The sequence below is a fragment of the Streptomyces sp. NPDC041940 genome (assembly GCF_055589465.1).
Genome location: NZ_JBVJBP010000005.1, coordinates 115,343 through 170,431 on the forward strand (window position 1 = coordinate 115,343; position 55,089 = coordinate 170,431).

The following is a 55,089-nucleotide window of genomic DNA, read 5'->3' on the forward strand; positions in this document are numbered from 1 at the left end:
CGAGGGTCGTCCACGAAGTGGCACCGTCCGGAGTGGAACTCGATGAGGCGGATCTTCTCGGTGCTCGTCGTGCGCGGCATGACGGCGATGAAGGGAACGCCGATGAGCTTCGCGAAGTACGCCTCGGAGACGGCCGTCGAACCGCTGGAGGCCTCGATCACGGGTCTGCCCGGCCGGATCCAGCCATTGCACAGGCCGTAGAGGAAGAGGGAGCGGGCCAGCCGGTGCTTGAGGCTGCCGGTGGGGTGGGTCGACTCGTCCTTCAGGTACAGGTCGATGCCCCACCGCTCCGGCAGGGGGAACGAGAGCAGGTGTGTGTCGGCCGAGCGGTTGGCGTCGGCCTGGACCCTGCGGACGGCCTCTTTCAGCCACGCGCGGTAGTCGGCGTCACTGTGGTCGACGTCGAGGGTCACGCCGGTCCGGGTCTGCTGGGGAGTGCTCACGGGGGTGCTCCTATCGCTGCGCGCCGACGGCACGTCGCGCGGCCGACACCTCGATGATAAGCAGCTTCCGCACGCTTCTCACCTGCATAAACGCATCTTTGAGCCCCCCAAAGCGCCCCCAGGGGCAGAGGCCGGGGCAAGGGGGCGCGCGGTCCCGGGGGCGCATTCGCGTATGTGCTGCGGGCGCCCCCCGGCGAGGGGGTCGCACGTACTGGTGCTCGACGCCGGGTGCGGGCAGACTTCACCGCGGGACCGAGGCCCCGCACGGGGTACCGGCAGGGGTACGAGCACCGCCGGAGCAGGCTTCCGAGGCACACTGGATCAGTACACGGGCCCGTACCGGGCGCCGCGGGGAGCGCGGGCCGGTACACCGAGCGCACAAGGGGGCGGGTGGCATGGCGGAGCCGGAGTTCAGGGCCACGGGCGTGCGGATCGGGAAGCGGCTGCGTTCGCTCACCCGGGCCGGACAGGTCCGGATCAGCGACGGCCGGCTCGAGCTGCTGACCAGTTACGGCAGCGAGATCGACAGCGCGCCGGTACAGGCGGTGCGCGCGTCCAAGCCCTGGTTCGGCCCTGACGACCGGGCCACCGCGGATCTCAACGGCAATCGGTACCTGCTCACCCTGGGCGATCACGACCCCGCCCCGGGCGAGCCGGGGCCGCCCGCGGCGCGGCGCTTCATCGAGGCCGTGCGCCGAGCGGCGGGGCGTGGCGACTGAGATGTCCGCGAGTTGCGGTACCTCACCCCCTGCGTCACTCTGGTCTCACGTCACTCTGGGTTTACCGGCGATAACGCTGCGAACCAGCCCGCCGGCCACGACAGCGGGCGGCGGTGTCACGAAGGCGCCCTGCTGGATCCGAACTCCGTGTTCTTCCGGACCTCACGTCGGGGAGTCGCAGCCGTGATCAGCTACCCAAACAGACACTGCACGGTGGAGCTTCAAGCTCTGCCGTCGCGGATCGGCCAGGTCCGCAGAATCGTATCTGCGCAGTTGCGCTACTGGCATCTGGACGCCCTGATCGACCGTGCCTCGCTCGGCGTGACGGAGCTGCTGTCCAACGTCCACCGCCATGCCCAGCCCGACAAGACCTGCACCGTGGAGATAGAGCTGCTCCTCGACCGGCTCACGGTCTCGGTGCACGACCACGACCCGCGGATGCCCGTGGTGGAGGATCCTCAGGACATCGCGCCGCTGGCGACCTGCGGGCGCGGGCTCGCGATGGTGGCCGCCATGAGCGAGAGCTGGGGCGTCCGGCCGGACGGCGAGTCCGGCAAGGTCGTGTGGTTCACCCTGCCGACCTCCGTGGTGACCGCACCGTCGCGCCGCGCACGCCGCGCGGTCCTGGACAAGCCCGCGCGCAGGTTCGCGGAGGTCGGGCCCTCCACCGACGGGCTGCGGCCCGACCATGCTCCCGCCCGGTCCGCCGTTGCCGGTTGACCGGGCGGTGACCACCCTTCGCACGGCGGTCACTCCGAGTTGACGCATTCGGTCAGCGTGCTCAGGCACCCCCGCCCCTGGCCGAGCGTCCGAACTCCTCGTTCAGCACGGACAGTCGGCGCCAGTACTCGTCCTCGTCGATCTCGCCGGAGGCGAAGCGGTGGCCGAGTACGGCGATGGGTGAGTCGTGCTCGACGGTGGCCTGCCGCCAGGGTCCGCCCCGGCGGCCTCGCCACACGGTACGGCGCAGCAGCACGATGCCGCCGCCGATCACCAGCGCCCAGATCAAGGGGAGGAACAGGATCCACGGGCCGGGCCCGCCGCCGTCGCCGAAGTTCGCCAGGGTCTGCATGTCGTCCAACTCCTCGGATGCGTTGCCGCGATGTCTCGGTGTGCGCTTCCGAGAATCGCCCCGTGAGGGGTCCCGGGTCGTCGTACGGACAGCGGCAGTACGCGTACCTCACGGGGAGTACTGGATTCTGTAACTACCAGTATGTACAGTCGTGGCATGAGCACCTCGGAACGACTGATCGAGTCCACCCGCGAGCTGCTGTGGGAGCGCGGCTACACGGGCACGAGCCCCAAGGCGATCCTGGAGCGCGCGGACGCCGGGCAGGGCAGCATGTACCACCACTTCAAGGGCAAGCCCGATCTCGCACTGGCCGCGATCCGGCGGACCGCCGAGGAGATGCGGACTACCGCCGAGGGAGTACTCGACGGCCCGGGAACACCGTACGAGCGTGTCGAGGCGTATCTGCGGCGCGAGCGGGACGTGCTGCGGGGCTGTCCGATCGGCCGGCTGACCATGGACCCGGACGTGATCGCGAGCGACGAGCTGCGGGCCCCGGTCGAGGAGACCCTGGACTGGATCCGGGGGCGCATCGCCGCGATCGTCGAGGAGGGCAAGGAGCAGGGCCAGTTCGGGCCCTGGCTGGACGGCAAGGAAATCGCGGCGGCGGTCGTGGCCACGGTCCAGGGCGGTTATGTCCTCGCCCGCGCCTCCGGCTCCCCCGCCGTGTTCGACGCGGGGGTGCGGGGGTTGCTCTCGCTGCTGGCACCCCGTCCCGCCTGAGGAGGCTCCCGTGCACGCCATGCAGTACGAACTCACCTTGCCTGCCGACTACGACATGGGCGTCATCCGCGACCGGGTCGCCCGGGTGGGGCGGCTGCTCGACGACTGGGACGGCCTCGGGCTCAAGGCCTATCTGATGCGCGAGCGCGGTCTGCGCGGCTCGCCGGTCCATCAGTACGCGCCCTTCTATCTGTGGAACACCGTGGAAGGCATGAACTCCTTCCTGTGGGGTGGTGGGTTCCAGCGGCTCGGTGACGACTTCGGGCGGCCTTCCGTGCGGCAGTGGACGGGGCTCGCGTACGAGGAAGGGGGCGGATCTCGGGCCCGGTTCGCCGTGCGGCACCGCCAACGGGTACCTGAGGGAGGGCTGTTGGCCGATGTCGTGGCGGACGCGGTGGGCGAGGCCCGGAGGCTGGCGGCGGAGGACGGGGCCCTGCTCGCGGCGGCCGCCGTCGACACGAGCCGGTGGGAGCTGACGCACTTCTCGCTCTGGGAGCACGACACGCCCAAGGCCGACGGTGACGTGTTCGAGGTGCTGCACCTGTCCGCGCCCGGCCGGGACCGGCTGCCCCGGGGGCGGCAGTGGTGAGCGCCGTACGCACGGTGCTGGGAGACGTACGCCCTGAAGACCTGGGCGTGTGCGACGCCCACGACCATCTGTTCTTCGGCAGTCCCCGGCTGCCCGGCCAGGAACTGCGCAGCGTGGCGGCGGCGCGGGCGGAGCTGGCCGCGTTCCGGGAGCGGGGCGGCGGGACCGTGGTGCAGTGGACGCCGTACGGGCTCGGGCGGCGGGCCGCCGATCTGCCGCCACTGTCCCGGGAGACCGGTGTGCACGTGGTGGCGGCGACAGGTCTGCACCAGGCCGTGCACTACGACGACGCCACGCTCGCCGGACTACGGGGGCGGCTCGCCGATCTCTTCGTCTCCGAACTCACCGAGGGCATCGGGGTGTCGGGGGTACGGGCGGGGCTCGTCAAGGTCGCGGGCGGGTTCCACGCCCTGGACGCGCACGCCCGCTGGACCATGGAGGCGGCGGCCGAGGCGCATCACGCCACGGGGGCGGCCATCGCCGTGCACCTGGAGCAGGGCACCGGGGCGCTGGACGTACTGGACCTGCTGTGCGGGGAGTTGGGGGTGCCGCCGCACCGTGTGGTGCTGGGGCATCTCAACCGCTCCCCCGATCTCGTGACGCACCGGCAGGCGGCGGAGTCCGGCTGCTATCTGGCCTTCGACGGGCCGTCACACGCCCATCACGCCACGGACTGGCGGATGCCGGACGCCGTACGGGCCCTCGCAGACGCCGGGTTCGGCGACCGGGTGCTGCTGGGCGCCGACACCACCACGGCCGCCGCCCGCTCGGTGAGCGGCGGCCCCGGGATGCCGTATCTGCTGCGCCGGGTGCGGCCCCGGCTGGTCCACGCCGTGGGCGAGGACCTGGTGGGGCGCATCCTCACGGAGAACCCGGGCCGGGCGTTCGGGGCCGAGTGGCGGCGGTGACCTCAGCCTCCGGCCTGGTCGCTGTCCTTCAGCTCGCCCCAGCCGTGCCAGCGGTCGACCTCGATCCAGGCGCTGACCCGGGGGCGGACGCGGTCCGGGTAGGGCTTTCCGATGTAGTGCCGGGCGAGGGTGTCGATGTCGGCCAGGCCCTCGTCGTCGTACATCTCGGTGACCCGGCCGATGAGGGTGACGTGGGTGTACCAGTCGTCGCCGGCGAGGACGGTGAGGGTGACGCGCGGGTCGCGGCGCAGGTGCTTGAGGCGTACGCGGCCCTCGTCGAGGTTGATCAGGACACGGCCGTCCTTCCACAGGTACCAGGTGGCGGTGGAGACGGGAGTGCCGTCGGAGCGCAGCGTGGCCATTACGCACGGGTTGGGCCGGCTCAGCAGGGCGTCGGCCTCGGGCGGCAGCGGTGGCTTGGACATGAGGGGAACCTCCTAGGAGTCGGACTTCTCGTCGAAGCTGGCGAAGTAGGCGGCGACCATGTCCTCGTCGCCGTGACCCTGGGCGGCGGCGCGCTCCATGCGGGTGGCGGCCGCCTCGGCGACGTCCAGGCGGACGCCATTGTCCGTACCGGCCCGGACGATCAGGCGGGCGTCCTTGGCGGCGGTGGTCACCGCGAACTGGGGCGGTGTGAGCCGGTCCTCGAGGACCAGTTCGGACTTGGCGCGCAGATAGCCCATGTCGAGCGGGCCGCCGGCGACGAGGTCGAAGAAGCCGTGCGGGTCTACGTCGAGGGCCTTGGCCAGCGCCAGGGCCTCACCGGCGGCGGCCGTGACGGCGAGGACCCAGCTGTTGGCGACCAGCTTCAGCCGGGTGGCGCCGCCCGTCGCCCCGTCCTCGCCGGTCCACACGGTGCGGGCGCCGACGGCGTCGAAGACCGGCGTCACCCGGTCCCGTCCGTCTGCGGGCCCTGCGGCGAGCACGGTCAGCTGTCCGGCCTCGGCGGGCTGACGCGTGCCCAGGACGGGTGCGTCGTAGAAGACGAGGCCGTGCTCGCGGGCGAAGGCGGCCAGATCGGCGATGCCCTCGGTACCGGCGGTGGTGGACTGCACCCACGCGATGCCGGGACGCAGGGCCGGGGCCGCCTCACGCATCGTCTCCAGGGCGGCCGGACCGTCGTAGAGCATGGTCAGGACGACGTCGGTGTCCCGCACCGCCTGCGCGGGCGTGTCGACGATCTGTACGCCCTCGGCGGCCAGCGGCTCGGCCTTGGCACGTGTGCGGTTCCAGGCGCGGACGGTGTGTCCGGCCCGGGCGAGGTTGCGGGCCATGGCCGCGCCCATGATGCCGGTGCCCAGGACGCTCACGGTGAGCTTGTCGGTCATTGCGCTTCAACTTCCTCGGTGGTGCGGTGCGGCGGGCGTACTGCCTGTGAACCAGCCTGCCCGCTCGGGGCTCGCCTGCCCGGGAGCGGCGCGGGCACTCCTACCGGGTCAGCGCCCCGAGCGGGTCGTCCAGCACCGGCTGCCACGCCAGTTCGGCCGCGCCGACCAGGCTGTTGTGGTCGAGGGTGCACGGGAGGATGGGGACGCCGCCGCTCTGGCCCCAGAGGCTGCGGTCGGCTACGACGGCGCGGAGGCGGTCGGGGTCGGCGTCCAGGAGGGTGCGGTGGAGGCCGCCGAGGATGATGCGGTCCGGGTTGAGGATGTTGACCAGGCCGGCGAGGCCGAGGCCGAGGCGGTCGATGAGGGTCTCGGTGGCGATGCGTACGCCCGGGTCGTCGTAGTGGTGGCGGACCAGGTCGATGGACTGCTGGAGCAGGGACACCTCGGGGCCCGGGTCGCGGCCCGCCGCCGTGAGGAAGGCCAGCGGGTCGGTCTCGACGTCGAGGCAGCCGCGGCTGCCGCAGTGGCAGGGGCGGCCCTCGGGATGCACGGTGAGGTGTCCGACCTCCAGGGCCAGGCCTGAACTGCCCCTGTGGAGGCGGCCGTCGAGGACGAGCGCACCGCCGACGCCCCGGTGGCCGGTGGCCACGCACAGCAGGTCGCGGGCGCCGCGGCCGGCACCGTGCCGGTGCTCGGCGATCGCGGCGAGGTTGACGTCGTTCGCGGCGAAGGCGGGTCCGTCGATGCCGGCCGCGCGCACCTGCTCGGCGAAGATGTCGCGGACGGGCGCGCCCGCGGGCCAGGCCAGGTGGAGCGGGTTGAGCGCCAGGCCCTCGGGTTCGGCGACCGCGGAGGGGACGGCGAGTCCGGCGCCCACGCATCGGCGTCCCGTCTCCCGCAGCAGTTCGGCGCCCGCCGTGACGACGGACGCGAGCACCTTCGCCGGGTCCGCGTCGACGACCTCGCAGCCGGGCGCGGTGGCGACGATCCGGCCGCCCAGCCCGACCAGCGCCGCCCGGAATCCGTCGGCGTGCACCTGCGCGGCGAGGGCGACGGGGCCGTTCTCGGCGACGGCCAGCCGGTGTGAGGGCCGGCCCTGGGATCCGGCCGCCGCGCCGGGCCGGGCGTCGACCCGGATCAGCCCGAGCGCCGCCAGCTCGGCGGCGACCGCGCCGGCCGTCGCCCGGGTCACTCCGAGCTCGGCGGTGAGGACGGCCCGGGTCGGCGCGCGTCCGGTGTGGACGAGTTCCAGCGCGGGTCCGAGCGCTCCGCGCCCCCGGTCCAGCCGCGTCCTCGAGGTGCTCCCGTCCCCCGCCTGCCGGGGGTCCGCCTTCCCGCTCATGAGGGCGAGTCTCCCATGATCCGCCGCGCCGCCGGCCTACAGACCGCTGACCCGGAGCGTGATGTTGAGCCGTCCGGTCAGGCCCAACCCGGGCGGTGCCGTGCCCCCGTGTACCCGGGGAACGCCGTGGTAGGCGAGCCGGGACGGACCGCCGAAGACGAACAGGTCGCCGCTGCGCAGCTCGACGTCGGTGTAGGGCCGGGTGCGGGTCTCGGCGTTGCCGAAGCGGAAGACGCAGGTGTCGCCGAGGCTCAGCGACACCACCGGCGCGTCCGACTTCTCGTCGCTGTCGCGGTGCATGCCCATGCGGGCGTCACCGTCGTAGAAGTTGATCAGTGCGATGTCGTACTCCGCCGTCTCCGGATCGCCCAGCGCGTCCCGCGCCGCTCGGCGGCCCAGCTCACCGAGCCACTCCGGGAACGGCTTGACCGGGGCGCCGTCGCCGTCGGCCACCGTGCGGGCGTAGGCGTACGGGTACCAGTGCCAGCCCAGACAGACCTGCCGGGCGGTCATGGTGCCGCCGCCGGGTGTGCGGACCGTGCGGAGTCCGGCGGGTGGGCGGGCCCAGTCCCGGCAGGCCTCCAGCAGCTCCCGCTGGCGTTCGGCGTCCAGCCAGTCCGGTAGGTGCACCGCGCCGGGTGCCACCTGCGTACGGGCCCTGGGGAACAGCTCGCCGTCCATGCCTCCCATCCTGCCCGACACGGCCTGAGCTGCGGCTCGGCTAGCCTTGACGCACGATGAACGACCGTATGACGACGCCGTGGGGCGAGTTCGCGCTGACCCGTTTCCCCGAGGATCCGCGTGACAGGCTGCGTGCCTGGGACGCTTCCGACGAGTACCTGCTGAGGCATCTGGAGCGGGAGCGGGTCCCGCTGTCGGGCACGGTCGTGGCCGTCGGGGACCGGTGGGGCGCGCTGGTGACGGCGCTCGCGGAGCACGGCCCGACGCAGATCACGGATTCCCATCTGACCCAGGAGGCGACCCGGGCCAACCTGGCGCGGCACGGCGTCGAGCCGGGCGCGGTCGGGCTGCTCACCACGCAGGATCCGCCGCCCGACCGCGTCGACGTCCTCCTGGTGCGGGTGCCGAAGAGCCTGGCGCTCCTGGAGGACCAGTTGCTGCGGCTGGCGCCGGCCGTGCACGCGGGGACCGTTGTCGTGGGCACGGGGATGGTGAAGGAGATCCACACCTCGACGCTCCAGTTGTTCGAGCGGATTCTCGGCCCGACCCGCACCTCGCTCGCCGAGAAGAAGGCGCGGCTGATCTTCTGCACGCCGGATCCCGCGCTGGAGCGGCCCGCCGGCCCATGGCCGTACGTCTACACGCTGCCGGACGGCATCGGCCCGGCCTCGGGAGGCACCGTCGTCAACCACGCGGGGGTCTTCTGCGCCGACCGGCTCGACATCGGCACCCGGTTCTTCCTCGGGCAGCTGCCGAGCGGCCAGGGTCGACGCGTGGTTGACCTGGGGTGCGGCAACGGCGTGGTCGGTACGGCGGTGGCGCTGGCCGACCCGGAGGCCGAGGTGCTGTTCGTGGACGAGTCGTTCCAGGCCGTGGCCTCGGCAGAGGCGACGTACAAGGCGAACGGCGTGCCGGGGCATGCCGAGTTCCGGGTCGGCGACGGGCTGGCCGGAGTGCCGTCGGACAGTGTCGACCTGGTCCTCAACAACCCGCCGTTCCACTCCCACCAGGCGACGACGGACGCCACGGCCCGGCGGATGTTCACCGGGGCGCGGCGCGTACTGCGGCCGGGCGGTGAGCTGTGGGTGATCGGGAACCGGCATCTGGGCTACCACGTCACGCTGCGGCGGATCTTCGGCAACAGCCGACTGGTCGCCAGTGACTCGAAGTTCGTGGTGCTGAAGGCCGTCAAGCGGTAGCAGGACCGAGAGTCCTCAGGGCTCTGGCCACCGCCCGTGTCATGGCCTCACGCGCCACCGTGAGGTAGCCGCGCGGGTCGACGGCCTCGGGGCGCTCGGCGAGGAAGTCCCGGACGGCGCCGGTCAGCGCGATGTTCAGGGCGGTGCCGATGTTGACCTTGGCGATGCCGCCCGCGACGGCCGCGGTGAGTTCGTCGTCCGGGACGCCGGAGGAGCCGTGCAGGACGAGCGGGACGTCCAGGGCGGCCGACAGGCGTTTGAGGAGGGCGTGGTCGAGGGTCGCGGTGCGGGTGGTCATGGCGTGGGCGCTGCCGATGGCGACGGCCAGGGCGTCCACCCCGGAGTCGGCGACGAAGGCCCGGGCCTCGTCGGGGTCGGTGCGGGCGCCGGGGGCGTGCGCGTCCAGTGGGGGCCTGCCGTTCTTGCCGCCGATCTGCCCCAGCTCGGCCTCGATCCAGAGCCCTTGGGCGTGTGCCCAGTCGACGGCCGCCCGGGTCGTGGCGAGGTTCTGGGCGTAGGGCAGCCGGGCCGCGTCGTACATCACGGAGCTGAAGCCGGCCTCCGCCGCCTGGTACAGCAGGGCGTCGCTCTGCACGTGGTCGAGGTGCAAGGCGACGGGGACGGCGGCGCGTTCGGCCGCGGCGACGGCCGCGCGGGCCAGCGGGAGCAGCTGCCCGCCGCGGAACTTGACCGCGTTCTCGCTGACCTGGAGCACGACGGGGGCGTGCGCGGACTCGGCGCCCGCGACGACGGCCTCGACGTGTTCCAGCGTGATCACGTTGAACGAGGCGACGGCGGAGCGGGCCGCGGCGGCGCGGGTGACGAGTTCGCCGGTGGTGGTGAGGGGCACGGTGCCTCCAGGGTCGGTGGACGAGGATCACCGAGGTCAGTGAGTGAGGATCACCGAGCGGGTGAGGTGGCGGGGGCTGTCCGGGTCGAGGCCGCGTGAGGCGGCGACCGCGACGGCGAGCCGCTGGGCACGGACGAGTTCGGCGAGCGGGTCCAGGGCTCCGGCGATCCACAACGCGCCCGTGCCGCGTACCTGTTCGGCGAGGCCGTCCGGCGCGTCCCCGAACATCCAGGTCGCGGTGGAGCTGGTGGTGACGCTGATGGGCCCGTGCCGGTACTCCATCGCCGGATAGGCCTCCGCCCAGGACAGCGACGCCTCGCGCATCTTCAGCCCGGCCTCGTTGGCCAGGCCGACGGTCCAGCCGCGCCCCAGGAAGGTGAACTGGGCGCAGTCCACCAGGCCTTCGGGCAGGGGCTCGGCCAGGGCGGTGCGCGCGTCGGTGACCGCCGTGTCGGGGTGGAGTCCCAGATGGGCGCGGAGCAGGGTGAGGGCGGTGGTCGCGAACCGGGTCTGTACGACGGAGCGTTCGTCCGCGAAGTCGAGCACCGCGAGCTCGTCGGCCGCCGTCATCACGGGCGTGTCCGGGTCGGCGGTGATCGCGGTGGTGCGGGTGCGGCCCTTCAGCCTGCCGAGCAGGTCGAGGACTTCGGTCGTGGTGCCGGAGCGGGTGAGGGCGACGACCCGGTCGTAGCCCCTGCCGTAGGGGAATTCCGAGGCGGCGAACGCGTCGGTCTCGCCCTGGCCGGCGTCCTCGCGCAGGGCTGCGGCGGCCTGCGCCATGAAGTACGAGGTGCCGCAGCCGACGATCGCGACCCGCTCCCCCGCCGCAGGCAACACCTGCGCGTACCCCGCCGCCTCCGACGCGGCGCGTGTCCAGCACTCGGGCTGGCTGATCAGCTCGTCCTCGACATGCGTCATGCCACACTCTCCGATCTGATTGTTCCTGCAAGATATCGCCACCTTTCGAGCAACATCAAGCATTGCGGGAGATCAGGTGCGCTAGGGTCGCCCGGAGATCGAGACGTGGAGGTGCGGATGTCGCGCGACGCCCGCTGGAAGGCGCTGCTGGACCTGCTCGTGGAGCGCGGCCGGCTGGACGTCGAGGAGGCGGCCGGGGAGCTCGGGGTGTCGGCCGCGACGATCCGCCGCGACTTCGACGGGCTGGCCGAGCAGCAGATGCTGGTGCGCACGCGGGGCGGCGCGGTCGTGCACGGCGTCTCGTACGAGCTGCCACTGCGCTACAAGACGGCCCGGCACGCCTCCGAGAAGCAGCGCATCGCCAAGGCGGTGGCGGACCTGGTCGCGCCCGGCGAGGCGGTGGGGCTGACCGGCGGGACGACCACCACCGAGGTGGCGCGGGCCCTGGCCGTGCGCGGGGACCTGACGTCCGGGTCGCCCGCGCTCACCATCGTGACGAACGCGCTGAACATCGCCAACGAGCTGGCCGTACGACCGCAGTTCAAGATCGTGCTGACCGGCGGGGTGGCCCGGGCCCAGTCGTACGAACTGGTCGGGCCGCTCGCGGACGGGGTGCTCGGGCAGATCACCGTCGATGTGGCGGTGCTCGGCGTGGTCGCCTTCGACGTCACGCACGGGGCGGCGGCGCACGACGAGGCCGAGGCCGCGATCAACCGGCTGCTGTGCGAGCGCGCGGAGCGCGTGGTCGTGGCGGCCGACTCCAGCAAACTGGGGCAGCGGGCCTTCGCCCGGATCTGCGCGGCCGAGGCGGTGGACACCCTGGTCACGGACACGGCGGCCGACCCGGAGACGCTGCGGCGCTTCGAGGAGGCCGGGCTGCGGGTCGTCACGGTGTGAGATCCGGCCGCTTCCCGGCTGCGGGCCTAAGCTGATAGCCAGGCGCTCGCCAGGGCAGGGAGGCTGCCATGCGGGGAACAGCGGACGGGCGGCGGTATCTGCCGATCGCCGAGCACGGGCTGATCGGCGATCTGCGCAGTGTGGCCCTGGTGGGGACGGACGGCACGATCGACTGGTACTGCTGCCCGGCCTTCGACGCGCCGAGTGTGTTCGCCTCGGTCCTGGACGCGGAGCGCGGCGGCTGCTTCGAACTGGCGGCGACCGTGCCGGCCCGGACCAAGCAGTTCTACTTCCCCGACACCAATGTCCTGATGACCCGGTTCTTCACCGAGGACGGCGTCGGCGAGGTGCAGGACTTCATGCCGGTGGACGGCGAGCCGGCCGAGGCCGAGCGGCACCGGCTGATCCGGCGGGTGGTGTGCGTCCGCGGCTCGATCCCGTTCCGTACGCGGGTGGCTCCCCGCTTCGACTACGGCACCCGGCCGCACACCGTCCGGCTGAACGGTGAGTCGGCGCTCTTCGAAGCCGACGGGATGGCGCTCGCGCTGACCGCGACCGTGCCGCTGGAGGTGGACGGGCCGGACGTTCGCGGCGACTTCAAGCTGGGCGAGGGCGAGTCGGCGGTGTTCGCGCTGGACAAGGTCGGCGGCGAGGTGTCGCCCCGCCGGTGCGCGCGCACGGAGGCGGAGGAGCAGCTCGCGGCGACGGTGGCGTACTGGCGGACCTGGCTGGCGTCGTCGCGGTACCGGGGCCGCTGGCGGGAGATGGTGCACCGCTCGGCCCTGACGCTGAAGCTGCTGACGTACGCGCCGACCGGGGCGATCGTGGCCGCGCCGACGACGAGTCTGCCCGAGCGGCTCGGCGGCGAACGGAACTGGGACTACCGGTACGTGTGGGTGCGCGACGCGGCGTTCTGCGTCTACGCCCTGCTGCGGCTGGGCTTCACCGGCGAGGCCGAGGCGTTCATGGACTTCGTGACCCGGCACATCAGCCCGGGCGACGGCAAGCACTCCGGCCCGCTGCAGATCATGTACGGCATCGACGGGCGCACGGACCTGCCCGAACGCACCCTCGACCACCTGGAGGGCCATGAGGGCTCCGCACCGGTACGGGTCGGCAACGCGGCGGCCGACCAGCTCCAGCTCGACATCTACGGCGCGCTGATCGACTCCATCTACCTCTACGACAAGTGGGCCAAGCCCATCTCCAGCGGCCAGTGGGACGATGTGACCGCGCTGGTGGACTGGGTGTGCGAGCACTGGGACCAGCCCGACGAGGGGGTCTGGGAGACCCGGGGCGGCCGCAAGAACTTCCTGTACTCACGGCTGATGTGCTGGGTGGCGATCGAGCGGGCCATCCGGATCGCCAACCGGCGCGGGCTGCCCGCCGATCTGCCGCGCTGGCGGGAGTGCCGCGACACGATCTACCGGCGGATCATGAGCCGGGGCTGGTCCGAGGAGCGCCGGGCCTTCGTGCAGCACGAGGACGGCGACGTGCTGGACGCGGCCGTGCTGATGATGCCGCTGACGAAGTTCATCGCCCCGACGGATCCCAAGTGGCTGTCGACGCTGGACGTGCTCACCGAGGAACTGGTGTCGGACTCGCTGGTCTACCGCTACGACCCGGAGTCCAGCCCGGACGGGGTGCGCGGGGACGAGGGCACGTTCTCCATCTGCTCGTTCTGGTACGTCGAGGCCATGGTGCACGCCGGCCGGATCGACGAGGCGCGCCTGGCCTTCGAGAAGATGCTGACGTACGCCAACCATCTCGGCCTGTACGCCGAGGAGATCAGTCACACCGGGGAGCAGCAGGGCAACTTCCCGCAGGCGTTCACGCATCTGGCGCTGATCAGCGCGGCCTTCAACCTGGACCGGGCGCTCGGGTAGGGCCTGTCGTTTGGATCAGGTCGCAGGGAATCGGCGGCACCTTGTCAGCGCCGGTGAGCGGGGTCTGGTGCGTGCAGCTGCAAGGCGGAGGAGGGCGTCGAAGCGGAGCTTCGGCAACCGACGACAACGCGGCAGATGCGCGTGCCAGACCCCGCGTCTGCGGCGTGATCCAAACGACAGGCCCTGGGACTCAGTGCGCGTGGCCGTCGTCCGTATGCCCCTCGGGGGTACCCGGTCCGTCGGCCGCCGCCCCGCCGGCCGGGACGGTGAAGGCCGCCGTGTGGACCTTACCCTCGTGCTTGAAGTCGAGGAACAGGCGGTAGGAACCGGTGCTGGGTGCCGTGGCCGTGAACGAGACGTCCGGGCCGGGGCGGGTCGTTCCGTCGCCGGGTTCGCCGTTCGGGTGGACGTGGAGGTAGGCGAGGTCGCCTGAGCGCAGGGCGACCAGGTGGCCGTAGGCGCCGAGGTAGGGCTGGAGGTCGGTGACGGGCTCGCCGGCGCGGGAGACCTTCAGCTTCAGCTCGCTCTCCTTGCCCGGGCGCAGGGCGCCGGCCAGCTCGACGTCGTAGCCGTTGGTCTCGGCCGTGGTGCTCGCCGGCGGGAGTTGCTCCGGCCGGTACGGGCCGGAGGCGGCGAGGTCCGCGCCGAGGGTGAGGTTCCGGGCGTTCTTCGTCGCCGGGGTGAAGTCGGCGAAGACGCGGTAGCCGCCGGCGCGGGGCAGGTCGACGGGGATGCTCCAGGTGCCGTCGGCGGCGCGGGTGGGGTGCAGGTGGCGGTAGGTGACCAGGTCGCGTGAGGCCACGACGAGGTGGAGTTCCTTGTCGTGTTCGCGCTGGTAGGCGGTGACGGCACGGCCGCTGCCGTCCCGGACGGTGAAGCGCAGGTCGGCCCGCTGTCCGGCGGCGACGCGCGGGGTCGCGAGGTCGAGGGTGTAGCCGCCCTCGGAGATCTGGAGTCCGCCGGCCGGGGGTACCTCTTGCCCGGCGCGGCCGCCCTCCTTCGGCTCCGGTGAGGGCCGGGTGTGCTCGTCGCCCTCGTGTTTCGGCGGCCGGTCGGCGACGACGGGGTCGATGCCCTGCCCGACGCCGTAGGCCGTGCCGAACGTCGCGGCCAGGGCGGCGGCGAAGGTGGTGATCTTCAGTCCGGTGTTCATGGCCGTCTGCTCCTTCGGGCTGCCGGGCCTCGCGCTCGGATGCGGGGCCTCCACGCACTTCACCATACCCCTAGGGGGTACCTAGTCAAGTCGCCGCCACGCTTGCCGATGATACCCCTAGGGGGTATACAGAAAGCATGACCACCGAAGCGATCGGCACCAGCTCAGACGTAGAACTCGCCATCGGAGGCATGACGTGTGCCTCCTGCGCGGCGCGCATCGAGAAGAAGCTCAACCGCATGGACGGGGTCACCGCCACCGTCAACTACGCCACCGAGAAGGCGAAGGTCAGCTACTCCGGTGACGTCTCGGTCGGGGATCTGATCGCCACCGTCGAGGCGACCGGGTACACCGCTCAGGAACCGGCGCCGCCGGAGTCCGTGGAGGAGGCCGACGAACTCCGTCCGCTGCGCGAGCGGCTGGTCGCGGCCGTGGTGCTGGCGGTTCCCGTCGTGGCCATGGCCATGATCCCGGCGCTGCAGTTCGCGTACTGGCAGTGGCTGTCGCTCACGCTGGCCGCACCCGTCGTGACCTACGCGGCGTGGCCCTTCCACAAGGCGGCGTTCGCCAACGCCCGGCACGGCGCGGCCACGATGGACACGCTGATCTCGGTGGGCACCTCGGCCGCGTTCCTGTGGTCGTTGTGGGCGCTGTTCCTCGGCACCGCGGGCACGCCGGGCATGACGCACCCCTTCGAGCTGAGCATCGAGCGCACGGACGGCGCCGGGAACATCTATCTGGAGGCCGCCGCGGGCGTGACGGCCTTCCTCCTGGCCGGGCGGTACTTCGAGGCCCGCGCGAAGCGCAGGGCGGGGGCGGCGCTGCGGGCGCTGCTGGAACTGGGCGCGAAGGACGTCACCGTGCTGCGGGACGAGGGCGGCCGTGAACAGACCGTTCCCGTAGCGGAGTTGCGGGTCGGCGACCGCTTCCTGGTCCGGCCCGGTGAGAAGATCGCCACCGACGGGACGGTCGTCGAGGGTTCCTCCGCCGTGGACGCCTCGATGCTCACCGGCGAGTCCGTGCCCGTGGAGGTCGGCACCGGTGACCCGGCCACGGGCGCCACGATCAACGTCGGCGGGCGGCTCGTCGTGCGTGCCACACGGGTCGGCTCCGACACCCAACTGGCCCGCATGGCCCGGCTGGTGGAGGACGCGCAGAACGGCAAGGCCGCGGCGCAGCGGCTCGCGGACCGGATCTCCGCCGTGTTCGTGCCGGTCGTGATCGCCCTCGCGCTGGGCACGCTGGGCTTCTGGCTCGGCAACGGCGCCGGTCTGACGGCCGCCTTCACGGCCGCGGTCGCCGTCCTGGTCATCGCCTGCCCGTGCGCCCTCGGTCTGGCCACGCCGACCGCGCTGATGGTCGGCACCGGGCGGGGCGCCCAGCTCGGCATCCTCATCAAGGGCCCGGAGGTGCTGGAGTCGACGCGCCGGGTCGACACCGTCGTCCTCGACAAGACCGGCACCGTCACCACCGGCCGTATGACCCTGCTCGCGGTGCACACCGCCGAGGGCACCGACGAGGCCGAGGTGCTGCGGCTGGCCGGGGCGCTGGAGCACTCCTCCGAGCACCCGATCGCCCGTGCCGTCGCCGACGGGGCGCTGGAGAGGCTGGGCGGTGCGCTGCCCACGCCGGAGGACTTCGCCAATGTGCCGGGACTCGGCGTACAGGGCGTCGTCGAGAGCCACGCGGTGCTCGTCGGGCGGGAGCGGCTGCTGGCCGACTGGGCGATGGAGCTGCCTGAAAGCCTGGCACGTGCCAGGGCGGCGGCCGAGGGCGCCGGGCGCACCGCCGTCGCGGTCGCCTGGGACGGCGAGGCGCGTGCGGTGCTGGAGGTCGCCGACGCGGTGAAGGAGACGAGCGCGGAGGCGGTCGGACGGCTGCGTGCCCTGGGGCTGACCCCCATCCTGCTGACCGGCGACAACGAGGCGGTGGCCCGGTCCGTCGCCCGCGAGGTCGGTATCGCTCCGGAGGACGTCGTCGCCGAGGTGCTCCCGCAGGACAAGGTCGAGGTCGTCAAGCGGCTCCAGGCCGAGGGCCGTTCGGTGGCGATGGTCGGCGACGGTGTCAACGACGCGGCGGCCCTCGCGCAGGCCGATCTCGGGCTGGCCATGGGCACCGGCACGGATGCCGCGATCGAGGCCGGGGACCTGACCCTCGTGCGGGGCGACCTGCGGGCCGCGGCGGACGCCATCCGACTCTCCCGCCGCACCCTCGGCACCATTCGCTCGAACCTGTTCTGGGCCTTCGCCTACAACGTGGCGGCCCTGCCGCTGGCCGCGGCCGGACTGCTCACGCCGATGATCGCCGGGGCCGCGATGGCCTTCTCCTCGGTCTTCGTCGTCGCCAACTCGCTGCGGCTGCGCACCTTCCGGGCGGCCGGCTGAGAACGAGGGTCAGCGGTGATGCCACACCAGCGTGTACCGCCAGAACAGGCGGCGGCGCAGACGGGCACCGGGCAGGACGGCACGGGCCTCGCGGAGGATCTCGGGGAAGGCCATGCCCGCCGGTCTCGTGGGGGCGGTCATCGAGGCCGGGCGTGCTGCCCGGCGGCCCCGGTTCCTGACCAGGGCCATGACGATGTTGAGCGGGATCGACGCGATGCCGAGGACGTGGTCGACGGGGGTCTGTTCCCGGGAGACCCCGACGACGACCAGGATGCCGCCGGGGGCCACACGCTCGCGGAAGGCCTTCAGGGTCTCCGCGAACGGCAGGTGGTGGAGCACGGCCACGCAGGTGATGACGTCGTACGACCGGTCGGGAAGCCCGGTCGGCGCGCCGGCCACCGCGTAGGTCACCGGGATCGTCGCCGCGGTCAGCTCCCGCGCCCGGGCCGTGATCGCCGGGTCGGCGTCGATCCCGTGCACCTGTGCGGCCCGGGCGGCCAGCAGCCGGGCGAGGTCGCCACTGCCGCACCCCACGTCCAGGGCGCTTCCCGCACGCGCGGGGAGTTGCCGCAGGATCCAGCGGTGGAAGTGGGCGTTGTGGTCCCAGGGGCGGGCGGCGTGGAAGCGGTCGAGTGCGCGCAGGGCCCGGTGCAGCGGTGACATCATGCCGCCAGTCCACCAGGTCGCCCGGACGGCCGTGCCCGGTCCGGCACACGGATGGCCGTCCGCCGCGTGGGCACTCGGTGGGTACCGGCCCGCGGGGGCGCCGAGCGTGCGCCCGGTGTGAGCCGGTACCTTGCTGGGGAAAGGCCACTGCGGGGAGAAGCACATGACCGATCCGACGATCACAGACGCGGACGCCCCCCGTCCGCTGCCGGGCGAAGGGAAGCCCGCGAGCGGACCCGGCCGGCTCCTGGCCGCCGTACTCGGCGATCTCAGGGCCGTGGACGGCGCCCTGTACGCGGCGGTGGCCGCCACCCCCACGCCCACGCTCGACCGGACGCTGCGCCATCTGTCGCACGCGGCCGACCACTCCAAGATCTCGTTCGGCATCGCCGCCGCCCTGGCACTGGCCGGGAGGCGTCCGCGCCGTGCCGCGGTCGTCGGCGTCGGGGCGATCGCCGTGGCGTCGGCCTCCGCCAACCTGCTCGGCAAGCGCCTGGTGCGCCGGGCCCGGCCGGACCGGGAGGCGGCCCGGGTGACGGTGGACCGGCATGTCCGGATGCCCACGTCGGCCTCGTTCCCGTCCGGGCACACGGCGTCGGCGGTCGCGTTCGCCACCGCCGTCGGTGTGGTCCTGCCGCCCGCCGCGGTGCCGCTCGGGGCGCTGGCGAGCGCCGTCGGCTACTCCCGCATCCACACGGGCGTGCACTATCCGGGCGACGTGGCCGCGGGCGCGGTCCTCGGCATCGCGAGCGCCGCCGCGGCGCTGGCCGCGGCGGCGGCCACTCCGTCGGCACGGACCCAGGCGCTCCTGGCGACGGCCCGTTCGTGGCCGCGGATCAGCATCGGTTCCACGGGCCGTTGAGGCCGTCGGCCGGGCGGGAGGCTGTCGCCCCGCGCCCGGCCCTCAGGCGACCGACAGGCCCTCAGCCGAAGGCCTTCACCGCCTGGTAGTACGTCCACGCCGTGCTGTCGCAGGCGTTCTTCGTGCCGCCGGTGTAGGCGGCGCAGATCCGCTTGAGGTCCTCGTAGAAGGCGCTGTCGAGACGGGACTTGTCGGCGCTGAAGGTGCCTGCGGCCTTGTAGTTGCGGTAGCCGAAGTCGTGCCGGGCGCAGGACATCGAGAAGGGGAAGCCGAACGGGTTGTCCGGCGACGAGGAGCAGTAGTCGGTCGACCAGTCGAAGGCGTACGCGGCCCAGGCGGGCTGGTTCGCGCGGGCGGCGGCCCAGGCGTTGTAGCTCGACGCGCTGGTCTGCGTCCAGCTCGCGAGCACCTGGGGCTTGTCGGCGGGGGCGGCACTCGCGAGGGTCGCGGTGCCGACGACGGTGACGAGGGACAGGGTTGAGGCGGCAAGACCGGTGGCGAGTCTGCGGTGCATCCCACACCTCCATGAGGCTGCGGCCCGCCCATCGAGCCACAGGTTCATGACAAGAGCATCGCCACCTCCTGAGGGTGCTCACACCTGACGTTCCCCAATGCCCCCTTAATTCTTGGCTATTGAACGAGAACGGCGGCCGACCGGCGTACGTCGACGGCGGTGAGCGCGAGCGCCAGCGGCCCCGGGGCGAGGAAGGCCAGGGGCAGCAGCATCCAGGCGCACAGCGCGGCCGTCGCCACGGCGAGCAGGACCAGCCCGCTGCCGCCCACGTCCGCCACGGCGTCCCGGGCGGCCCCGCGCACCGCCGCACGCCAGTCGGTGAGCGACTCGGGGCGTCCGCAGGCCCGCAGGCCGACGACCATCGCGCAGGCGCCGATGACGGCGGCGGCCACCGCGAACAGCCGCGCCCCGGGCAGCCCCGCCCCGGCCAGCGCCAGATCGGCCGTGAGCAGCAGCAGGCCCGTCAGCGCGATGCCTCCCGCCAGCAGGTCACCGGCCCGGAGCCGCCGTCGCAGCAGGGCGAAGTACCGCCCCGCCGTGACGGGCCGGTCCTGCCCCGCGCCGCGCAGTACGGCGCAGGCCGTCGACAGCGCGGCCGGTGCGGTCACCAGCGGCAGACAGGCCGCCGCCGTGGCGAGGCCGACGCTCAGCACGTCGGCGAACAGGGACATGCGCGGCCCGAACACCTCACCGGCCTCACGGGTCCGCATCCCGCTCACCCCTTGACTCCGGAGCTGGCCATGCCCTCCACCAGGAACCGCTGGAAGGCGAGGAAGAACAGCACGATCGGCAGCAGTGCGATCACCGACAACGCGAACATCGGGCCGAACGCGGAGGTGCTGGAGGCGTCCACGAAGGAACGCAGCGCGAGGGTCAGCGTGAACTTCTCCGGGTCGAAGAGGTAGATGAGCTGGGTGAAGAAGTCGTTCCAGGTCCAGATGAAGGTGAAGATGGCCGTGGTGATCAGGGCCGGCCGGGTGAGCGGCAGCACGACCTGGAAGAAGCTGCGGAAGGGCCCGCAGCCGTCGATGCGGGCCGCCTCCTCCAGTTCACGCGGCAGGCCGCGCATGAACTGCACGATGAGGAAGACGAAGAACGCCTCGGTGGCGAGGAACTTCGGCAGGATCAGCGGCCAGTAGGTGTTCACCAGGCCGAGCTGGTTGAAGATGATGTACTGCGGGATCAGCACCGCGTGGTGCGGCAGCATGATCGTGGCGATCATGAAGGCGAACAGCGGCCCGCGGAAGCGGAACCTGAGGCGGGCGAAGGCGTAGGCGGCGAGCGAGCAGCTGATGACGTTGCCGAGGACCGCGCCGCCCGCGATCAGCAGGGAGTTGCCGAGCAGCCGCCAGATGGAGACGTCGTTGACGCCGTCGAGGGCGGTGGAGTAGTTCGACCACTCCAGGTGGCCGGGCAGGAGGTTCAGGCTCGCGATGACCTCGTCGGCGGGCTTGAGCGAGGTGGCCAGCAGCCAGGCCAGCGGGTACAGCATGACCAGCAGCGCGGCCAGGCAGCCGAGGTGCACGGCGACACGGCCCCAGCGAACCGGCTTGTGGGACACGGCGGTCGAGGTCATCGGTTCCCCTCCGAGGCGTAGAAGACCCAGGAGCGCGAGGTGCGGAACAGCACCGCGGTGACGACGCCGATCACGATGAGCAGCACCCAGGCCATGGCGGAGGCGTAGCCCATGTGGGAGGCGACGAAGCCCCGGTCGTAAAGGTACATGGTGTAGACGAGGGTCGAGTCGGCGGGCCCGCCCTTGCCCCCGCTGACCGCGAAGGCGGGCGTGAACACCTGGAAGGCCTGGATGGTCTGCAGGACCAGGTTGAAGAACAGCACCGGGGACAGCATCGGCACGGTGACCGACAGGAACTGCCGCCACTTCCCGGCCCCGTCCACCGCCGCCGCCTCGTACAGCTCGGCGGGGATCTGCTGGAGCCCGGCGAGGAAGATGACCATCGGCGCGCCGAACTGCCACACCGTCAGCAGCGCGACGGCCAGCAGCGAGAAGCCGGGCTTGTTGACCCAGCCGCCGGTGCCGAGCAGGTTGTCCACCGTGCCGCCGTCGTTGAAGACGGCCCGCCAGACGAGGGCGATGGACATCGACGCGCCGAGCAGCGAGGGCGCGTAGAAGGCGGAGCGGTAGAAGCCCTTGCCCCGCTTCATGCCCTTCAGGGCGAGCGCGACGACGAGGGCGAGCGCGAGTTGCAGGGGCACGGCGATGACGACGTACGTCAGGGTCGTCACGACCGAGCGCCAGTAGCGCGGGTCCTCGGTGAACATCTGCGTGTAGTTGCGCAGGCCGACCCACTTCGGCGGGTTGAACAGGTCGTAGTCGGTGAACGACAGGTACAGCGACACGGCCATCGGCAGCAGCGTCAGGACGGTCGCGCCGAGCACCCACGGGGAGAGGAACACCCAGGCGGCGCCCTCGCGTTCGCGCTTGGGGCGGCGCTTCGGGGTGGTGGCGGGGGCGCGCTTCGCCTCCGGGGGGATCGCGGTGGTGGTCATGACCTCAGCTCCGCCTTCGCCTCGGTGACGTAGTTCTCGGCCGCCTCGCGGGGCGACATGCGCGCGTAGGACACCTGGTCGTAGTCGCGCTGGAAGGTGGTCTGCAGGGCGTTGTCGCCCGAGGGCGGGGCCTGGGGCGGGTCCTTGAGCTTGCCGTCCAGGGATGCCTGGAAGTCGGCGATGGTCTTGTCGAAGTCCTTGAGTTCTGGGCCGATTGCGTCGCGGATGGTCTCGTTGACGGGGATGCCGCGGCCGGCGCCGAGGATCTTCGCGGCCTGCCGGTCGTTGATCATGAAGTCGACGAGCTGGGCCGCCTCCTTGGGGTGGCCGGTGTTGGCCGAGACGCCGAGGAACATGGACGGCTTGAAGTACTGGCCGGGTGTGCCGTCCTCGCCGGACGGCATGGGGGCGAGGGCGACGCCGCTGGGGACGAGTGCGAGGTAACCGCTGGACGGGGCGTCCCAGTTGGTGTCGGCGGTCGCCTTGCCGCGGCCGAGCGGGGTGTTCTCCACGGAGCCGTCGAGCTGGGTGGTCTGTTCGGCGGGCGAGACGGCGCCCTCGCGGCGCAGCTTGTCCGTGAAGGTCCACCAGCGGGTCAGGTCGCCGGCGGTGAAGCCGAGCCCGCCGCCCTCGGTGTAGAGGGACTTGCCCCGGCCGCGCAGCCAGACCTCGAAGGCGTCCTCGCTCTGCCCGGGGTCGGTTGCCCCGGGTTTGCCGGTCTTCTTCGCGAGGGCGCGCATGGCGCCGGCCCACTGGCTCCAGGTCCAGCTCTCGCCGGGGAGCGGGACTCCCGACTTCTTCCAGGTCGCGACGTCGTGGACGACGGTCTCGGTGCCGCGGCCCTGCGGGATCGCGTACTGGACGTCGTCCACGCGGCCGGTGGCGAGCAGTCCCTGGTCGATCTCGGAGGTGCGCAGTACGGACTTCTGCTTCGCCAGGTCGAGCAGCACACCGCCGGAGGCGTACTGGTCGATCTGGCGGTAGTCCAGCTGCATCACGTCCGGCGCGTCACCGCCGGCGGCCTGGGTGGCGAGCTTCTGCTTGTAGGCGTCGTAGCCGGAGAACGACGTCGTGACGTCGATGTCCGGGTGCTGTTTCTCGAACAGCGCGACGGCCTGCTCGGTGCGTGCCGCGCGGTCGGGGTTGCCCCACCACGTGTAGCGCAGCACGACCTTGCCGCCACCGGCGGATTCCCCGGATCCTCCGCAGCCTGCCAGCACGGCGCACAGTGCCAGTGCGGCGGCCGACGCGCAGAACCCCTTTGTCCTGTGTCCGGGCATGCCGAGGTCACCTCTCCTTTCCTCGGACTTCCTGTTGGCCCCCCTCGGCCTGTTGCCCCCCTCGCCCCCCTTGCCGGGTTACTCGCCCTGGTAGGGGAGCGTGGTACCCGGCAGGTTGTACTCGTCCCGGCGGCCGCACATGCCGAAGCCGCCGAGCCGGGTGGGCGCCGCCTCGTGGGCGGTGGCCTCGTCGAGGTGGACGGGCTCCCCCGCCTCCAGCGCGTCGAGCTGGGCGCCGGTGCGTTCGGCGGTGGCCAGCGCACCCGCCCGCCACAGCTCGCGCCAGGTGGGCACCTTGTCGCGCACGAGGCGTGCGGCGGCCCGCTGGAACTCCAGGTACGGGCCGTTGTCGCCGGCTTCGAGGGCCTCGCGCAGGACGAGGTAGCCCTCGACGGCGAGGTCCCTGCGGCGCCGGGATGCAGCCGCCGTCTCCGGTCCCGTGCCGGGCGGCAGTTTCGCGGCGGCGGCGTACTTCTCGGGGTCGGCGAGCACTTCGGGCGGGAAGGTGAACACGGCGTCCCCGGCCTCGGGCAGGCCGCTGTTCTGCATCAGCACGGTGATGCGCAGGTCGCCGCCCTGCACCATGCGGTGGACGGTGCCCGGTGTGAACCAGGCGATGGAGCCGGCCGCGAGGGGGATGTCCCGGTAGCCGTCGGGGCTCAGCGTCTGGACCGAGCCCCGGCCGCCGGTGACGACGTACGCCTCGGTGCACACCAGGTGCAGATGCGGGCTGCCGCCGCAGACGCCGTCGGCGGCCTCCCAGTCGTAGGCGCTCAGATGAGACAGGCCGATCGCGCCGGGCAGCGGGTGCGGCAGGGCGGGCTTGGGGTCGCTCACCACGGCAGGCTCGCCATGTGGGTGCCGACCCGGTCGCGGTCCCAGGCGCCGTCGGCGACGACCAGCCGGTAGCGGTAGGCGAAGGACTCGCCCGGCGGGAGTGCGAACTCCTCGAAGAACGCCCAGGAGAAGGCGACCGTCGGGAAGGGCTCGGCGCGGACGAACCAGTGGGACTCGTGGATCGCGGACGTCTCGTCGAGGTTCTCGGGGGCGTGTGCGAAGACGAGTGTGGAGTGGCCGTCGACGTCGTCGTGCTCGGTGGTGAAGGCGAGCCAGGGGCCCTGGGTGCCCATGAGCTTGCCCGCGTCGGCGTCGGTGTCGGGGGCGAAGACCGTACCGCCGGTGAAGTCGCGCGGGCCGCGCCACTGCAGTCCGGTGTAGCCGGCCATCTCACGGCCCGCTGTGGTCGGGGAGCCGAAGGCCAGGGGCTCGGAACGGAGGTTGGTGAGGCGGATCGACCAGTCGAGAGCCCAGGACCCGGCTTCCTCGTCCACCGAGTGGACGGTCAGCCCCCGCACCTCGCGGGCCCACTCCTCGCCGCCGTTCTCGACCCAGGTGAGGTGCTCGGTGAAGGCGAGCCGGTCGTCCTCGACCGTGAAGTCCGGGAAGCCGTCGTGCCGCATCGAGCCGACGCGCTCGGGCAGGGGCAGATAGCCCTGGCCGTGGACGTAGCAGTTGCCGCCCCAGAAGTTCTGGCCGGACAGATGGCTCGAGGTCATCTGCAGGCCCTTGTGCCAGCGGTGGTCGTTCGGGCGGTAGCCGGTGACCGTGCGGCCGGAGAGGGTGCGTACGGGGTGGGCGTACGGCTTGCGGGACTCGAAGGGATCCGGGTCGGGGCGGTAGACGTAGCGGAGGATCTCCGTGCCGCCTGCAGCCGTGACGGCGATGTCCTCGCCGTGGGTGTGGGTGACTCGGATGCTCATGCGCGCTCCTTGGGGGCCCAGTCGGGGTACTGGCCGTGCATGGCCTCGTAGAAGGGGTCGCCGGGGCCGATCTCCCCGGCGCGCACCGAGCGGCCGGTGAACGCCGCCTTGTACAGGGCGGCGGCGAACTCGAGGGTGGCGCGGGCGTCCTGGCCGCTGCCCGGTGGTCGGGTGCCGGTGTCGTAGGCGTCGAGGAGCGTGCCGAGCTGGGCCGTGTGCGAACTCGGCACATCGCTCGCGGGGGTGCGCCAGGCGGTGGCGCGGTCGGAGGCGACGTGCGGGGCCGGGGTGTAGGCCCAACTGTCGTTGCTGTGGCCGTACAGGTGGGTGAGATCGATCGTGGCGTCCGCGCAGTCGACGCGGATGCGGCTCACCTCGTCCGGGGACAGCACGCTGTTCACGACGGTCGCGAGGGCGCCGCCGCGGAAGCGCACCAGCGCGGTGGACACGTCCTCGCTCTCGGTGTCGTGGACGAGCCGGGCCGCCATGGCCTGGATCTCCTCCCACTCGCCGAGCAGGTGCAGCAGCAGGTCGTACTGGTGGATGCCGTGGCCCATGGTCGGGCCGCCGCCCTCGCTGGCCCACTTGCCGCGCCACGGCACCGCGTAGTACGCGGCGTCCCGGTGCCAGGTGGTCTGGCAGTGCGCGACCAGCGGGGCGCCCAACTCGCCGCTGGTGATCAGCTCGCGGGCGTGCACGGCGCCGGAGCCGTAGCGGTGCTGGAAGACGACCGCGGCGTACGCCCCGGAGGCCTCCTCGGCGGCGGCGATCTCGTCGTACTCGGCGAGCGACAGGGTGAGCGGCTTCTCGCACAGCACCCAGGCGCCCGCCTTGAGCGCGGCCACCGTCTGCTCCCGGTGCAGGGAGGGCGGTGTCCCGATCAGGACCAGGTCGGGGCGTACGGCGTCCAGCATCGCGCCCATCGAGGTGTACCCGGCGACCTGGTCGCCGGCCAGCTCGCGGAAGGTGTCGAGCCGCTCCTGGTCCACGTCGACGGCGGCGACCAGTTCCACCCGGTCGGAGTGGGCCCGCAGCGCGGGCAGGTGGCTGCCGCTGACGATGGCTCCGGTGCCGACGACGGCCACGCGGCGGCGGGTGGGAGACCCTGGGGACACGGACATGCGGCGCTCCTCGAAACGGCCGGTGGACTCACGCTTGGAAAGCGCTTGCACTCGGAAGGTGACCCTAGGCGCGGGACCATGTCTGGACAACCCCCCTGCGGCGACCTGCACAAGGTCTGCGCGAGCGTTCTCCCAGCTTGGGGCCCGGATTCCGGTTTTCGCCGGTCTCACAGAAACGGCATTCCCCCGTCTGGCCGCTGGGGTTGGCCCCACCACGGACCGGTGGCCGGCCGGAGTGATCGGGCGGCGGTCCGTCCCTACCGTTCTGTCGCACGAGATCCCCCCTCGGCATGCCCCTGCCAGGCCGCCGCGGGGTCATCTGCGACAGAAAGGACACCCACGTGTTATCCCGTTCCCCGGGAACCGCGAGAAGCGCCGCCCTCGCCGTGACGGCAGCCGCCCTCGCCCTCTCGGCCCTGCCCGCCACGGCCCGTGCGACCCCCGATCCTCTCGCCCGCTACCACCAGCAGCACCTCACCTGGAAGAGCTGTGTGCTCGGGCCGCAGGACACGACCGGCAAGGAGCTGGAGCAGGCGGGCGCCCGCTGCGCCGACGTGACGGTGCCGCTGGACTACTCGGACCCCGGCGGCAGCACGATCACCGTCGCGATATCCCGGATCCGCGCCACCGACACCGGCCGCCGCGTCGGCCCGCTGCTGCTCAACGGCGGCGGCCCCGGCGGACCCTCGCTCGGCGACCCGCCGTGGGTGCGCAAGGCGATGAAGGACGTCGCCGCACGGTACGACGTGGTGGGCGTCGACCCCCGCTTCATCGGCCGCAGCACACCGCTGGACTGCCGCTGGCCGACCGGCTCGGCGTGGCGCGGGGCGGGTACGGACCGGGCCGGGTTCGACCGTATGACCGCGTTCTCGAAGGATCTCGCCGAGCGCTGCCGGACCCACGCGGGTGACGCCCTGCCCCACGCCACGAGCCGCAACACCGCGCGCGACTTGGACGTCGTCCGGGCCGCGCTGGGCGAGCGGCGGATCTCCTACCTGGGCTACTCGTACGGCAGCTACCTCGGCGAGGTGTACACCACGATGTTCCCCGGCCGCACGGACCGGGTCGTCCTGGACGGTGTGATCGACCCGGACCGCTACGGGCCGAGGCTGCTGCGGGGCGTCGAGCGGGCCAACCGGCACGCGCTGGAGGGGTGGGCGTCCTGGGCCGCCGCGCGCGAGGCGGCCTATGGGCTGGGCGGGACACGGGGCGAGGTGCTGGCCGCCGTGGACCGGATCCGGAAGGCCTCGGCCCGCACACCGCTGCGGCTCGGCGACCACCGGCTGGACGAGCACCTGATGCCCATGGTCGTCTTCAACGGCCTCTCCCAGCACAACGACGCCGCCTACGGCGACTTCGCGCAGGGTGTGCGGGACATGCTGCGGGCGTCCAGGGGGCAGCGGGTGACGCCGTCGCCCTGGCTCGCCGGGGTGCTCGAGTTCACGCTCACGGGCACCGACTCCCCCTACGGCAGCGCGCAGACGGCGATCCTGTGCGGCGACGGGGCCGCGCCCCGTGACCCGGAGGTCTACTGGCGCGATGTCCAGCGCGGCCGGGCGCGGGACCCACTGTTCGCGCCCGTCACGCACAACATCAACCCGTGCGCGTTCTGGGACCGGCCGCGCGAACGCCCGACCACGATCCGCGACGACCTGCCCGCCCTCCTCGTCAACGCCACCGGGGACCCGCGCACCGACCACGACGGCGCCCGGACCGTGCGCGGCATGTGGCCCTCCTCGCGCCTGGTGACGCTGAACGGTGCCGATCAGCACGCGGTGTACGGCGTCTACGGTGCGCCGTGCGTCGACGACACGGTCAACGCGTACCTCGCGACGGGTCGCCTGCCGGCGAAGGACGTCGGCTGCGCGGCGAGGTAGCAGGAGGTCGCAGCTGTTCCGGGGGGCACAAGGCCACTCCCGGTGGGTCTAGGCGCGTACCTCGCCCCCCGGCCGGAGCGCGGTGGGGCCGCGGAAGCGGTAGCGGCGTTCCGGGCGGCCCGCCACGCCGTAGCGCAGGGAGACCTCGACGCGGCCCACGGTGTGGAAGTGCTCCAGGTAGCGGCGGGCGCTCACGCGGGAGACGCCGGTCAGGGCGGCGCACTCGCTGGCGGACAGGGTGCCGTCCGTCTCGCGCAGGGCCCGCTCCACCAGCTCGGCGGTCTCCACGCTCATGCCCTTGGGCAGGGCGGCGACGGGCGTGGCCCCTGCGGCGGCTCCGGCCAGCACCCGGTCGACGTCGGCCTGGCTGCGCACGACCGTGCCGAGCAGCCGGCCGCGCCGGTCGGCGTAGCGCTCCAGCCGGGCGCGCAGTTCCTCGGACTCGAACGGTTTGAGGAGGTAGTCGACGACCCCGTGCCGGACGGCACCGCGCACCGTCTCGGCCTCCCGGGCGGCGCTGACGACCATGACGTCGCAGTCGTGGCCCGCGGAACGCAGCCGGGGGATGACGTCCAGGCCGAAGATGTCCGGCAGGTGCAGGTCGAGCAGCACGAGGTCGGGGCGGAGCGCGTCGGCCGCGGTGACGGCCTGTGCGCCGGTACCGGCGACGCCGACGACGCGGAAGGAGTCGACGCGCTCGACGAAGGCGCGGTGGACCTTGGCCACCATGAAGTCGTCGTCGACCACGAGGACGTCGATCGTGCCGGTGGTGGCGGACGTGCGGGGCTCGCTGGTCATCGGGTCGCTCCTTCCGTGCCGGGGCCGCCCATCATGGCGTCCACCTGCGGTGAGGGAAAGAGATGTGCACGGGTGCGGTCCAGGGGGCCGGGGGTGCGCACGGCCGTTCCGGCGACCGCAAAGACCAAAACCTCCGTTGGTTCCGCAAGAGAGACAGCTCGTCGGCGCCCGGGCAGCATGTGGCCCACGTCACCCTCCCCCACAGGGCCTTTACCTACCCGCATCGACCGTACCGACAGGTGGTGGCACTCGTGCGCCTGCGCACTCCCCTCGCCCTGCTCGGGGCCGCCGTGCTCGTACTCGTCGGACCACCGCTGCTGACCACCGGCAGCGGTTCCGAGACCGGCACACAGATCCCGGGCCTGCGTTTCATGGTCCCCAACACGCCCGGCGGAGGCTACGACATCACGGCCCGTACGGCCGCGAAGAACGCCGAGGACGCCGGACTGACCCACAACATCGAGGTGTTCAACCTGCCCGGAGCCGGCGGCACCGTGGGCCTCAGCCGGCTGGTGAGCGAGCACGGCAACGGCAAGCTCGCCATGTCCATGGGCCTCGGGGTCGTGGGTGCCGTCCGTTCCAACGACGCGCCGAAGACGCTCGGCGACACCACGCCGATCGCCCGGCTCACCGAGGAGCAGGACGTCGTCGTGGTCGCCAAGGACTCCCCTTACAAGACGATCGACGATCTGATCGGCGCCTGGAAGAAGAACCCGGGCAAGCTCCCGGTGGGCGGCGGCTCCTCCCCCGGCGGGCCGGACCATCTCGCGCCGATGCTGATGGCGCGGGCCGGGGGAATCCCGCCGAAGCAGGTGAACTACATCCCCTTCGACGGCGGCGGCGAGCTGCTCGCCTCCATCCTCGGCAACAAGGTCGCCTTCGGCGTCTCCGGTGTCGGCGAGTACCTGGACCAGATCAAGGCGGGCGAGCTGCGCCTCCTCGCGGTCACCGGGCCGAAGCGAGTCGACGGGCTGGACGCCCCGACGCTTCAGGAGGCCGGCTACGACGTGAACTTCACCAACTGGCGCGGCATCGTCGCCCCGCCCGGCCTGAACGACGGGGAGCGCGACAAGCTCGTGAAGCTGGTCGAGGAGCTGCACGGCTCCGACGAGTGGCGCACTTCCATGAAGCAGAACGGCTGGGACGACGCCTTCCTCACCGGTGACAAGTTCGGCGCGTTCCTCGACGCCGAGGACAAGCGCGTGGTTTCGGTGCTGAAGGAGCTGGGACTGTGACGACGCAAACCGACATTCCCCCCGCCGAGACCGGCGGCGAACGGCGCTCGTGGCTGCGCGAGCACTCCGAACTCGGCGTGTGTGTACTGCTGCTGGCCCTGGGCGTGCTCGTCCTGACCGACGCACTCACCATGGACGTCGACATCGCCCAGCGCGGCCCGGTCGGCCCGAAGACCGTGCCGATCGTGGTCGGCGCCGGGCTGCTGGTGATCGCCGCGCTGCTTGCCGTGGACGTCCTGCGCGGCGGCCGGGGGCAGGCCGAGACCGGCGAGGACGTCGACCTGTCCGAGCCCGCCGACTGGCGCACGGTGCTGCTGCTCGCCGGGGTGTTCCTCGGCGCGGCCGTGCTCATCGAGCCGCTCGGCTTCCCCATCGCGGGCGCGCTGCTGTTCTGGGGCGCGGCGTTCGCGCTCGGCAGCCGCCGGATCGACCGCGATCCGCTCATCGCGGCCGGGCTGTCCCTGGTCACCTACACCGTGTTCAACAATCTGCTCGGAGTGCCCCTGCCCGGCGGTCCGCTGATGGGAGTGCTGTGACATGGATTCCTTCAACTCCCTTCTGGACGGCTTCGGTACGGCCCTCACGCCGATCAACCTCCTGTGGGCCGTCATCGGTGTGCTGCTCGGCACGGCGATCGGCGTGCTGCCGGGCATCGGCCCGGCGATGGCGGTCGCGCTGCTGCTGCCGGTGACGTACGGGCTCGACCCGATCGGCGCGTTCATCATGTTCGCCGGCATCTACTACGGCGCGATGTTCGGCGGTTCGACCACCTCCATCCTGCTCAACACGCCCGGTGAGAGCGCGGCGGTGGTGGCGGCCATGGAGGGCAACCCCATGGCCAAGTCCGGGCGCGGCGCCCAGGCCCTCGCGGCGGCCGCCGTCGGGCACTTCGCGGGCGGCCTGATCGGCACCCTCCTGCTGGTGGCGCTGGCGCCGACGGTCGCGAAACTGGCCGTGGACATCGGCGCGCCGGACTACTTCGCCATCATGGTGCTGGCGTTCATCGCGGTGACCTCGGTACTGGGCTCCTCCCGCATCCGCGGCCTCGCCTCCCTGCTCATCGGTCTCACCCTGGGCCTGGTGGGCCTGGACCAGATGACCGGCCAGCAGCGCCTGACCTTCGGCTCGCTCCAACTGGCCGACGGCATCGACGTGGTGATCGTCGCGGTCGGACTCTTCGCGATCGGCGAGGCCCTGTGGGTCGCCGCCCATCTGCGGCGCAGCCCGCCGGAGCCGATCCCGGTGGGCCGGCCGTGGCTGGGGCGCGAGGATGTGAACCGGACCTGGAAGTCGTGGCTGCGCGGCCCGTTCATCGGTTTCCCGTTCGGCGCGATCCCGGCGGGCGGCGCCGAGATCCCCACCTTCCTGTCGTACGTGACGGAGAAGCGCCTGTCCAAGCACAAGAACGAGTGGGGCAAGGGCGCGATCGAGGGCGTCGCGGGGCCGGAGTCGGCGGCGTCGGCCTCGGCGGCGGGCACCCTGGTGTCGATGCTGACCCTGGGCCTGCCGACCACGGCGGTCGCCGCGGTCATGCTGGCCGCCTTCCAGCAGTACGGCATCCAGCCCGGCCCGCTGCTCTTCGAGCGCGAACCCGACCTGGTCTGGGGCCTGATCGCCTCCCTCTTCGTCGGCATGGTGCTGCTCCTGGCCCTCAACCTGCCACTGGCGCCGGTGTGGGCGAAGCTGCTGCGCATCCCGCGGCCGTACCTGTACGCCGGGATCATGTTCTTCGCGGCGGTCGGCGCGTACGCGGTCGGCGGCGAGGTGATCGACCTGGTGATCCTGCTGATCATCGGCCTGATCGGCTTCGGCATGCGCCGCTACGGCCTGCCGGTGCTGCCGGCCGTCATCGGCGTCATCCTCGGCCCGAACGCCGAGCAGCAGTTGCGGCGTGCCCTGCAGATCAGTGACGGCAGTGTGACGGGCCTGGTCAACACACCGTTCGCGGTGACCGTGTACGCGGTGATCCTGGTCCTGCTGGCCTGGCCACTGCTGAAGAAGGCGGTGACGCGGGGGCGGGTGGAGGCCTGACGCGCGTCGGCGCTGGCCGTGGAGGCGTGGCTCATCCGGGCCGCGCCCCCACGGCATTTCTGGGACACGATGGGGCTCGGGCGTCCACGGGGCGACGCTCGGCACCGTTGCGTGAGCGAGCACTCCCATGCGCCGACCGTGATGCGGGCGCCCTCTTCCGGCGCGCCGCGCGCCCGCATATCATCCATGACTGCCTGGGCTCGCCAAATGGGGGACGCATGGTCAGGGAGCCGCAAGAACGAGTGCGACGGAATGCTCTTTTCTTTACGATACCCCTGATCCTCCTCGGGGTGGCCGCCGCATTGCTCGTCTGGGAAATCATCAGAACCAACCTGCCCGATTCCGCGAGTTCCGCATGGCCCTGGAAGCTCAAGCTGCTGGATGTTCAGTCGGCGACTGCCGCAACTAGTGTGGCCGCCGGCCTGGTTTTCGCGCGGGCGCAATATGCCAGCATCGTTCGGCCGATGCTCGGCTGGTCAGGGCAGATCGTGGAGGGTTCCGGACTGGATGACAGGTTTGCCTGGCTGGTTCGACTGGTCAACGGGGCGTCAGCTGCCGCGGTGATTCGCGATCCAAGGTACCAAGTGATCCTCAAGGAGTCCCAAAGAACGGAAGGGCAAGCCACAGTTGCCTGGCTTTCGCGTGATGAGGCGATTGCCGTACTGAGCGAGGCCGGGTTGACCTTCAGACGTGACTTTGAATTCCAATACGTCGGCCCTGCCTTCCCGTTGTCCAGTTCGACAGAGAAAGCAGTCCTCCTTGCCCTGTTCACCCCGAAAGCGATGTCCGTGATCGAGGATGTGCTCATCATGGTCGACGCAACCGATCAGGCTGGAGATACACATCGACGCATAGTTCATTGCATGCGGGGAGCAGTGAGAGAACCTACCTCCCCGAGCGTCGAGTAGCCATCACGTCGCCCTGAAGTCGATGGCCGCAAGCTTCTCCATGACCACGTCCGTGAGCGCCATTCTGTGGATCCGGCACGTGGAGGTCTCGGCTGCTTTCAGCGTTCCGTGCTCGGCGTACCGGTTCGGCTGAAACCCTCCACCGCACAGCGCGAAATAGGCGCACTGCCTACGACACTCTTCCCGACCCTGCTCGATGTCCTCGCGCAACCGTCTCAGTGCGGGTCCGGAGAGCACATCGGCCGGCGAGTCCGCAAGCACGTTACCGATGACGAAGTCGGCGTACTCCGAGCTTTTCGTGGACGCCAACTCCGGCGCGAAGGTGCTGACCCCACCGTCCCTGCGAACAGCGACGTTCACGAACGGCACTACTTCGTCGGGTGTGGCCACGAACCCTGGATCGCGCCGGAGATCGTGCATCGCCGCCAGCTCTTGGTCGAACTCCCGGATATGCAGGCCCTGCCGGTCGGCACGCCACCGATCCCAGAGGCGGCCCATGAACCGAACGTAGTCACGCCGCGTTTCCGCGTGATCACGATCAAGATGACGGGACCGCGGGTGACTTCCCTCCGATTCCTCGACGTTGAATCCCACCGAGGGAAACCCCTCAGCTCGGAAGAAGTCGTAGATCTCGTCCGGATGCCGCAAGGACGCGGGGGTGAGTACGCATAGCGCGGCCGGGTCGAATCCGTGCCGTCGCAGCGACGCCAGTCCACGCATAGCCCGGTCGAAGGAGCCGTGCCCGGAGCGAGTGACCCGGTTGACGTCATGCAGAGCGCGCGGACCGTCGATGCTGATCCCGATGCTCACGCCGTGCGAACGGAAGAAGCGACTCCACTCGTCGTTGACCAATGTGCCGTTGGTCTGGAAGGAGTGACGCACAGTCGCACCATGGGGGCGCAGCGCGTCGATGATCGCGAAGGCACGCCGGTAGAAATCCAGTCCGGCGGTCAGCGGCTCGCCGGCGTGCCAGAGTATGTTGAAATCGGTCTGAGTGCGCGGCGCGGCCGCGAAGACGAACCTCGCGGCGGCGTCGAGCACCTTGCCGGACATCAGCACCGCATTCTTGCGATCGGGTACATAGCAGTAGGCGCAATCCAAGTTGCACAACGATGTGGGCTGCAAGATCGCCAGGCGGATCTCCGACCGCTGGGCCCCGGAGGACATGCCCTCGGTGGTGCGCATGCCCCTAGCTGAAGAAGTTGTTGAAGGTTGCTGCGTTATTGAAGTAGTTCTGGAAGCTCACTACGTCACCAGCGGCGTTCGGGCAGGGGGGATTTGCGGGTTCCTTGGTGACGATGAGCCCCGACCTCAACTCTGCGAGCTGCGCATGCAACTGCCGACCGGTCTCGAAGAGTGGCCCCCTCTCCGGATCACGCCCGCCCTCGTTCGCTTCACTGGCCATGTTCTCATCCGACATGGATGATCTCCTCAGGAGTAGCGACACAACCGAGACTTGGGAGCGGACCTATTATGTGAACGTCAAGGTGTCAGCACAAGACGGTGTGTCGGGTGAATCATGACCCGCTCTCCTTCAAGCCTCTGAACCGCTGCGCCATGTGCTGGAGAACTAACTCCCGCGTGCCGTCCGGGAACCGGATCTCCACTCCCCCGTCGGCCCCTGCCCGTACCCGGGTCGCCTCGGCCTGGCCGTGCACCGCGGGATCGGTGCCGAGCACGACCAGGGTCACCAGGAGGTGGGTGCCGCCGGGGTGGGACGGCAGGGTGAGGAGTGGTGTTGCCGAGTGGTGGCCGTATGCGTTACTGCCCGCCGCCGCCACGACCGTGCCCTCGTCGCCGCTCCAGCCGTGCAGGCCGACGAGCGCGCTGGTCAGGCCGTCCGCGCGACGGGCCAGTGCCCAGCCGGCGCCGGTCCGGGCGGCTGGCGGCGCGGCGTCGTCGGCCACGGCCCAGCCGCCCTCGCGCACCGGAGTGCCCGGCGGCGCGGCGACGCGGTGCACCCGGACCTCCCAGGGGCCGTGCACCACGCTGACCGTCTCGATGCGATGCCCTTCGCCGCTGCCGGGGAGGAGGGCCCGGTGCCAGGAGGCGGCTTGCGCGCCCTCGGCGCCGAGGGGGTGGATACGGCCGCGCGGGGTCGGTGTGCCGTCGGGGGCGAGCAGGGCGATGTGGTTGTCGGGGCCCGTGTGCGGTGCCTCAGGAGTCTCCGGGGCCGTGGCGCTGGAGTAGGCGAACCGGGCGTAGTGGGGGCTGCCCTGCGCCTGCGCGGGTGGGGGCGGCAGGCGGTCGCTGCCGTGGTTGACGAGCCGTACGATCCCGTCGTTCGCGGTGGAGTGCAGCAGCCAGCCCGGGGCGGGTAACGCGCGGCGTACGTCGGCCGATTCGACCGGGCCGGGTTCCTCGGTCACGGTCCACACGGGGTGGTCGGCGGGCAGGAGCAGGCCGAGGAAGGCCTTGCTCGCCCAGTACGGGGAGGCCGGGCCCGAGTACCGCTGGGTGACGGGGAGGAAGGGCCCGTACCAGCCGAGCGTGAGCAGCCCCCGCTCGTCGGGCACGCCCCGCTCGGCGAAGTGCCTCAGCGCGCCGGAGGCGAGGCGGCGGGTGCGGCCGGGCGGCAGCGGAGTGGCGTCGGCGAGAACACCCGCCCACAGGGGCGCGGTCGTGGCGAAGCGATAGGTGAGTGAGCGGCCCTGGTGGACGGGGGCCCCGTCTGCGCCGAAGAAGTGCTGGTGGTCGTGGAGGAACGTCCGCAGGCGTGCACGGTGGGCCGCCACCGGCCCCGGGTCGGCGCGCGGTCCGGCGATACGGGCCCAGAGCACCGGATACAGGTGCAGTGCCCAGGCGTTGTAGTAGTCGAACTTGCGGCCGTCGCCGTCGGTGTACCAGCCGGCGCCCCGGTACCAGTCCTCCAGGCGGGCCAGCCCGTCGTCGATCTCGCGGCGGCTGTGCGGGGCGCCGACGGAGGCGAGGAACTCCTCGGTGATGACCTGGAACAGCCGCCAGTTGGAGTCGTTGACGACCGCTCCGACGAAGCCGCCCAGCCAGTCGGCGATCCGCTGCCGTACCCGGTCGTCGAGCCGGTCCCAGATCCACGGGCGGGTCTCGTGCAGGGCGATCGCGAGGGACGCGGCCTCGACCATGGGCTGGCCCCGGTCGGTGATGGGCGGCCAGCGGTCGGGGCTGTGCGGGTCGGTGCCGGCGGCGAGCCCGGCCGCGTACCGGTCGATGAGTGCCGGCTGCTGTCCGCCCGAGCCGGCGATACGGAACGCCGCCAGCAGGAAGGAGCGGGCGAAGCCCTCGAGACCGTCGGACCAGGGCCCGGAGTGGCTGGGCGGTCCGGGGAGCCGGTACTGGGCCAGGCCCGGGGAGGCGTAGGGCGGCAGGGCGTCCAGGAGGCGGTCGGCGATCGCCTCCCAGTGGGCTCGGGTCCACCCGGTGAGGGGCGAGGTCAGCGGGTCGGGGGGTGGCAGGTGGGGCAGGTGCGTCGGGTCGGGGAGCGACACGTGCGGCGCGCTCATGCGGGTGCGGTTCCTCCGTTGGTCACAGGGCGCGCCCGGGCGGGGGCGCGCCGACACTGTCGCGTACGACGATGTGGGTGCCGAGCAGATGGTGGGCCCCGGCGGCGTGCTCGGGGTCGCGCAGCGCGATACGCACGGCGGCGCGGCCGAGCTCCTCGGCGGGGGTGCGGACGGTGGTGAGGGGCGGGTTGAAGTCCTCGGCGAGCGGGATGTCGTTGTAGCCGACGACGGAGAGGTCACCGGGGACGCTCAGCCCGGTGTCGGCGATCGCCCGCAGCGCACCGGCGGCGACCATGTCGTCCCCGGCGAAGACGGCGGTGAACTCCCGTGTCCGCTTGAGGAGTTCGGTCATCGCGCGGTGGCCGGCGGCCCGGCCGAGGCCGCAGTCGACGACGTGTGCGGCCTCGGGCGGCAGCCCGTGCTCGGCGAGGGCAGCCCGGTAGCCGGCGACGCGGGCGTCGAGGGCGGTGTTTCCGGGCAGCCCGCCGAGGAAGACGATCCGGCGGTGCCCGGCCGAGAGCAGATGGGCGGTGACGGCGCGAGCACCGGCCTCGTTGTCGAACTCGACGACGAGCGCCGGGATCTCCGGGTCGGGAGCGGGCCGGCCGCAGAGCACGAGCCGGGCTCCGGAGGAGTCCAGGGCGTGGGCGTAGTGGGCGACGCGCTCGCGGTAGGCGTCGTCCTCGACGACCCCGCCGACCAGGATCACCAGCCGGGCGCCCTCCTCCCGCATGAGCTGCACGAACTCCATCTCGCGCTGGGCGTCCCCGCCGGTGGCGCCGACCACGCAGAGCCAGCCGCGGTCGGCGGCCTCCGCCTCCACGCCCTCGGCGACCTGGGCGTAGAAGGGGCTGGTGACCTGGCGGACCACCACGGCGGCCATCTTGCGGCCGCCGCCGACCAGGGCGCGGGCGTGCGCGTTGGCCACGTAGTCGAGGTCGCGGGCCGCGCGCAGGACCCGGGCCCGGGTCGCGGCGGGCACCGGGTGGTTGCCGCTGAGCGCGCGGGAGGCGGTGGCCGTGGACACGCCCGCCCGCTCGGCGACCTCGCGGATCGTGACCCGCCCCTTGGACACCATGTCGTTCCCCATCCCCCGCGTCTCCTCTTCCGCCCACCGCTGTTCAGGTGTTGGCCTTGTGGTCCTTCGCGTACTCCTCGGCCATTCTGTCGCCGCCCCGGCTCCGCCACCGCTTCACCGCCGCGTCCCACTCGGACATCGGCAGACGTCCGGCGATGATCCCGGTGACGGTGTCGTCGAGGAACGTCTTGAGGGTGGCGCCCTGGGAGTTGTTCGTAGCGGACTGCAGCCCGAACGAGGCGTTGCGGACGGCATGCGGTACGACCTTCTGCTGCCAGGCATGCAATGCGCGTACGGCGTCGGGCATGCCGGGCACGAACAGCACCTGGGGGCCTTCAGCGAGGTACTTCAGAGGCAGGTTGGTGTTGTTCTCCACCTCGCCGAGCTTGGTGTACTCGGGTGAGCCGTCCTTGCCGCGGGTGAAGTGGACACCCTCGACGCCATGGTGGACGAGTTCCCACTCCTTGCTGCCGAAGGGCGCGGCGAGGTAGTCGAGGATGCGCAGCAGCAGTTCGATGCGCTCCTTCTTCGCCTGCTTCAGGACGGTGTAGCCGAAGGAGCGGCGGGCGGCGACGATTCCGCCCGGCTCGCCGCCGACGCCGTACGGGAGGGCGGCCGCCGGGGCCATCTTGCCCTTGGACTCGCGGTACTTGGGCAGGTAGGCGCCGAACCCGTCCTGCATGGAACCGACGGTGCCGTTGTAGTAGAGGGTCGTCAGGTCGATCTGCGAGACGGACGTGGCGTCGGGGTGATAGGAGCCGTTCGTGCGCAGCCGCGCCTGGAACGCGATCGACGCCTTGTACCGTTCGTCGGCCGCCGCCGGGAGGAAGGTGCCGTTGTCCGTGACGGCCCAGCCCTGGGGCGCGTTGTGGGCGGCGGAGTGGTAGGCGTTGCCGAACAGGGACTGGGCGGCGGCGCCCAGCATGTACGTCTTCCCGCGTGTGCCCCGCCGCGCCACGGCGGAGAAGTCCTCGGCCGTCCAGCCCTCCTTCATGCCCGCGTCGGCGAACATGTCCTGGTTGATCCAGAGGGTCGACCCGGGCAGCGGGCGCTCCAGCGGGATGCCGTAGATCCGTCCGCCGATGCGGCCCATGTCGCGCCAGGCGTGGGTGGGGATGTTGGCGAGGTTGGGGTAGTCGGCGATCGCGTCGCCGGACAGGTACGGCGTGAGGTCCTGGGCGCGGCGCTGCACGAACTGTGCCTCGCGGGGCAGGGTGAAGCCGGAGAACATGTTGATGATGTCGGGCAGGGCGTCGGCGTCGCCGGCCATGACCGTGGCCATCTTCTTCTGGTAGTCGGCCTGGGAGATGATCGTGTACTCGATCTTCACGCCGAGGGCCTTCTCGACGGCCGCCCAGAAGCGGTTCTGCGAGGCGGGTTTGGGCGGGGTGCCGAACGATACGGTCATGACGCGGACGGTGGAGCCGTCGCCCGGGGTGCGGGAGACCGACTTGGCCAGGTCGGAGGGGTAGGTCGTGTATCCGGCCTGCACGCCCTCCTGGGTGGGGGCGAGGTCCGGCTTCGGGCCGGTGGCGGGGCGATGAGCCGGCCAGGGGGCGAGCTTCTTCCCGGCGTTGGAGACGTCGCCGTCGCCGGAGCCGGAGGAGCAGGCGGTCAGCAGACCGGGGACGGAGACGGCAGCGCCGCCAGCGGCCATGGAGCGCAGGAGCGTGCGTCGGGACATGCGGGGCATGGGTGAATCACCTCGTGTCGGCTTGTGTCAGCTCTTGCTTGAGTCAGCTCTTGATGGCGCCGGTGAGCACGCCCTTGGTGAAGTACTTCTGCAGGAAGGGGTAGACCAGCAGGATCGGCACGGTGGCGATCACGAGCACCGCCATCTGCACGGTCTGCGGGGCGGTGACGGTGGCCTCGCCGGTCGTCGCGTCGGTGAGCCCTGCCCCGGCCACCACATAGGTGCGCAGCACCTGCTGGAGCGGCCAGTGGTCGCTCTCCAGGTACAGCGAGGCGTAGAACCAGGAGTTCCAGTAGGCGACGGCGTAGAACAGGCCGACGACGGCGAGCGCGGCCTTGGACAGCGGCAGCACCACCGACACCAGCACCCGCCAGTCCCCCGCCCCGTCCAGCCGGGCCGCCTCGTACAGCTCCTCGGGGATCGACTGGAAGAAGCCGCGCAGCACGACCAGGTTGAACACGTTGACCAGGACGGGCAGTACGAGCGAGGCGTACGAGTCGAGCAGGCCGAGTTCCTTGACTAGCAGGAAGCTCGGGATCATGCCGGGCGGGAAGAGGAACGTGAACAGCACCAGCAGCAGGACGGGCTTGCCGCCGAAGACGCCTGGGCGGGACAGCGCGTAGGCCAGAGTCACCGTGCAGGCGAGGCTGAGCAGGGTGCCGACGATGGTCACGCCCGCGCTGACGCCGAGGGCGTGGGTGACGATGCCGCCGTCGAAGATGTCGCGGTAGGCGTCGAGTGTGGGCTCGCTGGGCCACAGCACCCAGCCGCCGTTGTCGACGACCTCCCGGGTGGAGGCCAGGGACGTCGACACGATCACCAGGAACGGCACGCACACCAGCAGCACGACCGTGGCCAGGGCGAGCGCCTTCGCGGTCTGGGTGAGTGGCCGGGGTTTCTCCATCCAGCCGGGCCGGGCGGACGCGCTCACCGGTAGACCCCCTGTTCGCCGAGGCGGTGGGCGGCCTTGTTGGCCGCGTAGACGAGGAGGGCGCCGACGAGGCCCTTGAACAGGCCCGCGGCAGCAGCGAAGCCGTAGTCGCCGCCGACGATGCCCTGGTAGTAGACGAAGGTGTCGATGACCTCGGCGGTCTGCGGTCCGACCGCGTCGCGTTGCAGCAGCATCTGCTCGAAGCCGACGGAGAGGATGTCGCCGAGCCGCATGATGAGCAGCAGCACGACGACGGGGCGGATGGCGGGCAGGGTGACGTGCCAGAAGCGCCGCCAGGGTCCGGCGCCGTCGATGGCGGCCGCCTCGTACTGCTGCTCGTCGACCTGGGCGAGCGCGGCGAGGAAGATGATCGTGCCCCAGCCGGCGTCCTTCCAGATGACCTGGGCGACGACGAGCGGCCGGAAGGCGTCCGGGTTGCCGATGATGTCGACGGTGTGCAGACCGGCGCCGCTGAGGCCGCTGTTGAGCAGGCCGGTGTCCCCGAGCACCTGCTGGAACAGCGCGACGACGATCACCCACGAGATGAAGTGCGGCAGATACGCCACCGACTGCACGAACCGGCGCACCGAGCTCCAGGTGAGGGTGTGCAGCAGCAGGGCGAGACCGAGCGGCACCGGGAAGTAGAAGACCAGCTGGAGGACGGCGATCCAGAGGGTGTTGAGGACCGAGTCCCAGAACGCCGCGTCCTCGAACATGCGCTGGAAGTTGCCGAGCCCCACCCAGGGGCTGCCCACGAGGCCGTCGAACGGCACGTACTCCTTGAACGCGATGACGTTGCCGGCGAGTGCGCCGTAGTGGAACAGAAGGAAGTAGGCGACACCGGGCAACATGAGCAGGAACAGGGCCCGGCTCTGAAAACCTTTACGCTCGCTCCGCACTCCGTCGGAACCACGGCGGGAGGGACTCACCCCCTTGACACCTGCTCGTTCCCGTAAGTCGGTTGCCACGGCTCCCCCTCACCTCGGCCTGTCCGGTGAAGGGAAGTTAAAACGCTTTCACTGCGCGGTCAACAGTTCTGACAGAGCGGGGACTTCACGGCTGGGAGCAGTCGCCGGCCGAGCCGGTCGGAGAACGAGCGCACGCCGGGCAGGGCGAATTCTCCTCGACCTCGCCCCCCAGGCCGCGTGCCGAGCGGCGCGTCCAGAACACCATCGCGGTCACGAAGACCACGGCCGCGATGCTCGGCGCGCCACCGAACGCCTCCTGCGCGGTGATGGATAGGGAGGCGGACTGCCCGGCCCGCCCCACCTCTTGACGCGTCACTGACAACAATGGCTTGATGTCATGGGAGCGCTCCCACCTCATCCAGGGAAGGGACCACCATGCGCAGCACCCGCCGCTCGTCCCCGCACTTACGGATCGTCACGGTTCTCGGCCTCCTGGCCACCCTGCTCCTCCCCCTCGGCCTGACCGTCGCACCCCGCGCGACGGCCGCCCAAGCCGCGGATCCCGTCCGCGTCATGCCGCTCGGCGACTCGATCACCGGCTCACCGGGCTGCTGGCGGGCGGTGTTGTGGAACCGGCTCGTGAACAGCGGATACAAGGACATCGACTTCGTCGGCACCCTCCCCACGCAGGGCTGCGGACAGGCGCACGACGGCGACAACGAGGGCCACGGCGGTGAGTTGGTGACGAACGTCGCCGACCAGAACCTGCTGCCGGGGCGGCTTGCCGCCACCCGACCGGACATCGTTGTCATGCACTTCGGCACGAACGACGTGTGGAGCGGCATCGCCCCCGACCGCGTCCTCGCCGCCTACACCAAGCTCGTGACGCAGATGCGGGCCTCCGATCCGGACATGCGGATCCTCGTCGCGCAGCTCATCCCGATGAACCCGGGCAACTGCGCGGCCTGCGCGCAGCGCGTCGTCGACTTCAACACGGCGATTCCCGCCTGGGCCCGGGCGACCGGCACCGAGCGTTCCCCGGTCACCGTGGTCGACCAGTGGACGGGCTTCAGCACGGCCGCCGACACCTATGACGGGGTGCACCCCAACGCCTCCGGCGACGACAAGATCGCCGCCCGCTGGTACCCGGCCCTGGCGGCCGTCCTCGACGCGGGCGTCCCGCAGGACCCGGGCGACCCCGGTGACCCGGGCGAGGAACCCGGGGCCTGCACCGCACGCTTCCGGGCCGTCTCCTCCTGGCAGGGCGGCTACCAGGGCGAGGTGACGGTGACGAACACGTCCGCCTCCGCCGCCTCGGGCTGGACCGCGACCGTCGTACCGGCGGGCGGCGCGCGTCTCACCCAGGTCTGGAACGGCACCCACACGACGGCCGCCGACGGCACGGCCACCGTCACGAACGCGGCGTGGAACGGCGCGCTGGCCCCCGGCGCGAGCGCCACGTTCGGCTTCGTCGCCACCGCCCCGGCAACGGCCGGGACCCCGGCGGCGACCGTCACGTGCACGGCGAAGACCCCGGCCGCCTGACACCCGGCGCGGGCCCGACTCTCCGTCAACTCCTCTTCTCTGGAGCCGCTATGAGATCTCGTACCGCATCCGTTCCGCGAGTGGCCGGAGTGGCCGCCGCCCTCCTGGGACTCCTGCTCTCCTTACTCTCCTTCAGCACACCGGCACAGGCCGCCGCCACCGGCTTCCGCATCGAGAACGGCCGCCTGGTGGAAGCCTCCGGGAACGACTTCGTGATGCGCGGCGTCAACCACGCCCACACCTGGTACCCGGGGCAGACGCAGTCGCTGGCCGACGTCAAGTCGCTGGGCGCCAACACCGTCCGTGTCGTCCTCTCCGACGGCCACCGCTGGACCAAGAACAGCGCGCAGGACGTGGCGGGTGTCATCGCCCGGTGCAAGGCCAGCCGGCTCATCTGCGTGCTGGAGGTGCACGACACCACCGGCTACGGAGAGGAGTCCGCGGCGGGGACCCTCGACCACGCGGCCGACTACTGGGTCGGCCTGAAAGAGGTGCTCGCCGGTCAAGAGGACTACGTCATCATCAACATCGGCAACGAGCCCTGGGGCAACACCGATCCGGCAGGGTGGACCGATCCCACCATCGCCGCCGTCAAGAAGCTGCGCAACGCCGGATTCACGCACACGATCATGGTGGACGCGCCCAACTGGGGCCAGGACTGGCAAGGCGTGATGCGCGCCAACGCCAAGTCCGTCTACAACGCCGACCCCACCGGCAACCTGATCTTCTCGATCCACATGTACAGCGTCTACGACACCGCCCAGGAGATCACCGACTATCTGAACGCCTTCGTCAACGCCAAACTGCCCATCCTCATCGGCGAGTTCGGCGGACCGGCCGACCAGTACGGCGACCCTGACGAGGACACCATGATGGCCGTGGCCCAACAGCTGCGGCTCGGCTATCTGGCCTGGTCCTGGAGCGGCAACACCGACCCGATCCTCGACCTGGCGATCGGCTTCGACCGCACCCGGCTCAGTTCCTGGGGCCAGCGCGTCTTCAACGGCGCCAACGGCATCGCCGCGACCTCGAAGGAAGCCGCCGTCTACTCCTCGGGCGGCGGTGACACCACTCCCCCGACCGCTCCCGGCACACCGGCCGCCTCGGAGGTGACCTCGTCGTCCGTGAAGCTGGCCTGGGCAGCCGCCACGGACGCCACCGGAGTCACGGGCTATGACGTCGTCCGGGTCAGCGGCGCGACCGAGACCACCGCCACCACCACGACGGGCACCTCCGCCACCGTCACCGGCCTCGCCCCAGCCACCTCCCACACCTTCGCCGTCTACGCCCGTGACGCCGCCGGCAACAGATCGCCCCGCTCTGCCACGGTGACGGTCACGACCTCCCCCGGCGGCTCACCGTCGGCCTGCGGCGTCGGCTACCGGGTGACGAGCAGCTGGCCCGGCGGCTTCCAGGGCGAGATCATCCTGCGCAACACCGGCACGTCGCCGGTCAACGGCTGGACGCTGCGCTGGACCTTCCCCGACAGTCAGCGCGTCACCAACCTCTGGGGCGGCACGGCGACGCAGAGCGGCTCCGAGGTCAGCGTCGCGGCGGCCTCGTACACCGCGACGATCCCCGCGGCGGGCTCGGTCACCCTCGGCTTCACGGCCACCCGGTCGACCGCGAACCCCAGTCCCACGGCATTCACGCTGAACGGCGGGGCCTGCTCGGTGAGCTGACGCGCCGCGTGCGACGGTGCCGGCGCGCCTCCCCGCGCCCGGCGCGGCGGTACCGTCGCCGTGGCTGTGATCCATACGACATCGCACCGGAAAGCGGTTTACCCGGCCCCGCAGCGGTGAGGCGGCGGGGATGTCTCACCGGCACCCCACTGCCGTAACTCCGGCAAGACGCGCCCGCACCCGCCCCGGTCTCCCCCACCGAGCGCGGGGGGCGTGATGAGCGAGGACACCCTGCGCATGCGCGCCGTCCCGCCGGCCCCCGGCGGGCGGGGGCGGAAGGACACCTCCGAAGCCGCCGCCCCCGCGCAGCGGTCCGGGCAGCGCGACGCCTTCTTCGACAACGCGAAGTACCTGGCGATCGTGCTGGTGGCGATGGGGCACTCCTGGGAGCCGTTGCGGGACGGCAGCCGGGCGGCGAGCGCGCTGTACATGGTGGTGTACGCCTTCCACATGCCGGCGTTCATCATCATCTCCGGCTATTTCTCGCGCACCTTCGACGCCGGCCCTGGGCGCATCAGGCGTCTGATCACCGGACTCGCGGTTCCGTACGTCGTCTTCGAGACGGCGTACACCCTGTTCACCCGGTGGACCGACCAGGAGCCCGACCGGCCGATCAGCCTGCTGGACCCGCTCTACTTGACCTGGTTCCTGGCGGCGCTGTTCATCTGGCGGCTGACCACGCCGGTGTGGCGGCATGTGCGGTGGCCGCTGCCGGCCGCCCTGGTCATCGCGATGCTGGCGACGCTCTCGCCGAACGTCGGCAACGACCTCGACCTGCAGCGCACCCTGCAGTTCCTGCCGTACTTCGTCCTCGGCCTGTGTCTGAAGCCGGAGCACTTCCGGCTGGTGCGCCGCCGCAAGGTGCGCATCCTCGCCGTGCCGGTCTTCGCCGCCGCCCTCGCCGTGGCCTACTGGGCGGTGCCGCGCATGACCGGCGCCTGGTTCTACCACCGCGACAGCGCGGAGGAGCTGGCCGCGCCCTCCTGGTCCGGGCCCCTCATGACCCTGGTGATCTTCGGCTGCTCGCTGGTCCTGGTGGCCTGCTTCCTCTCCTGGGTGCCCGGGCGCCGGGCATGGTTCACGGTGCTGGGCGCGGGCACGCTGTACGGCTATCTGCTGCACGGTTTCGTCGCCCAGGGGTCCAAGTTCTGGGGCTGGTACGAGCCGGCGTGGATCCACCGGCCGTTGGGCGAACTCGTCGTCACGGCCGTCGCGGCCGTCGTCGTGACCGCGCTGTGCACCCCGCCGGTACGGCGGCTGTTCCGCTGGGTGATGGAGCCCGAGATGGCGTGGGCGTTCCGCCGGGACGCCCACGATCAGGCCCGGGAACGCAACGCCGTACGCGAGTGACGTTCGGCGCCCCGCCTGGAACGACGGGGTCCGCTATCGATGCGCGTCGGTGCGTACGTGCGCAGACACGCCCTCCCGGTCACCGGTGCGCGGAGCACCGACGAGGTCGTCCAACGGGACGTCATGGGTACGGGCCAGCGGCAGCAGCAGTTCCAGTCTCGGCCGGCGCTGCCCGCTCTCCAGCCGGGACAGCGTGCTCTCCGAGACGCCGGTCGTCACCGCGAGATCGGCGAGGGTGTGCCATCTTGCCGAACCGCAAGATTCCGTGCCAGGTCGTGGTGTGCCTGGCGAGACTGCGTGCATCCCGACTCAAGGAGCCTTTTACGACCTAGCCGTCCCAGGTGAGCCGAACCAGCAGCACACCGGGCGTGCGCGGCACCGACACCGTCAGTCCGGCCCCGTCCCAGGTGACCCGGCCCGCCTCCGGGGAGGACGGGTGCAGGACGTCCACGCGGACGGTGCGGTCCGCCAGGTGCTGGAGGGGGACGTGGAGTTCGGACGGTCCGCCGCGGCGCCAGAGCGAGATGTAGGCCGTGCGGTCGTCGGGGAGTCCGAGGCCCAGGGCCAGCCACTCGTCCGTCCAGCCGGGCAGGCCGAGCGGCCAGAAGGGCAGGGCCCGTGCGAGGTCACCGCGGATCGACTTGTAGACCGTGACCGCGTCCCGTACGAGGGCCAGTTGATGCTCCGACATGTGGTTCAGATGGCCGGAGAGGTGGATGCGGCCGAGCAGGGCCCCGCCCAGGGTCCAGGAGATCAGGTCGTCGTCGAACGCCGGCTGCGGGTAGGCCCAGACGGCGCCCTGCTCGGGCGGGACCGCGGTGGGTGCGGCGGCGGCGATGGGTGCGTAACGCAGCGGGTCCTGCTGGTCGCTGGTGGACTGGAGCTGGGCGACGGCCAGGGTGGCCCCGTCCATGCGCATGCCGCCCGAGGCGCAGTTCTCGACGACGAGGCCGGGGTGCCGGTCCAGTACGCCGGAGAGCCAGTCCAGATAGGCGTGGGCGTGGCCGAGCAGCCCCGCTCCCGGTGCGAGGTCGCCCGGGGCCTGGGTGCCGGGGTCGACCACGATGTTGTAGTCCAGCTTGAGATAGCCCACGCCCCAGTCGCCGACGATCCGGTCGACCGTCTTGTCGAGGTGGGCGCGGGCGGCCGGATGCCGCAGGTCGAGCTGGTGGCGGCCCTGTTCGGTCAGGCGCACCCCGTCGCGCTGGAAGAACGCCTCAGCGGGGAGTTCGGACGCGACGGGGCTGCGCACGCCGACGACCTCCGGCTCCAGCCACAGCCCGGGCACCATGCCCCGCTCCCGGATCCGGTCCAGGACCGCCCGGATGCCGCCGTCGGGGAAGCGGCGCGGCGAGGGCTGCCAGGCGCCGACGCTGTCCCACCAGCCGCGGGTGTCGTCGTCGTACCAGCCCGAGTCGATGCAGAAGTACTCCGCGCCGGCGTCCGCGGCGGCGTCGATCAGCGGCAGCAGTCTGGCCGTGGTCGGGTCGCCCATGAGGGTGTTCATGTAGTCGTTGAAGACGACGGGGAGGGCGGTGTGGTCCGGGTGGGGGCGGCGGATCGCCCGGCGGTAGGAGGTCAGGGCACCCATCGCGGCGTCGAGGTCGGAGCCGAGTGCGAGGACCCCGGGCACGGTGGTGAACTCCTCACCGGGGGCGAGCCGCACCCGCCACTGGTGTTCCGCGTCCGTGGGGCCGTTCAGCGCGAGGTACGTGCCGTGTGCGCGCTGGCCGACGTCCCAGCGCCAGCCGGCCGGGGACTCCACCTGCCACACCCAGGCCCGGCCGCCGTCCCGCTCGGTCAGCGCCCCCATGGCCAGATGGCCGTCGGTGGGCCAGCTGCCGCGCCCGGTGAGGGCGAGGGCGGCCCGGCTGTCGTGCTCGTGGACGTCCATGTTGATGTCGGCGACGGCGGCGCGCAGCGGCTCGGCGTACCAACGACACTCGGCGAGCCAGTCGTTGCGGGCCCGGTGGACGTCGAGGGCGTCCGGTGAGGGCAGTCCGCCGAGCAGCAGGCTGCTGACGGACTGGACGACCAGGGGCTCCCGGCCCTCGTTGCGGAGCCGGACGCGGGAGCGCAGGACGGGCAGGCCGGTGGGTGACGTCAGCTCGGCGAACGCCGTCAGGCCGGTGCCCGGGTCGTGGAGTTCGACGGTCAGCCAGTCCCAGCCGTCGCGTCTGCCCGTGCGGTGGGCCCGGTAGGCGAGCCGTGCGCCGAAGGCCGTGCCCGTGAAACGGGGACCGGACCAGCCGCTGCCGTGGCCGAGGGCGGTGAGCTCCACGAGCGGGAGCGCCGAGTCAGGGGCGGCGGGGGGCTCCTCCTCGGGCCCGGCCAGCCCGGCCAGCCGCAGCGTCCCGTCGGCGGCCACGGCGAACCGCGCCCGAAGGGCCTCATGCCCCCAAGTGAACTCGTCCTGCCGCTGGTTGGAGGCCATGTGCGCCGCTTCCGCCGTGCCGGTCAAGGTGCTCCCCCTCCTGACCCCGCCCGGTTCTCCGGAAGCGGCGGTCCGCGTGAATCCCTCGTTACGGTCTCTTGACGACCCAAGTGTGACCGGTCACAATCCTCGCATGAATGTGACCGGTCACACAAGGCGCCCAGCGAGCATCAGGGACGTCGCGACCGCGGCGGGGGTCTCCTACCAGACGGTCTCGCGGGTGATCAACGGCCATCCCAGCGTCCGGCCGTCCACCCGGGAGCGGGTGCTCGCCGCCATCGACGAACTGGGCTTCCGCCGCAACGCGACCGCCCTCGCCCTGGCCAGCGGCCGCACCCGCACCGTGACCGTGCTCACCGCGAACACCACCCACTACGGCTACGCCTCGATCCTCCAGGGCATCGAGGAGGCCGCCCGCGCGGCGTCGTACGCGGTCGGGATCGGGGTCCTGGAGTCCGCCGACGACGCGGCCGTCGGCGCGGAGGTGCAGCGCGCGGCGGACGCGGGCGGCGGGATCGTCGTGATCGCCTACGATCCGGCCGGTGTCCGGGCGCTGGCAGCCGTGCCCGCGACGCTGCCCGTCGTCGGCGTCGTCGAGACCCCGGCGAGCCCGCCCGGCGGCGACCGCCCCTGGGTCTGGACCGACGACCGCGAGGCCGCCTACCAGGCGACCCGGCATCTGCTCTCCCTCGGCCACGAGACCGTGCACTACGTCGCCATCCCGTCCAGCACCCGCCGCACCAGCGCCCGCACCAGCGGCTGGCGGCAGGCACTGAAGGAGGCCGGCGCCCCGGAGCCCCGCCCCGTACAGGGCAATTGGGGACCCGCGGGCGGTCACGCGGCAGGGCTGAAGCTGGCCGGCGACCCGTCCGCCACCGCGATCCTGTGCGGCAACGACGATCTCGCGCTCGGCGTGCTCCGCGCCCTGCACGAGGCAGGCCGGTCGGTGCCGGGCGAGGTCAGCGTGGCCGGTTTCGACGACGCCCCGCACTCCGCCTTCCTCACACCGTCCCTGACGACCGTACGCCTGGACTTCACCGGCCTCGGGCGGTCCGCGTTCGCCCTGCTGCACGGGGTGCTGGAGGAGTCGGCGCAGGTCGCCCCGCATCCCGTGTCCGTGCCCGAACTGGTGGTGCGGGAGAGCTCGGGGCCACCGCCCGCCGGTCGCTGAACGCCGCTCGTCCGCACAGCAGTTGTGAGTCCCGCCACCTGAACCTGAACCACCTGCTCCGGAAAGGCACGAGATGAAGAGAAGAGCTCTCCCCGCCCTGGCGCTGATATGCGCCGCCGGTCTGGCCGCCACCGGGTGCAGTGACCCGACCGCCGGGGACTCCGGTTCGAGCGGGAAGAAGACGGAGGTCGACCCCACCGCCCGCCTCGACGGCGTGAAGCTGACCATGTGGACCGCGCAGAACACGGTCAACGCGCCCAAGCAGGTCATCGACGCCTTCGAGAAGGCCACCGGCGCCAAGGTCGACACCCAGGCGATCCCGGACCTCTACGAGCAGAACGTGCCGACGAAGCTGGCGTCCGGCGACCGCCCCGACCTGATGTTCTGGCAGCCGTCCATCTCCACCCTGCCGTTCGTCCAGCCGAAGCAGAACCTCCTGACCCTGGACGGGGAGCCGTGGGAGGCGAAGCTCGGCGGGACCGAGAAGTCGCTCGGCATGATCGACGGCAAGCGGTACGCGGCGATCGTCACCAGCCCCGCCATGCTCGGCGTCTACTACAACAAGGACGTCTTCAAGCAGGCGGGCATCGCCGAGAAGGACTTCCCCCAGTCCTACGACGAGCTGCTCGCCCTCGGCCGCGAGGTCGTCGACAAGTCCGACGCGGCAGGCTTCTACGAGGCCGGCGGCGACAAGTGGCCACTCCAGTGGCAGATGCAGGTCCAGCTCACCGACCTCGACCAGCAGTGGTGGGCCGATCTCAACACGGGCAAGAAGAAGTGGACCGACCCGGTCGTCGTCGGCGCGATCAAGAAGTACAAGGAGAAGCTGCTCGACGCCGGGCTCGCCCAGAAGAACTACCGGACGGGCACGTTCACCGGGCAGGCCGACGCGCTGTGGAAGGGCGAGGCCGGCATGGTCCTCAACGTCACGTCCTTCCAGAGCCAGCTGCAGGCCAAGTACTCCACCGCCGAGATCGACGAGAAGATCGGCTGGTTCCCGGTCGCCAACTCCTCGGCCACCGGCCTGTACTCCCCCGACCAGACCAACGGCGTCGTCGCATTCAAGACCGGTGACGACAAGCGGCAGAACGCGGCCCGGCAGTTCCTCGCCTTCTGGCTCGGGCCCAACTACCCGGACTACATCAAGACGATGAAGATCCCGTCCGTGCAGCCGGACGTGCCCACCCCCGGCGGACTACCCGGGACGTCCAAGGCCCAGGTGGCCGCCCTGCCGAAGGCCATCGGCGTCTTCCAGGCCAAGGCGATCGTCGCCCCGGACACCCACCTCTACCTGGCCGACATGATCTTCGGCAAGAAGAGCCCCCAGCAGGTCGCGCAGGCGATCCAGGACCAGTTCGCGCAGGTGGCCAAGGCCCAGGGCGCCCCCGGGTTCTGACCATGGCGGACACGGTCGTACGTACCAAGCCCGCGCCGGTCAGGGGCGCGCCGAAGAAGGTGGGGCGGCTGCCACGCGCGGCCGTGCACCACCCCTGGTGGTTCGCGCTGCCCGCGATCGTCGTCTTCGCGGGCTTCTTCCTGGTGCCGAACCTGCTCAACTTCTATTACCCGTTCACCAATTGGTCCTCGTACCACGCGGACATAGCCTTCACCGGCCTGGACAACTTCGAGACCATCGCCGAGGACGGCTCGCTGCTGCGGGCGATCCGTACGACCCTGGTGTACGCGCTGCTGGCGGCGCTTTTCCAGAACGGCTTCGGGCTGGTGCTGGCGCTGCTGCTGGAGGACGACAGCCGGTTCAACCGGTTCTTCCGTGCCGTCTTCTTCCTGCCGGTGCTGATCTCGGCGCTCGCGACCGGTTACGTGTTCCAGGCGCTGCTGGACCAGGACGGGGCCGTCAACTCCCTGCTGGGCACGGACATCCCGTGGCTGGGTTCGACGACCTGGACGCTGGTGATCGTCACCCTCATCCACGGCTGGAAGTGGATGGGCCTGTCGATGCTGATCTATCTGGCCGGGCTCAAGGGCATTCCCGGCGAGATGCTGGAGGCCGCGAAGTGTGATGGAGCGGGGCCCTGGCGCACCTTCTGGTCGGTGCGCTGGCCGATGCTCGCGCCGGCCGTCACCTTCAACGTCACCACGGCACTGATCGGTTCGATGAACACCTTCGACATCGTGCAGGCCACGACCGGCGGCGGCCCCGCGGCCTCCACGGAGGTCTTCAACATCTACATGTTCCGGATCTTCGGCCAGGGCCTGTACGCCCAGGCCTCCGCGATGAGCCTCGTCCTGTTCCTGGTGGTGGTCGCCGTGGCGATTCCGCTGGTCGTGGGGCTCCGGCGAAGGGAGCAGCTGCCGTGACCGCGGTGTGGCGGTACGGCCGCCCTTCTCTCGTCGTCCTGCTCGCGGCCCTGGCCGTCGGTGTGCCGCTGTGGCTGGTCGCCGTCACCTCGGCCAAGCCGCAGGCCGAGGCGATCGAGCCGAACCTGGACCTGCCCGGGCACTGGCAGCCCGCGAGCAACTACGCGGACGCCGTCGGCGAGGGCGAGATGCTGCGCGGCTTCCTCAACTCGCTGCTGGTCGTGGTGCCTTCGGTGGTGCTGGTGCTGATCCTGGGGGCGGGCGCCGCCTGGGTCTTCGCCCGCCGCAAGTCGAAGCTGGTCTCGGCGGCGTACGCGCTCTGCATCAGCGGACTGCTGCTGCCGCCCGCCGTCATCACCATCGTGATGGAGCTGCGGCAGCTGGGGCTGGCCAACACCCGCCCCGGCATGATCGCCGTCTATACCGGCATGTACCTGTCGACGTCGATCTTCTTCATGACCGGCTTCATCCGCGCCATCCCCATGGAGCTGGAGGAGGCGGCCCGGATGGACGGGGCGACGCCGTCACGGATCTTCTGGCGGATCGTGCTTCCGCTGCTCCGCCCGGTGATCGCCACCGCGACGATCATGGTCATGCTCTACGCCTGGAGCGACGTCTTCTACGCGTTCTTCGTCCTCGGCGGCGGAGACAGGGCGACCCTGCCGCTCAACCTCTACCAGGTAGCCAGCGCCCAGCTCTACCTCAACAACTGGCATCTCGTCTTCGCGTACGTCGTGGTGATGAGCCTGCCCATGGTCGCCGTGTTCCTCGTCGGCCAGCGAAAGATCGTGTCCGGAATCACCAGTGGAGCCGTCAAGTGACTGGAGGTCCAGCAGCGTGAGCACCCCCGCCCGCACCAGATCCCGCACCAGAACCGCCCTAGTGACAGCACTACTTGGAGCAGCCGCCATGGCAGGCACCCTCCCCGCGGCCCCTCCCGCCGCCGCGGCCGACCCCCAACGCCTCAGCGTCGACCTCAACGCCTCCGAGGGCCCGGTGATGCTGGGCGCCAACGGCTCGTTGTACGGGCTCAGCGACGACGGCGTGCCCAGCGACGCCGCGATGGCTCCTCTGAAGATCACCAGCGTCTCGCAGAAGCCGGAGGACGGCGCCCAGCACCCCAACGGCGACGCGCTCACCGTCTCCAAGTCGTTCTTCCGCAACGGCGGCGGCGAGATCAACGTGATGATGCAGGACATCTACGCCAAGTGGCCGTACGAGGACCTCGGCATCGACGACTACCTCCCCAAGGTCGACAAGATCGCCAAGGAGGTCTCGGCCGACCCGAACAGCGAGCGCTTCGTCTACATCCCGTTCAACGAGCCCGACCAGATCTGGTACAAGCTCGACGTCCAGGACCAGGCCCAGTACGAGAAGAACCGCGACCGGTTCTTCAAGGACTGGAAGACGGTGTACCAGCGGATCCGCGCGATCGACCCGGACGCGCGGATCGCCGGACCCAATGAAGCGGCTTACCACACCCGCCTGTTGAAGGACTTCCTCGCCTTCGCCAAGCGGGAGAACGTGCTGCCCCAGGTGATGACCTGGCACGAGCTCGGCTCCGGTTCGCTGCGCGACTTCCAGGCGCACTACGACGAGTACCGCAAGCTGGAGCGCGAGGCGGGCGTCGCCCCGCTGAAGATCAACATCGATGAGTACGCCAACCGCCGCGACCTGTCCGTGCCCGGGCAGCTCGTGCAGTGGGTGTCCATGTTCGAGCGCAACAAGGTGTACGCCAACATGGCCTACTGGGACGCCGCCGGCAATCTCAGCGGCCATGTGGTGCGCTCCAACATCCCCAACGGCGGCTGGTGGCTGTTCCGCTGGTACGCGGGCATGACCGGGAACACCGTGAAGGTGACGCCCCCGCAGCCCAACGCGATCGACACGCTCCAGGGCCTCGCCTCCCTCGACGCCTCCCGCCGCCAGGCGCAGGTGCTGCTCGGCGGTTCCGCCGGCGACTCGGACGTGGTCGTGCGCAACGTCCCGCGGTCGGTGTTCGGCCGTACGGTCACCGCGACGGTCGCCGAGGCGGCCTGGTCCGGTTACGAGGGGCAGCACGCGGCTCCGCGGGTCCTGGCGCGCACCAAGGTGAAGGTGGCGGACGACGGTTCGGTGACCGTCCCGCTGCGCGGGCTGCACAAGATGTCGGCGTACCGGGTCGTCCTCACCCCCGGCGGCTCCGGCACCCCGTCCGCCACGTCCGTCCCGTGGTCGGCGTCGTACGAGGCCGAGGACGCGGCCATCACCGACGGCAAGGTGTACACGCAGGGCACCGTGCAGAACGCCAACGGCTACGCGGCCTCCGGCACCAAGGACGTCGGCTCCCTCAACCAGCCCGGCAGCAAGGTCGCTTTCACGGTGCAGGTGCCGAAGGACGGCACGTACGACCTGGCGATCCTGTACGGCAACCAGTCCGGCGGCCCCGCCACGCAGAAGCTGTCGGTCGACGGCGGCGACCCGGTGACGGTCGGCTACCCCTCCACCGAGAACTGGACGTACCGCGCCAAGAAGGATGTCGGCGTCCAGCTGAAGGCCGGTACACACCAGCTGGTCCTGTCCAAGGGCGACGCCGAGGTCACCCTCGACCGGATCGACCTGACCACCCGGACGGGCGCGGCCTCCGCGTCGTACGAGGCCACCCTGGCGGACATCAGCGGCAGGCCGTCGTACGACTACTCGTCCTCGGCCGGTGTGGGCACGGGCGCCCTGGTGCTGCGCTCGGGCGACAAGGCGGTGTTCGACGTCTACGCCCCGCGTGACGGCTACTACACGGTGACGCCGCGGGCCTCGGCGGCGGTGAAGCTCGCGCTGCACGGGGAGACGGTCACGGCCACGCCCGGACGGCCGCTGCGGCTCTACCTGGTCGCGGGCAACAACCGGATCGCGATGGCGTCCGGCCACGCCGCCGTGCGCTCCCTGGACGTCTCCGGCGACGGTTCGGCCGCCGGCACCCTCTCCTACGAGGGCGCCTCGGCCACGCTCGCGGGCGGCGCCAAGCTCGTCGACTCCCGGCACGCGTCCGCCGGTTCGTACATCGGATGGCTCGGCAACAGCGCGTCCAGCACGGCCGAGTTCACGGTGAACGCGCCCCGGTCCGGCCGCCATGTGCTGGTCGTCCACTACGCGCACAACGACCGCAGGGACAACGGCCACGCCTACAACACGGACATCATGTCCCGTACGGCGGACATCACGGTCGGAAGCGCGGCACCGGTGAAGGTCACCTTCAAGAACACCTGGAGCTTCGACGACTACTGGACGGTCGGCGTCCCGGTCGATCTGAAGAAGGGTGCCAACAAGGTGACGTTCGGCAACGCGAGCGCCTGGGCGCCGAACATCGACCGGATCGAGCTGGGCCGGGTCGTGGGCTGAGCCGTGCGGTGACGGGTGCCGGTTGCGGAGGAGTGAGATGTTCTCCTCCGCAACCCACCTCCCTGACACTCCCTCACCCGGCACCATCCCCTATGCTTCTACATGCTTGTAGAAAGTCAGTACACGCATGTGAAGGAGTGGACGCCCACCATGGTGTTCAAACGACTGCTCGGCGCGCTCGGTGTGGGCGGACCCACCGTCGACACGGTCCTCGACCCGGCTCCCGTCCGGCCCGGCGGCACGCTCACCGGCCAGGTCCAACTCGTGGGCGGCAAGGCCGACTTCGATATCGAGCACATCACCCTGGAGCTGGTGGCCCGGGTCGAGGCCGAGCACGAGGGCGGTGAGAGCGAGGGCGTCGTCGCCTTCGACCGCTTCACCGTCGGCGGTGGCTTCCGGCTCACCGAGGGCGAGCAGCGCAGTGTGCCGTTCAGTGTGACCCTGCCGTGGGAGACGCCGGCCACCCAGTTGC

General features: G+C 71.4%; 52 protein-coding genes and 1 pseudogene (2 of these 53 only partly in view). 24 read left to right on the top strand and 29 right to left on the bottom strand.

Annotated features, from left to right (window positions below; genetic code table 11):
* A protein-coding gene (locus ACZ6I3_RS11490) for a PLP-dependent cysteine synthase family protein (RefSeq protein WP_469413769.1) crosses the window boundary here: on the bottom strand, positions 1–443 show its 5' end (the start). It extends 682 nt beyond the left edge of the window; the window shows 443 of its 1,125 coding nt (coding positions 1–443); its start codon is at positions 441–443; its stop codon lies beyond the left edge, outside the window.
* 395 nt (positions 444–838) lie between these two features.
* On the opposite strand from ACZ6I3_RS11490, the gene ACZ6I3_RS11495 reads away from it, so the two are divergent.
* Positions 839–1,162: a hypothetical protein gene (locus tag ACZ6I3_RS11495; RefSeq protein WP_261682162.1), complete on the top strand. Its 324-nt coding sequence runs from the start codon at positions 839–841 to the stop codon at positions 1,160–1,162.
* Between the two features lie 213 nt (positions 1,163–1,375).
* On the top strand, positions 1,376–1,882 hold the full coding sequence (locus tag ACZ6I3_RS11500) for an ATP-binding protein (protein ID WP_469413771.1): 507 nt from the start codon (positions 1,376–1,378) through the stop codon (positions 1,880–1,882).
* Positions 1,883–1,943: 61 nt separating this feature from the next.
* Here ACZ6I3_RS11500 and ACZ6I3_RS11505 read toward each other — a convergent pair whose 3' ends face one another.
* Positions 1,944–2,234: an SHOCT domain-containing protein gene (locus ACZ6I3_RS11505; protein WP_469413772.1), complete on the bottom strand. Its 291-nt coding sequence runs from the start codon at positions 2,232–2,234 to the stop codon at positions 1,944–1,946.
* 156 nt (positions 2,235–2,390) lie between these two features.
* Here ACZ6I3_RS11505 and ACZ6I3_RS11510 point away from each other — a divergent pair, with 156 nt between their 5' ends.
* The 3 genes from ACZ6I3_RS11510 to ACZ6I3_RS11520 are packed head-to-tail and all read left to right on the top strand — an operon-like array spanning position 2,391 to position 4,451.
* On the top strand, positions 2,391–2,954 hold the full coding sequence (locus ACZ6I3_RS11510) for a TetR/AcrR family transcriptional regulator (RefSeq protein WP_469413774.1): 564 nt from the start codon (positions 2,391–2,393) through the stop codon (positions 2,952–2,954).
* A gap of 10 nt (positions 2,955–2,964) precedes the next feature.
* A complete protein-coding gene (locus ACZ6I3_RS11515) occupies positions 2,965–3,543 on the top strand; it encodes a DUF4865 family protein (protein WP_469413776.1) in 579 nt (192 codons plus the stop codon).
* Entirely contained in the window at positions 3,540–4,451 is a 912-nt protein-coding gene (locus tag ACZ6I3_RS11520) for a phosphotriesterase family protein (RefSeq protein WP_469413777.1), read from the top strand. The genes ACZ6I3_RS11515 and ACZ6I3_RS11520 overlap by 4 nt, the downstream gene beginning before the upstream one ends.
* Positions 4,452–4,453: 2 nt before the next feature.
* Here the strand turns inward: ACZ6I3_RS11520 and ACZ6I3_RS11525 are convergent, their stop codons facing one another.
* The 4 genes from ACZ6I3_RS11525 to ACZ6I3_RS11540 all read right to left on the bottom strand — a co-directional run bounded on the left by ACZ6I3_RS11525 (position 4,454) and on the right by ACZ6I3_RS11540 (position 7,802).
* Positions 4,454–4,876 (bottom strand): PPOX class F420-dependent oxidoreductase, encoded by a 423-nt coding sequence (locus ACZ6I3_RS11525; RefSeq protein WP_469413779.1) that lies wholly within the window; start codon positions 4,874–4,876, stop codon positions 4,454–4,456.
* Between the two features lie 12 nt (positions 4,877–4,888).
* Entirely contained in the window at positions 4,889–5,779 is an 891-nt protein-coding gene (locus tag ACZ6I3_RS11530) for an NAD(P)-dependent oxidoreductase (RefSeq protein ID WP_469413780.1), read from the bottom strand.
* Between the two features lie 100 nt (positions 5,780–5,879).
* Positions 5,880–7,121: an ROK family protein gene (locus ACZ6I3_RS11535; RefSeq protein WP_469413782.1), complete on the bottom strand. Its 1,242-nt coding sequence runs from the start codon at positions 7,119–7,121 to the stop codon at positions 5,880–5,882.
* A 36-nt stretch (positions 7,122–7,157) separates the two neighbouring features.
* A complete protein-coding gene (locus ACZ6I3_RS11540; protein WP_469413784.1) occupies positions 7,158–7,802 on the bottom strand; it encodes an alpha-ketoglutarate-dependent dioxygenase AlkB family protein in 645 nt (214 codons plus the stop codon).
* A gap of 68 nt (positions 7,803–7,870) precedes the next feature.
* Here ACZ6I3_RS11540 and ACZ6I3_RS11545 point away from each other — a divergent pair, with 68 nt between their 5' ends.
* Positions 7,871–9,001 (top strand): methyltransferase, encoded by a 1,131-nt coding sequence (locus tag ACZ6I3_RS11545; protein WP_469413786.1) that lies wholly within the window; start codon positions 7,871–7,873, stop codon positions 8,999–9,001.
* On the opposite strand, the gene ACZ6I3_RS11550 is transcribed toward ACZ6I3_RS11545, so the two are convergent.
* Positions 8,991–9,851 (bottom strand): class II fructose-bisphosphate aldolase, encoded by an 861-nt coding sequence (locus ACZ6I3_RS11550; protein WP_469413787.1) that lies wholly within the window; start codon positions 9,849–9,851, stop codon positions 8,991–8,993. The genes ACZ6I3_RS11545 and ACZ6I3_RS11550 overlap by 11 nt on opposite strands.
* A 36-nt stretch (positions 9,852–9,887) precedes the next feature.
* Complete coding sequence (locus ACZ6I3_RS11555) at positions 9,888–10,769, bottom strand: SIS domain-containing protein (protein ID WP_469413789.1); 882 nt, start codon at positions 10,767–10,769, stop codon at positions 9,888–9,890.
* Between the two features lie 117 nt (positions 10,770–10,886).
* Between ACZ6I3_RS11555 and ACZ6I3_RS11560 the strand changes: the two genes are divergently transcribed.
* Complete coding sequence (locus tag ACZ6I3_RS11560) at positions 10,887–11,666, top strand: DeoR/GlpR family DNA-binding transcription regulator (RefSeq protein ID WP_382829843.1); 780 nt, start codon at positions 10,887–10,889, stop codon at positions 11,664–11,666.
* Positions 11,667–11,734: 68 nt separating this feature from the next.
* Positions 11,735–13,552: a glycoside hydrolase family 15 protein gene (locus ACZ6I3_RS11565; RefSeq protein WP_469413791.1), complete on the top strand. Its 1,818-nt coding sequence runs from the start codon at positions 11,735–11,737 to the stop codon at positions 13,550–13,552.
* A 190-nt stretch (positions 13,553–13,742) separates the two neighbouring features.
* Here ACZ6I3_RS11565 and ACZ6I3_RS11570 read toward each other — a convergent pair whose 3' ends face one another.
* Positions 13,743–14,705: a hypothetical protein gene (locus ACZ6I3_RS11570; RefSeq protein WP_469413793.1), complete on the bottom strand. Its 963-nt coding sequence runs from the start codon at positions 14,703–14,705 to the stop codon at positions 13,743–13,745.
* Between the two features lie 137 nt (positions 14,706–14,842).
* On the opposite strand from ACZ6I3_RS11570, the gene ACZ6I3_RS11575 reads away from it, so the two are divergent.
* Positions 14,843–17,089, top strand: coding sequence for a heavy metal translocating P-type ATPase (locus ACZ6I3_RS11575; RefSeq protein ID WP_469413794.1), 2,247 nt, complete (start codon positions 14,843–14,845; stop codon positions 17,087–17,089).
* Between the two features lie 9 nt (positions 17,090–17,098).
* Here ACZ6I3_RS11575 and ACZ6I3_RS11580 read toward each other — a convergent pair whose 3' ends face one another.
* Entirely contained in the window at positions 17,099–17,755 is a 657-nt protein-coding gene (locus ACZ6I3_RS11580) for a class I SAM-dependent methyltransferase (RefSeq protein ID WP_469413796.1), read from the bottom strand.
* Between the two features lie 163 nt (positions 17,756–17,918).
* Between ACZ6I3_RS11580 and ACZ6I3_RS11585 the strand changes: the two genes are divergently transcribed.
* On the top strand, positions 17,919–18,617 hold the full coding sequence (locus ACZ6I3_RS11585) for a phosphatase PAP2 family protein (protein WP_469413798.1): 699 nt from the start codon (positions 17,919–17,921) through the stop codon (positions 18,615–18,617).
* A 61-nt stretch (positions 18,618–18,678) separates the two neighbouring features.
* Here the strand turns inward: ACZ6I3_RS11585 and ACZ6I3_RS11590 are convergent, their stop codons facing one another.
* The 8 genes from ACZ6I3_RS11590 to ACZ6I3_RS11625 form a co-directional block, all read right to left on the bottom strand.
* The gene (locus ACZ6I3_RS11590) at positions 18,679–19,131 is read right to left on the bottom strand and encodes a phospholipase (protein WP_469413800.1); all 453 of its coding nucleotides are present in this window, start codon (positions 19,129–19,131) and stop codon (positions 18,679–18,681) included.
* Between the two features lie 116 nt (positions 19,132–19,247).
* The gene (locus ACZ6I3_RS11595) at positions 19,248–19,841 is read right to left on the bottom strand and encodes a hypothetical protein (protein ID WP_469413801.1); all 594 of its coding nucleotides are present in this window, start codon (positions 19,839–19,841) and stop codon (positions 19,248–19,250) included.
* Between the two features lie 5 nt (positions 19,842–19,846).
* Positions 19,847–20,707: a carbohydrate ABC transporter permease gene (locus tag ACZ6I3_RS11600; protein ID WP_469413802.1), complete on the bottom strand. Its 861-nt coding sequence runs from the start codon at positions 20,705–20,707 to the stop codon at positions 19,847–19,849.
* Positions 20,704–21,642: a carbohydrate ABC transporter permease gene (locus ACZ6I3_RS11605; RefSeq protein ID WP_469413803.1), complete on the bottom strand. Its 939-nt coding sequence runs from the start codon at positions 21,640–21,642 to the stop codon at positions 20,704–20,706. The genes ACZ6I3_RS11600 and ACZ6I3_RS11605 overlap by 4 nt, the downstream gene beginning before the upstream one ends.
* A complete protein-coding gene (locus tag ACZ6I3_RS11610) occupies positions 21,639–22,922 on the bottom strand; it encodes an ABC transporter substrate-binding protein (protein ID WP_469413805.1) in 1,284 nt (427 codons plus the stop codon). The genes ACZ6I3_RS11605 and ACZ6I3_RS11610 overlap by 4 nt, the downstream gene beginning before the upstream one ends.
* 78 nt (positions 22,923–23,000) lie before the next feature.
* On the bottom strand, positions 23,001–23,762 hold the full coding sequence (locus ACZ6I3_RS11615) for a cupin domain-containing protein (RefSeq protein ID WP_469413806.1): 762 nt from the start codon (positions 23,760–23,762) through the stop codon (positions 23,001–23,003).
* On the bottom strand, positions 23,756–24,682 hold the full coding sequence (locus tag ACZ6I3_RS11620) for a DUF6807 domain-containing protein (RefSeq protein WP_469413808.1): 927 nt from the start codon (positions 24,680–24,682) through the stop codon (positions 23,756–23,758). Before ACZ6I3_RS11620 ends, ACZ6I3_RS11615 begins: the two co-directional genes overlap by 7 nt.
* On the bottom strand, positions 24,679–25,803 hold the full coding sequence (locus ACZ6I3_RS11625) for a Gfo/Idh/MocA family protein (protein WP_469413809.1): 1,125 nt from the start codon (positions 25,801–25,803) through the stop codon (positions 24,679–24,681). Before ACZ6I3_RS11625 ends, ACZ6I3_RS11620 begins: the two co-directional genes overlap by 4 nt.
* 290 nt (positions 25,804–26,093) lie before the next feature.
* Between ACZ6I3_RS11625 and ACZ6I3_RS11630 the strand changes: the two genes are divergently transcribed.
* The gene (locus tag ACZ6I3_RS11630) at positions 26,094–27,680 is read left to right on the top strand and encodes an alpha/beta hydrolase (RefSeq protein WP_469413810.1); all 1,587 of its coding nucleotides are present in this window, start codon (positions 26,094–26,096) and stop codon (positions 27,678–27,680) included.
* Between the two features lie 48 nt (positions 27,681–27,728).
* Here the strand turns inward: ACZ6I3_RS11630 and ACZ6I3_RS11635 are convergent, their stop codons facing one another.
* Positions 27,729–28,478 carry a response regulator gene (locus ACZ6I3_RS11635; protein ID WP_469413811.1) on the bottom strand — a complete coding sequence of 250 codons (750 nt, stop codon included), beginning with the start codon at positions 28,476–28,478 and terminating at the stop codon, positions 27,729–27,731.
* Between the two features lie 251 nt (positions 28,479–28,729).
* Between ACZ6I3_RS11635 and ACZ6I3_RS11640 the strand changes: the two genes are divergently transcribed.
* The 4 genes from ACZ6I3_RS11640 to ACZ6I3_RS11655 all read left to right on the top strand — a co-directional run bounded on the left by ACZ6I3_RS11640 (position 28,730) and on the right by ACZ6I3_RS11655 (position 32,652).
* The gene (locus ACZ6I3_RS11640) at positions 28,730–29,713 is read left to right on the top strand and encodes a Bug family tripartite tricarboxylate transporter substrate binding protein (protein ID WP_469414079.1); all 984 of its coding nucleotides are present in this window, start codon (positions 28,730–28,732) and stop codon (positions 29,711–29,713) included.
* On the top strand, positions 29,710–30,249 hold the full coding sequence (locus ACZ6I3_RS11645) for a tripartite tricarboxylate transporter TctB family protein (RefSeq protein WP_359895606.1): 540 nt from the start codon (positions 29,710–29,712) through the stop codon (positions 30,247–30,249). The genes ACZ6I3_RS11640 and ACZ6I3_RS11645 overlap by 4 nt, the downstream gene beginning before the upstream one ends.
* A gap of 1 nt (position 30,250) precedes the next feature.
* A complete protein-coding gene (locus ACZ6I3_RS11650) occupies positions 30,251–31,744 on the top strand; it encodes a tripartite tricarboxylate transporter permease (RefSeq protein WP_469413813.1) in 1,494 nt (497 codons plus the stop codon).
* A gap of 290 nt (positions 31,745–32,034) precedes the next feature.
* On the top strand, positions 32,035–32,652 hold the full coding sequence (locus ACZ6I3_RS11655; protein WP_469413815.1) for a hypothetical protein: 618 nt from the start codon (positions 32,035–32,037) through the stop codon (positions 32,650–32,652).
* A gap of 3 nt (positions 32,653–32,655) precedes the next feature.
* Here the strand turns inward: ACZ6I3_RS11655 and grrM are convergent, their stop codons facing one another.
* From grrM to ACZ6I3_RS11695, 8 genes are all read right to left on the bottom strand, one after another.
* Positions 32,656–33,837, bottom strand: coding sequence for a cyclophane-forming radical SAM/SPASM peptide maturase GrrM/OscB (grrM, locus tag ACZ6I3_RS11660; protein ID WP_469413816.1), 1,182 nt, complete (start codon positions 33,835–33,837; stop codon positions 32,656–32,658).
* Between the two features lie 4 nt (positions 33,838–33,841).
* The gene (locus ACZ6I3_RS11665) at positions 33,842–34,072 is read right to left on the bottom strand and encodes a hypothetical protein (protein WP_469413818.1); all 231 of its coding nucleotides are present in this window, start codon (positions 34,070–34,072) and stop codon (positions 33,842–33,844) included.
* Between the two features lie 97 nt (positions 34,073–34,169).
* Positions 34,170–36,131, bottom strand: coding sequence for a DUF2264 domain-containing protein (locus ACZ6I3_RS11670; protein WP_469413820.1), 1,962 nt, complete (start codon positions 36,129–36,131; stop codon positions 34,170–34,172).
* 22 nt (positions 36,132–36,153) lie between these two features.
* Positions 36,154–37,221, bottom strand: coding sequence for a LacI family DNA-binding transcriptional regulator (locus ACZ6I3_RS11675; RefSeq protein WP_469413821.1), 1,068 nt, complete (start codon positions 37,219–37,221; stop codon positions 36,154–36,156).
* A gap of 31 nt (positions 37,222–37,252) precedes the next feature.
* Entirely contained in the window at positions 37,253–38,902 is a 1,650-nt protein-coding gene (locus ACZ6I3_RS11680) for an extracellular solute-binding protein (protein WP_469413822.1), read from the bottom strand.
* 43 nt (positions 38,903–38,945) lie between these two features.
* On the bottom strand, positions 38,946–39,833 hold the full coding sequence (locus tag ACZ6I3_RS11685) for a carbohydrate ABC transporter permease (protein ID WP_376384946.1): 888 nt from the start codon (positions 39,831–39,833) through the stop codon (positions 38,946–38,948).
* Positions 39,830–40,684, bottom strand: coding sequence for an ABC transporter permease (locus tag ACZ6I3_RS11690; RefSeq protein WP_469413823.1), 855 nt, complete (start codon positions 40,682–40,684; stop codon positions 39,830–39,832). Before ACZ6I3_RS11690 ends, ACZ6I3_RS11685 begins: the two co-directional genes overlap by 4 nt.
* A 202-nt stretch (positions 40,685–40,886) precedes the next feature.
* A complete protein-coding gene (locus ACZ6I3_RS11695; RefSeq protein ID WP_469413825.1) occupies positions 40,887–41,117 on the bottom strand; it encodes a hypothetical protein in 231 nt (76 codons plus the stop codon).
* 59 nt (positions 41,118–41,176) lie between these two features.
* Between ACZ6I3_RS11695 and ACZ6I3_RS11700 the strand changes: the two genes are divergently transcribed.
* The 3 genes from ACZ6I3_RS11700 to ACZ6I3_RS11710 all read left to right on the top strand — a co-directional run bounded on the left by ACZ6I3_RS11700 (position 41,177) and on the right by ACZ6I3_RS11710 (position 45,318).
* The gene (locus ACZ6I3_RS11700) at positions 41,177–42,286 is read left to right on the top strand and encodes a GDSL-type esterase/lipase family protein (RefSeq protein ID WP_469413826.1); all 1,110 of its coding nucleotides are present in this window, start codon (positions 41,177–41,179) and stop codon (positions 42,284–42,286) included.
* Between the two features lie 50 nt (positions 42,287–42,336).
* Positions 42,337–43,968, top strand: a complete 1,632-nt coding sequence (locus ACZ6I3_RS11705; protein ID WP_469413827.1) for a cellulase family glycosylhydrolase — start codon at positions 42,337–42,339, stop codon at positions 43,966–43,968.
* Between the two features lie 216 nt (positions 43,969–44,184).
* On the top strand, positions 44,185–45,318 hold the full coding sequence (locus tag ACZ6I3_RS11710; RefSeq protein WP_469413828.1) for an acyltransferase family protein: 1,134 nt from the start codon (positions 44,185–44,187) through the stop codon (positions 45,316–45,318).
* A 78-nt stretch (positions 45,319–45,396) separates the two neighbouring features.
* On the opposite strand, the pseudogene ACZ6I3_RS11715 reads toward ACZ6I3_RS11710, so the two are convergent.
* A pseudogene (locus tag ACZ6I3_RS11715) lies at positions 45,397–45,621 on the bottom strand (helix-turn-helix domain-containing protein); the annotation flags it as partial.
* A 25-nt stretch (positions 45,622–45,646) separates the two neighbouring features.
* Positions 45,647–47,752, bottom strand: a complete 2,106-nt coding sequence (locus ACZ6I3_RS11720) for an alpha-galactosidase (protein WP_469414080.1) — start codon at positions 47,750–47,752, stop codon at positions 45,647–45,649.
* Positions 47,753–47,885: 133 nt separating this feature from the next.
* On the opposite strand from ACZ6I3_RS11720, the gene ACZ6I3_RS11725 reads away from it, so the two are divergent.
* From ACZ6I3_RS11725 to ACZ6I3_RS11750, 6 genes are all read left to right on the top strand, one after another.
* Positions 47,886–48,923 carry a LacI family DNA-binding transcriptional regulator gene (locus tag ACZ6I3_RS11725; RefSeq protein WP_469413829.1) on the top strand — a complete coding sequence of 346 codons (1,038 nt, stop codon included), beginning with the start codon at positions 47,886–47,888 and terminating at the stop codon, positions 48,921–48,923.
* Positions 48,924–48,996: 73 nt separating this feature from the next.
* Entirely contained in the window at positions 48,997–50,319 is a 1,323-nt protein-coding gene (locus tag ACZ6I3_RS11730; RefSeq protein WP_469413830.1) for an ABC transporter substrate-binding protein, read from the top strand.
* A 2-nt stretch (positions 50,320–50,321) separates the two neighbouring features.
* A complete protein-coding gene (locus tag ACZ6I3_RS11735; protein WP_469413833.1) occupies positions 50,322–51,242 on the top strand; it encodes a carbohydrate ABC transporter permease in 921 nt (306 codons plus the stop codon).
* Entirely contained in the window at positions 51,239–52,063 is an 825-nt protein-coding gene (locus ACZ6I3_RS11740; protein ID WP_469413835.1) for a carbohydrate ABC transporter permease, read from the top strand. The genes ACZ6I3_RS11735 and ACZ6I3_RS11740 overlap by 4 nt, the downstream gene beginning before the upstream one ends.
* Positions 52,064–52,151: 88 nt before the next feature.
* Positions 52,152–54,617, top strand: a complete 2,466-nt coding sequence (locus tag ACZ6I3_RS11745; RefSeq protein ID WP_469413836.1) for a CBM35 domain-containing protein — start codon at positions 52,152–52,154, stop codon at positions 54,615–54,617.
* 150 nt (positions 54,618–54,767) lie between these two features.
* A protein-coding gene (locus ACZ6I3_RS11750; RefSeq protein WP_469414082.1) for a sporulation protein crosses the window boundary here: on the top strand, positions 54,768–55,089 show its 5' portion. Its footprint extends 668 nt past the window's final position; 322 of the gene's 990 nt are visible here — the first part of the coding sequence; it begins with the start codon at positions 54,768–54,770; its stop codon lies beyond the right edge, outside the window.

Bases quoted from the DNA above. Each gene is read 5' to 3' on its own strand.
- ACZ6I3_RS11495 (WP_261682162.1), top strand. From the start codon at position 839: ATGGCGGAGCCGGAGTTCAGGGCCACGGGCGTGCGGATCGGGAAGCGG.
- ACZ6I3_RS11505 (WP_469413772.1), bottom strand. From the start codon at position 2,234: ATGCAGACCCTGGCGAACTTCGGCGACGGCGGCGGGCCCGGCCCGTGG.
- ACZ6I3_RS11510 (WP_469413774.1), top strand. From the start codon at position 2,391: ATGAGCACCTCGGAACGACTGATCGAGTCCACCCGCGAGCTGCTGTGG.
- ACZ6I3_RS11525 (WP_469413779.1), bottom strand. From the start codon at position 4,876: ATGTCCAAGCCACCGCTGCCGCCCGAGGCCGACGCCCTGCTGAGCCGG.
- ACZ6I3_RS11530 (WP_469413780.1), bottom strand. From the start codon at position 5,779: ATGACCGACAAGCTCACCGTGAGCGTCCTGGGCACCGGCATCATGGGC.
- ACZ6I3_RS11535 (WP_469413782.1), bottom strand. From the start codon at position 7,121: ATGAGCGGGAAGGCGGACCCCCGGCAGGCGGGGGACGGGAGCACCTCG.
- ACZ6I3_RS11540 (WP_469413784.1), bottom strand. From the start codon at position 7,802: ATGGACGGCGAGCTGTTCCCCAGGGCCCGTACGCAGGTGGCACCCGGC.
- ACZ6I3_RS11545 (WP_469413786.1), top strand. From the start codon at position 7,871: ATGACGACGCCGTGGGGCGAGTTCGCGCTGACCCGTTTCCCCGAGGAT.
- ACZ6I3_RS11555 (WP_469413789.1), bottom strand. From the start codon at position 10,769: ATGACGCATGTCGAGGACGAGCTGATCAGCCAGCCCGAGTGCTGGACA.
- ACZ6I3_RS11560 (WP_382829843.1), top strand. From the start codon at position 10,887: ATGTCGCGCGACGCCCGCTGGAAGGCGCTGCTGGACCTGCTCGTGGAG.
- ACZ6I3_RS11565 (WP_469413791.1), top strand. From the start codon at position 11,735: ATGCGGGGAACAGCGGACGGGCGGCGGTATCTGCCGATCGCCGAGCAC.
- ACZ6I3_RS11570 (WP_469413793.1), bottom strand. From the start codon at position 14,705: ATGAACACCGGACTGAAGATCACCACCTTCGCCGCCGCCCTGGCCGCG.
- ACZ6I3_RS11575 (WP_469413794.1), top strand. From the start codon at position 14,843: ATGACCACCGAAGCGATCGGCACCAGCTCAGACGTAGAACTCGCCATC.
- ACZ6I3_RS11580 (WP_469413796.1), bottom strand. From the start codon at position 17,755: ATGATGTCACCGCTGCACCGGGCCCTGCGCGCACTCGACCGCTTCCAC.
- ACZ6I3_RS11585 (WP_469413798.1), top strand. From the start codon at position 17,919: ATGACCGATCCGACGATCACAGACGCGGACGCCCCCCGTCCGCTGCCG.
- ACZ6I3_RS11590 (WP_469413800.1), bottom strand. From the start codon at position 19,131: ATGCACCGCAGACTCGCCACCGGTCTTGCCGCCTCAACCCTGTCCCTC.
- ACZ6I3_RS11595 (WP_469413801.1), bottom strand. From the start codon at position 19,841: ATGCGGACCCGTGAGGCCGGTGAGGTGTTCGGGCCGCGCATGTCCCTG.
- ACZ6I3_RS11600 (WP_469413802.1), bottom strand. From the start codon at position 20,707: ATGACCTCGACCGCCGTGTCCCACAAGCCGGTTCGCTGGGGCCGTGTC.
- ACZ6I3_RS11605 (WP_469413803.1), bottom strand. From the start codon at position 21,642: ATGACCACCACCGCGATCCCCCCGGAGGCGAAGCGCGCCCCCGCCACC.
- ACZ6I3_RS11610 (WP_469413805.1), bottom strand. From the start codon at position 22,922: ATGCCCGGACACAGGACAAAGGGGTTCTGCGCGTCGGCCGCCGCACTG.
- ACZ6I3_RS11620 (WP_469413808.1), bottom strand. From the start codon at position 24,682: ATGAGCATCCGAGTCACCCACACCCACGGCGAGGACATCGCCGTCACG.
- ACZ6I3_RS11625 (WP_469413809.1), bottom strand. From the start codon at position 25,803: ATGTCCGTGTCCCCAGGGTCTCCCACCCGCCGCCGCGTGGCCGTCGTC.
- ACZ6I3_RS11630 (WP_469413810.1), top strand. From the start codon at position 26,094: ATGCCCCTGCCAGGCCGCCGCGGGGTCATCTGCGACAGAAAGGACACC.
- ACZ6I3_RS11635 (WP_469413811.1), bottom strand. From the start codon at position 28,478: ATGACCAGCGAGCCCCGCACGTCCGCCACCACCGGCACGATCGACGTC.
- ACZ6I3_RS11650 (WP_469413813.1), top strand. From the start codon at position 30,251: ATGGATTCCTTCAACTCCCTTCTGGACGGCTTCGGTACGGCCCTCACG.
- grrM (WP_469413816.1), bottom strand. From the start codon at position 33,837: ATGCGCACCACCGAGGGCATGTCCTCCGGGGCCCAGCGGTCGGAGATC.
- ACZ6I3_RS11665 (WP_469413818.1), bottom strand. From the start codon at position 34,072: ATGTCGGATGAGAACATGGCCAGTGAAGCGAACGAGGGCGGGCGTGAT.
- ACZ6I3_RS11670 (WP_469413820.1), bottom strand. From the start codon at position 36,131: ATGAGCGCGCCGCACGTGTCGCTCCCCGACCCGACGCACCTGCCCCAC.
- ACZ6I3_RS11675 (WP_469413821.1), bottom strand. From the start codon at position 37,221: ATGGGGAACGACATGGTGTCCAAGGGGCGGGTCACGATCCGCGAGGTC.
- ACZ6I3_RS11680 (WP_469413822.1), bottom strand. From the start codon at position 38,902: ATGCCCCGCATGTCCCGACGCACGCTCCTGCGCTCCATGGCCGCTGGC.
- ACZ6I3_RS11690 (WP_469413823.1), bottom strand. From the start codon at position 40,684: ATGTTGCCCGGTGTCGCCTACTTCCTTCTGTTCCACTACGGCGCACTC.
- ACZ6I3_RS11700 (WP_469413826.1), top strand. From the start codon at position 41,177: ATGCGCAGCACCCGCCGCTCGTCCCCGCACTTACGGATCGTCACGGTT.
- ACZ6I3_RS11705 (WP_469413827.1), top strand. From the start codon at position 42,337: ATGAGATCTCGTACCGCATCCGTTCCGCGAGTGGCCGGAGTGGCCGCC.
- ACZ6I3_RS11710 (WP_469413828.1), top strand. From the start codon at position 44,185: ATGAGCGAGGACACCCTGCGCATGCGCGCCGTCCCGCCGGCCCCCGGC.
- ACZ6I3_RS11720 (WP_469414080.1), bottom strand. From the start codon at position 47,752: ATGGCCTCCAACCAGCGGCAGGACGAGTTCACTTGGGGGCATGAGGCC.
- ACZ6I3_RS11725 (WP_469413829.1), top strand. From the start codon at position 47,886: ATGAATGTGACCGGTCACACAAGGCGCCCAGCGAGCATCAGGGACGTC.
- ACZ6I3_RS11730 (WP_469413830.1), top strand. From the start codon at position 48,997: ATGAAGAGAAGAGCTCTCCCCGCCCTGGCGCTGATATGCGCCGCCGGT.
- ACZ6I3_RS11735 (WP_469413833.1), top strand. From the start codon at position 50,322: ATGGCGGACACGGTCGTACGTACCAAGCCCGCGCCGGTCAGGGGCGCG.
- ACZ6I3_RS11745 (WP_469413836.1), top strand. From the start codon at position 52,152: ATGGCAGGCACCCTCCCCGCGGCCCCTCCCGCCGCCGCGGCCGACCCC.